The 56841-nt window shown below is 56.5% G+C and carries 55 protein-coding genes and 1 pseudogene (2 of these 56 only partly in view); 25 read left to right on the top strand and 31 right to left on the bottom strand.

The features are described 5' to 3' along the window. The 8 genes from C7534_RS22355 to C7534_RS22320 form a co-directional block, all read left to right on the top strand. On the top strand, window positions 1-886 hold the 3' portion of the coding sequence (locus C7534_RS22355; RefSeq protein ID WP_109787067.1) for a WD40/YVTN/BNR-like repeat-containing protein. The gene continues 221 nt to the left of window position 1, outside the view; 886 of the gene's 1107 nt are visible here — the last part of the coding sequence; the start codon falls outside the window, past its left edge; it ends in the stop codon at window positions 884-886. Window positions 887-890: 4 nt separating this feature from the next. Next, complete coding sequence (locus tag C7534_RS22350) at window positions 891-3365, top strand: efflux RND transporter permease subunit (RefSeq protein WP_109787066.1); 2475 nt, start codon at window positions 891-893, stop codon at window positions 3363-3365. Continuing rightward, window positions 3355-4605, top strand: coding sequence for an MFS transporter (locus C7534_RS22345; protein WP_109787065.1), 1251 nt, complete (start codon window positions 3355-3357; stop codon window positions 4603-4605). The genes C7534_RS22350 and C7534_RS22345 overlap by 11 nt, the downstream gene beginning before the upstream one ends. A 13-nt stretch (window positions 4606-4618) precedes the next feature. After that, window positions 4619-5200: a cupin domain-containing protein gene (locus C7534_RS22340; protein WP_109787064.1), complete on the top strand. Its 582-nt coding sequence runs from the start codon at window positions 4619-4621 to the stop codon at window positions 5198-5200. Then, on the top strand, window positions 5197-6180 hold the full coding sequence (locus C7534_RS22335) for a fumarylacetoacetate hydrolase family protein (RefSeq protein ID WP_109787063.1): 984 nt from the start codon (window positions 5197-5199) through the stop codon (window positions 6178-6180). The genes C7534_RS22340 and C7534_RS22335 overlap by 4 nt, the downstream gene beginning before the upstream one ends. A 10-nt stretch (window positions 6181-6190) precedes the next feature. Continuing rightward, entirely contained in the window at window positions 6191-7195 is a 1005-nt protein-coding gene (locus C7534_RS22330; protein WP_109787062.1) for an NAD-dependent epimerase/dehydratase family protein, read from the top strand. Next, a complete protein-coding gene (locus C7534_RS22325; protein WP_109787061.1) occupies window positions 7173-7967 on the top strand; it encodes a cyclase family protein in 795 nt (264 codons plus the stop codon). Before C7534_RS22330 ends, C7534_RS22325 begins: the two co-directional genes overlap by 23 nt. Before the next feature lie 62 nt (window positions 7968-8029). Beyond that, window positions 8030-9685, top strand: a complete 1656-nt coding sequence (locus C7534_RS22320) for an arylsulfatase (RefSeq protein ID WP_109787060.1) — start codon at window positions 8030-8032, stop codon at window positions 9683-9685. Window positions 9686-9699: 14 nt separating this feature from the next. Here C7534_RS22320 and C7534_RS22315 read toward each other — a convergent pair. The 19 genes and pseudogenes from C7534_RS22315 to C7534_RS22215 all read right to left on the bottom strand — a co-directional run. Further along, window positions 9700-9888 (bottom strand): annotated as a pseudogene (locus C7534_RS22315) (hypothetical protein); the annotation flags it as partial. Continuing rightward, on the bottom strand, window positions 9885-10127 hold the full coding sequence (locus C7534_RS22310; RefSeq protein ID WP_109787059.1) for a hypothetical protein: 243 nt from the start codon (window positions 10125-10127) through the stop codon (window positions 9885-9887). The gene C7534_RS22310 and the pseudogene C7534_RS22315, both read right to left, overlap by 4 nt. A gap of 20 nt (window positions 10128-10147) precedes the next feature. Beyond that, window positions 10148-10591, bottom strand: a complete 444-nt coding sequence (locus C7534_RS22305) for a sulfatase-like hydrolase/transferase (protein WP_272482620.1) — start codon at window positions 10589-10591, stop codon at window positions 10148-10150. A 79-nt stretch (window positions 10592-10670) separates the two neighbouring features. After that, on the bottom strand, window positions 10671-11147 hold the full coding sequence (locus tag C7534_RS22300) for a 2,4'-dihydroxyacetophenone dioxygenase family protein (RefSeq protein ID WP_046028178.1): 477 nt from the start codon (window positions 11145-11147) through the stop codon (window positions 10671-10673). Window positions 11148-11438: 291 nt separating this feature from the next. After that, on the bottom strand, window positions 11439-12827 hold the full coding sequence (locus tag C7534_RS22295) for a DUF1254 domain-containing protein (protein WP_442963226.1): 1389 nt from the start codon (window positions 12825-12827) through the stop codon (window positions 11439-11441). A 330-nt stretch (window positions 12828-13157) separates the two neighbouring features. Then, complete coding sequence (locus C7534_RS22290) at window positions 13158-13970, bottom strand: hypothetical protein (protein WP_109787057.1); 813 nt, start codon at window positions 13968-13970, stop codon at window positions 13158-13160. Window positions 13971-14464: 494 nt separating this feature from the next. Next, entirely contained in the window at window positions 14465-14923 is a 459-nt protein-coding gene (locus C7534_RS22285) for a glycine zipper 2TM domain-containing protein (RefSeq protein WP_046028173.1), read from the bottom strand. Between the two features lie 188 nt (window positions 14924-15111). After that, complete coding sequence (locus C7534_RS22280) at window positions 15112-15789, bottom strand: DUF3313 domain-containing protein (protein WP_109787056.1); 678 nt, start codon at window positions 15787-15789, stop codon at window positions 15112-15114. A gap of 151 nt (window positions 15790-15940) precedes the next feature. Next, window positions 15941-17419, bottom strand: coding sequence for a DUF1254 domain-containing protein (locus C7534_RS22275; protein WP_080943011.1), 1479 nt, complete (start codon window positions 17417-17419; stop codon window positions 15941-15943). 95 nt (window positions 17420-17514) lie between these two features. Further along, window positions 17515-18792: an OmpP1/FadL family transporter gene (locus tag C7534_RS22270; protein ID WP_109787055.1), complete on the bottom strand. Its 1278-nt coding sequence runs from the start codon at window positions 18790-18792 to the stop codon at window positions 17515-17517. A gap of 277 nt (window positions 18793-19069) precedes the next feature. Continuing rightward, the gene (locus C7534_RS22265) at window positions 19070-20110 is read right to left on the bottom strand and encodes an AraC family transcriptional regulator (protein ID WP_109787054.1); all 1041 of its coding nucleotides are present in this window, start codon (window positions 20108-20110) and stop codon (window positions 19070-19072) included. Between the two features lie 1579 nt (window positions 20111-21689). Beyond that, window positions 21690-22397: a CatB-related O-acetyltransferase gene (locus tag C7534_RS22250; RefSeq protein ID WP_109787051.1), complete on the bottom strand. Its 708-nt coding sequence runs from the start codon at window positions 22395-22397 to the stop codon at window positions 21690-21692. 137 nt (window positions 22398-22534) lie between these two features. Then, a complete protein-coding gene (locus C7534_RS22245; protein WP_046028166.1) occupies window positions 22535-23443 on the bottom strand; it encodes a MurR/RpiR family transcriptional regulator in 909 nt (302 codons plus the stop codon). Between the two features lie 118 nt (window positions 23444-23561). After that, on the bottom strand, window positions 23562-24326 hold the full coding sequence (locus C7534_RS22240; RefSeq protein ID WP_046028165.1) for an ABC transporter ATP-binding protein: 765 nt from the start codon (window positions 24324-24326) through the stop codon (window positions 23562-23564). Between the two features lie 18 nt (window positions 24327-24344). Beyond that, window positions 24345-25457 carry a succinylglutamate desuccinylase/aspartoacylase family protein gene (locus C7534_RS22235; RefSeq protein ID WP_109787050.1) on the bottom strand — a complete coding sequence of 371 codons (1113 nt, stop codon included), beginning with the start codon at window positions 25455-25457 and terminating at the stop codon, window positions 24345-24347. Between the two features lie 8 nt (window positions 25458-25465). After that, window positions 25466-26164 carry an ABC transporter permease gene (locus C7534_RS22230; protein WP_109787049.1) on the bottom strand — a complete coding sequence of 233 codons (699 nt, stop codon included), beginning with the start codon at window positions 26162-26164 and terminating at the stop codon, window positions 25466-25468. A gap of 14 nt (window positions 26165-26178) precedes the next feature. Continuing rightward, window positions 26179-26868 (bottom strand): ABC transporter permease, encoded by a 690-nt coding sequence (locus C7534_RS22225; protein ID WP_109787048.1) that lies wholly within the window; start codon window positions 26866-26868, stop codon window positions 26179-26181. Window positions 26869-26959: 91 nt separating this feature from the next. Beyond that, a complete protein-coding gene (locus tag C7534_RS22220) occupies window positions 26960-27736 on the bottom strand; it encodes an ABC transporter substrate-binding protein (protein WP_077430450.1) in 777 nt (258 codons plus the stop codon). Between the two features lie 247 nt (window positions 27737-27983). Then, complete coding sequence (locus C7534_RS22215; protein ID WP_177412264.1) at window positions 27984-29267, bottom strand: epoxide hydrolase family protein; 1284 nt, start codon at window positions 29265-29267, stop codon at window positions 27984-27986. Window positions 29268-29857: 590 nt separating this feature from the next. Here C7534_RS22215 and C7534_RS22210 point away from each other — a divergent pair. The 3 genes from C7534_RS22210 to C7534_RS22200 all read left to right on the top strand — a co-directional run bounded on the left by C7534_RS22210 (window position 29858) and on the right by C7534_RS22200 (window position 31434). Then, window positions 29858-30298, top strand: coding sequence for an Ohr family peroxiredoxin (locus C7534_RS22210; protein WP_046028155.1), 441 nt, complete (start codon window positions 29858-29860; stop codon window positions 30296-30298). 79 nt (window positions 30299-30377) lie between these two features. After that, entirely contained in the window at window positions 30378-30830 is a 453-nt protein-coding gene (locus tag C7534_RS22205; protein WP_109787046.1) for an Ohr family peroxiredoxin, read from the top strand. Window positions 30831-30975: 145 nt separating this feature from the next. After that, window positions 30976-31434, top strand: coding sequence for a MarR family winged helix-turn-helix transcriptional regulator (locus C7534_RS22200; protein WP_046028153.1), 459 nt, complete (start codon window positions 30976-30978; stop codon window positions 31432-31434). A 53-nt stretch (window positions 31435-31487) separates the two neighbouring features. Here C7534_RS22200 and C7534_RS22195 read toward each other — a convergent pair whose 3' ends face one another. From C7534_RS22195 to C7534_RS22140, 11 genes are all read right to left on the bottom strand, one after another. Further along, window positions 31488-31988 carry an outer membrane beta-barrel protein gene (locus C7534_RS22195; protein WP_046028143.1) on the bottom strand — a complete coding sequence of 167 codons (501 nt, stop codon included), beginning with the start codon at window positions 31986-31988 and terminating at the stop codon, window positions 31488-31490. A 105-nt stretch (window positions 31989-32093) separates the two neighbouring features. After that, window positions 32094-33665: an EAL domain-containing protein gene (locus tag C7534_RS22190; RefSeq protein WP_109787045.1), complete on the bottom strand. Its 1572-nt coding sequence runs from the start codon at window positions 33663-33665 to the stop codon at window positions 32094-32096. Window positions 33666-34020: 355 nt separating this feature from the next. Next, a complete protein-coding gene (locus C7534_RS22185) occupies window positions 34021-34989 on the bottom strand; it encodes a helix-turn-helix domain-containing protein (protein WP_109787044.1) in 969 nt (322 codons plus the stop codon). 199 nt (window positions 34990-35188) lie between these two features. After that, window positions 35189-35584 carry a hypothetical protein gene (locus C7534_RS22180; RefSeq protein WP_109787043.1) on the bottom strand — a complete coding sequence of 132 codons (396 nt, stop codon included), beginning with the start codon at window positions 35582-35584 and terminating at the stop codon, window positions 35189-35191. Window positions 35585-35756: 172 nt separating this feature from the next. Continuing rightward, the gene (locus C7534_RS22175; RefSeq protein WP_109787042.1) at window positions 35757-36020 is read right to left on the bottom strand and encodes a hypothetical protein; all 264 of its coding nucleotides are present in this window, start codon (window positions 36018-36020) and stop codon (window positions 35757-35759) included. Between the two features lie 297 nt (window positions 36021-36317). Beyond that, a complete protein-coding gene (locus tag C7534_RS22170) occupies window positions 36318-36800 on the bottom strand; it encodes a hypothetical protein (RefSeq protein ID WP_046028136.1) in 483 nt (160 codons plus the stop codon). Next, window positions 36797-37618 (bottom strand): winged helix-turn-helix domain-containing protein, encoded by an 822-nt coding sequence (locus C7534_RS22165; RefSeq protein ID WP_109787041.1) that lies wholly within the window; start codon window positions 37616-37618, stop codon window positions 36797-36799. The genes C7534_RS22170 and C7534_RS22165 overlap by 4 nt, the downstream gene beginning before the upstream one ends. Window positions 37619-38493: 875 nt before the next feature. Further along, window positions 38494-38835: a hypothetical protein gene (locus C7534_RS22155; protein WP_046028133.1), complete on the bottom strand. Its 342-nt coding sequence runs from the start codon at window positions 38833-38835 to the stop codon at window positions 38494-38496. Window positions 38836-38852: 17 nt separating this feature from the next. Next, entirely contained in the window at window positions 38853-39314 is a 462-nt protein-coding gene (locus C7534_RS22150; RefSeq protein ID WP_046028132.1) for a hypothetical protein, read from the bottom strand. A gap of 147 nt (window positions 39315-39461) precedes the next feature. Next, a complete protein-coding gene (locus tag C7534_RS22145; protein WP_046028131.1) occupies window positions 39462-40142 on the bottom strand; it encodes a DUF3313 domain-containing protein in 681 nt (226 codons plus the stop codon). 150 nt (window positions 40143-40292) lie between these two features. Then, window positions 40293-40499: a hypothetical protein gene (locus C7534_RS22140; protein ID WP_046028130.1), complete on the bottom strand. Its 207-nt coding sequence runs from the start codon at window positions 40497-40499 to the stop codon at window positions 40293-40295. Window positions 40500-41070: 571 nt separating this feature from the next. On the opposite strand from C7534_RS22140, the gene C7534_RS22135 reads away from it, so the two are divergent. From C7534_RS22135 to C7534_RS22070, 14 genes are all read left to right on the top strand, one after another. After that, window positions 41071-41718 carry a hypothetical protein gene (locus C7534_RS22135; RefSeq protein ID WP_109787039.1) on the top strand — a complete coding sequence of 216 codons (648 nt, stop codon included), beginning with the start codon at window positions 41071-41073 and terminating at the stop codon, window positions 41716-41718. A gap of 347 nt (window positions 41719-42065) precedes the next feature. Further along, on the top strand, window positions 42066-42539 hold the full coding sequence (gene moaC / locus C7534_RS22130) for a cyclic pyranopterin monophosphate synthase MoaC (RefSeq protein ID WP_109787038.1): 474 nt from the start codon (window positions 42066-42068) through the stop codon (window positions 42537-42539). Next, window positions 42536-42781, top strand: coding sequence for a MoaD/ThiS family protein (locus C7534_RS22125; protein ID WP_046028126.1), 246 nt, complete (start codon window positions 42536-42538; stop codon window positions 42779-42781). Before moaC ends, C7534_RS22125 begins: the two co-directional genes overlap by 4 nt. A gap of 4 nt (window positions 42782-42785) precedes the next feature. Further along, window positions 42786-43247 carry a molybdopterin synthase catalytic subunit MoaE gene (moaE, locus tag C7534_RS22120; protein ID WP_046028125.1) on the top strand — a complete coding sequence of 154 codons (462 nt, stop codon included), beginning with the start codon at window positions 42786-42788 and terminating at the stop codon, window positions 43245-43247. Between the two features lie 33 nt (window positions 43248-43280). Beyond that, a complete protein-coding gene (locus tag C7534_RS22115; RefSeq protein ID WP_077430438.1) occupies window positions 43281-43724 on the top strand; it encodes a CopD family copper resistance protein in 444 nt (147 codons plus the stop codon). A gap of 114 nt (window positions 43725-43838) precedes the next feature. Next, the gene (locus tag C7534_RS22110; protein ID WP_109787037.1) at window positions 43839-45179 is read left to right on the top strand and encodes a coproporphyrinogen III oxidase; all 1341 of its coding nucleotides are present in this window, start codon (window positions 43839-43841) and stop codon (window positions 45177-45179) included. A gap of 21 nt (window positions 45180-45200) precedes the next feature. Next, a complete protein-coding gene (gene hemN, locus C7534_RS22105) occupies window positions 45201-46589 on the top strand; it encodes an oxygen-independent coproporphyrinogen III oxidase (protein WP_109787036.1) in 1389 nt (462 codons plus the stop codon). 110 nt (window positions 46590-46699) lie between these two features. Next, window positions 46700-48880, top strand: a complete 2181-nt coding sequence (nosR, locus tag C7534_RS22100) for a transcriptional regulator NosR (RefSeq protein WP_442963225.1) — start codon at window positions 46700-46702, stop codon at window positions 48878-48880. 54 nt (window positions 48881-48934) lie between these two features. Beyond that, a complete protein-coding gene (nosZ, locus tag C7534_RS22095; protein WP_109787034.1) occupies window positions 48935-50854 on the top strand; it encodes a TAT-dependent nitrous-oxide reductase in 1920 nt (639 codons plus the stop codon). A gap of 27 nt (window positions 50855-50881) precedes the next feature. Further along, on the top strand, window positions 50882-52189 hold the full coding sequence (locus C7534_RS22090) for a nitrous oxide reductase family maturation protein NosD (RefSeq protein ID WP_109787033.1): 1308 nt from the start codon (window positions 50882-50884) through the stop codon (window positions 52187-52189). After that, on the top strand, window positions 52186-53109 hold the full coding sequence (locus C7534_RS22085) for an ABC transporter ATP-binding protein (protein ID WP_109787032.1): 924 nt from the start codon (window positions 52186-52188) through the stop codon (window positions 53107-53109). Before C7534_RS22090 ends, C7534_RS22085 begins: the two co-directional genes overlap by 4 nt. Further along, window positions 53106-53936, top strand: a complete 831-nt coding sequence (locus C7534_RS22080) for an ABC transporter permease (protein WP_046028114.1) — start codon at window positions 53106-53108, stop codon at window positions 53934-53936. Before C7534_RS22085 ends, C7534_RS22080 begins: the two co-directional genes overlap by 4 nt. 25 nt (window positions 53937-53961) lie before the next feature. Beyond that, window positions 53962-54486, top strand: a complete 525-nt coding sequence (locus C7534_RS22075; protein WP_046028113.1) for a nitrous oxide reductase accessory protein NosL — start codon at window positions 53962-53964, stop codon at window positions 54484-54486. A 128-nt stretch (window positions 54487-54614) separates the two neighbouring features. Next, complete coding sequence (locus tag C7534_RS22070; protein WP_046028274.1) at window positions 54615-55358, top strand: SDR family NAD(P)-dependent oxidoreductase; 744 nt, start codon at window positions 54615-54617, stop codon at window positions 55356-55358. Window positions 55359-56134: 776 nt separating this feature from the next. Here the strand turns inward: C7534_RS22070 and C7534_RS22065 are convergent. Continuing rightward, a protein-coding gene (locus tag C7534_RS22065) for a nitrite reductase (protein ID WP_109787031.1) crosses the window boundary here: on the bottom strand, window positions 56135-56841 show its end. The gene runs 799 nt beyond the window's last position; the window shows 707 of its 1506 coding nt (coding positions 800-1506); its start codon lies beyond the right edge, outside the window — the gene reads right to left on this strand; it ends in the stop codon at window positions 56135-56137.

Below are 56841 nucleotides of genomic sequence, written 5' to 3'. Positions count from 1 at the left end.
CAACGGCGCAAGCTGGCGTCAGGTCGCCGTGCCGGTTTCGGTCAGCCTTACGGCGGTGCAGTTCGTCAACGCCAGCACGGGCTGGGCCGTGGGGCATGGCGGTGCAGTATTGGCCACTCGCGACGGGGGCGAACACTGGGTCGTGCAACTGGATGGCTTGCGTGCGGCGCAACTTGAGCTGGCCGCTGCCAGGGAGCAATTGCCTGCCGCCAACGACCAGGATGCAGCCGCCGCACGTGTGCAAACAGCTGAACGCTATGTCGGGGAGGGCGCTGACAAGCCGTTTCTTGCCCTGCAGTTCGTGGATGACCAACACGGCGTGATTGTCGGGGCGTACGGCTTGGCCTTTCACACCGACGATGGCGGCACCACCTGGCATTCGATCATGGGGCAAGTCGACAACCCGATGGGCGCGCACTTGTCCGCTATCGCTCAACAGGGAGAACACTGGTTTTTGGCCGGCGAGCAGGGTTACCTCGCGCGCTCGGACGATGCCGGCAAGTCATTCACTCAGCTGGAAAGCCCCTACGCGGGCAGCTTTTTCACCCTGCAATTGCGCGATGACGGCACCTTGTTGGTGGCCGGCCTGAAGGGCAATGCGTTTTCCTCCCGCGACCTGGGCGAGAGCTTCCAGCCAGCGCCCGTGTCGATGCCGGTGTCGTTCAGCGATGCAATCCGCACCGATGATGGCCAGTTGTTGCTGGTCAATCAAACCGGCGCCTTGTTCCGCACTAACAGCCAGCCCGGTGCACTGCTCCAACCTTATGGCAAACCGCTCGGCAAGCCCGTTTCCAGTGTTGTTCAGGCCGCCGATGGCAGCCTGGTGCTGGCGGGTTTCACTGGGTTGACGCGCCTTTCGCCGTCAATCGTTACCGCTTCGGAGTGAGGTTATGAAGTCTTTCGACAACGCCACGCAAAGCCTGGCGAATTTCGATCCACGCTCCGGTTCGGTGGTGGAACGCACGCTGTTCAATCACCGCCTGTGGGTGCTGCTGGTGTGTGTGCTGACAACCCTGGTATTGGGTTACCAAGCCACCCGCATTGAACTCAATGCCAGCTTCGAAAAGATGATCCCCACACAACAGCCGTACATTGCCAACTACCTTGAGCACCAGAAACAGCTCACCGGTCTAGGCAATGCCCTGCGCATTGTGGTGGCCAACCGGCAAGGCAGCATCTACGACGCCGAGTACCTGAAAACCCTGCAGGCCATGAGCGACCAACTCTACCTGCTGCCGGGTGTCGACCGGGCTTACATGAAGTCGTTATGGACACCTGCCACCCGTTGGGTCGCGGTGACCGAAGACGGCCTTGATGGCGGTCCGGTGATACCGGATGACTACAGCGGCACCGCAGCCAACCTCGATGCGTTGCGCCGCAATGTGCAACGCTCAAATGAACTCGGTCAGCTGGTGGCGTTCGACCAGACCTCCAGCATTATTTACGTGCCGTTATTGGCAACCACCTCTGACGGCAAGGTACTTGATTACGCGGTCCTGTCCGAACAGCTGGAGACGCTGCGCAGCACCCATCAAAGCGCAAAAATCGACATTCACATCACCGGCTTCGCGAAAAAAGTCGGCGACCTGATTGCCGGTCTGAAACAGATTCTGCTGTTCTTTGCCGTCGCGATCCTGATCACCACCGCCGTGCTGTTTTGGTACACCCGTTGCCTGCGCAGCACCGTGCTGGTGGTGTTGTGCTCGCTGGTCGCGGTGGTCTGGCAACTCGGTTTGCTGCCCTTGCTGGACTACCAACTGGACCCGTATTCCGTGCTGGTACCGTTTCTGGTGTTTGCGATTGGCATGAGCCACGGGGCGCAGAAGATGAACGGCATCATGCAAGACATCGGTCGTGGCATGCACCGGGTGGTGGCTGCGCGCTTCACCTTTCGGCGTTTGTTCCTCGCCGGGCTGACGGCGTTGCTGTGTGATGCCGTAGGTTTTGCAGTGCTGATGCTGATCAAGATCCAGGTCATTCAAGACCTCGCGGTGATCGCCAGCATTGGCGTCGCGGTGCTGATCTTCACCAACCTGATTCTGCTGCCGGTGTTGCTCTCGTATGTCGGCGTTTCTCCCCGTGCGGCACAACTGAGCCTCAAGAGCGAACAGGCCGAACAATCGGGTCAGGCGCGCCATGGGTTCTGGCGCTTTCTTGATCTGTTCACCCATCGTCGTTGGGCCAGCTTGTGCATCGCCATCAGCCTTGCGTTGGCGGTTGTCGGCTTTCTAGTGGGCCTGCAATTGAAAATCGGCGACCTCGACGTCGGTGCACCGGAGCTGCGTGCGGACTCGCGCTACAACCAGGACGATGCCTTTCTGACCCGTCACTACGGTGCCAGTAGCGACCTGTTTGCGGTGATGGTGAAAACGCCAGCCAGCAGTTGTGCGCGCTACGACATCCTCGCCAAGGTCGATGCCCTGGACTGGCAGTTGCGCGCTTTGCCGGGTGTGGATTCGACCAACTCACTGGCGTTGCTGAACCGTCGCATGCTGGTCGGCCTCAGTGAAGGCAACCCGAAGTGGTACGAGCTACAGAACAACCAGGCGATGCTCAACATGATCACCGCCAGTGCGCCGCGTGGTTTGTACAACGAAGACTGCAGTCTGTTGACCCTGTACGCCTACCTCACCGACCACAAGGCCGAGACGCTGACCCGCTTGGTCGACCACGTGGAAAAATTTGCCGCCGAGAACAATACCGACGAGGTGCAGTTCCTTCTGGCCGCCGGTAACGCCGGTATCGAAGCGGCGACCAATATCGTGGTCAAACAAGCCAACCGCGAGATGCTCGTCTGGGTCTACGGCGCGGTGATTGTGCTGTGCCTGATCACCTTCCGTTCCTGGCGCGCGACGCTCTGCGCGGTCATTCCTCTGATGCTGACGTCCATTCTCTGCGAAGCGTTGATGGTCTGGCTGAACATGGGGGTGAAAGTCGCCACGCTGCCCGTCATCGCCTTGGGTGTCGGTATCGGTGTCGACTATGCGTTGTACGTGATGAGCATTCTACTGGGGCATTTGCGCCAGGGGGCGAGCCTGTCCGAAGCGTATTATCGCGCCCTGGTGTCCACCGGCAAAGTGGTGATGCTGACAGGTATCACCCTGGCCATTGGCGTGGCGACCTGGACGTTTTCACCCATCAAGTTCCAGGCCGATATGGGTGTGCTGCTGGCCTTCATGTTCATCTGGAACATGGTCGGTGCCTTGGTGTTGCTGCCGGCATTGGCGTACTTCCTGTTACCTGCACGCGGCGCTCCGGCCGAAGCGGTTGTACCGGGGAGTGCGACCAACGTGGCGGGTTCTGACACGCCAGTTGTTGCGAACGTACACCACCTGCGCATCAAGGATCACTGCCATGGTCGCTAATCCTTTCGTAGAAACCCCCACCCGACAAGCCGGGTTGCCGCAATCGCTGTTGCTGTTGCTGGGAAGCTGTTTGCCTGTGCTTGGCGCCGTATTGCTCGCCCCGGTGTTGCCACGGATGCAGGCGCATTTTGCCGATGTGGCCGGCACCGCCGTGCTGGTCCCCATCGTGCTGACCCTGCCGGCATTGGTGATTGCGGTGCTGGCGCCGTTCGCCGGGCTGATCGCCGACAGGCTGGGGCGCAAACCATTGCTGCTGGCCAGTATGTTGCTGTACGTCCTCTGCGGCGTGCTGCCGCTTTGGCTCGACTCCCTGCAGGGGATCGTGCTCAGCCGTGCGGGTATCGGTTTGGCCGAGGCGGGCATCATGACCTGCTGCACCACGCTGATGGGCGACTATTACAGCGGCGCCAAACGTGAACGTTTGTTCGCCTTGCAGATGGTCGCCACCTCATTGTCCGCTGCGGTTTTTATCGCGCTGGGTGGCTTCCTTGGGCAAAACGACTGGCGTACGCCGTTTGCGTTGTACGCAGTGGGTTTGATTTTCCTGCCGCTGATGGCCTGGCAGTTGTGGGAGCCGCAGGCACGCCCACATCCGGAGCAAGCAACACAGGCGGTGCCGACAGGCAAATTTCCATGGCGCGCGCTCACACCCATGTACGTGCTCGCGCTGTTGGCAGGTTTAAGCCTGTTTATCGTGCCGGTGCAGGTCGGTTATCTCCTCAACCTGCTGCAGGTGGATGCCCCGCAACAAATCGGTATGACCATGGGCGCCAATCAACTGGGCGTGCTCTTCGGTGCACTGAGTTTTCGTTTGTTCAGTGGGATGCGCGGGCAGCACATGCTGCTGATCGCCTATGTACTGGCGGGCATCGGCGGATTGTTGATGTCTGACGCCTTAAGCCATGTGCAAGTCGTGGTCGCTGTGACGATCAACGGCCTGGGCATTGGCTTGATGTTGCCGACGCTGATCACCTGGATCATGGCGCAAGTCAATTTCCATCAACGCGGGCGGGCGGCGGGGTGTTTTACCGCCGCCATCTTCGCCGGCGAATTTATCAGCCCCCTGGTGGTTCTGGGCATGACACAAGGTACCGCCACGGCGCTGCCGCGTGCCTTGGCCATTGTGGGTGGGGTGCAACTGTTAGTGGCGGTGTTGTGTCTGGCCGTGCCCCGACTCGGCGGTCTGTTGGGCGACGCGAACATTGTTGTCGGTGGCACTACCATCGGCGACGGAAATTGAACGAGGATTCTCCATGCAAGCGCTTCCTGAATTCAAACGAGTAGTCACCGGTCACGATCAACAGGGTCAGGCCATCGTCGCCAGCAATGGGCCGACGCCGAACGTGTTTCCGCTGCTGGCCGTGCCGGGCACGGTGTTTCATGAACTGTGGAACAGCAGCACCAGCCCGGCGTTACTCGACAATGCCCGTGATCCCAGCAGCAAACCATTGCAACTCAGCCCCGGACCACAGGGCAGCGTCATTCGTGTGGTGGACATTCCGCCGGACAGCGCTCAGAACCAGGTCAGCGATGAAAACGCCGCAGCAGTATTCGCCGAAATTGGCCAATCCCACGCGGGTACCGGGCTTGGCAGTACTAGGCACAAGTTGATGCACCGCACTGAAACCCTCGACTACGGCATCGTCACCGAGGGTGAAGTGTGGCTGGTGCTGGATGAGGAAGAGGTGCACCTCAAACGCGGCGATGTGGTGGTGCAACGCGGTACCAACCACGCCTGGAGCAACCGCACCGAAGCGATGGCGCGCATGGTGTTCATCCTCCTTGACGGGCGCTTCGCTGACGAGTTGAACCGTGAACAAGGAGCCTCCGCATGAAACTTGCCACTCTGAAAGATGGTAGCCGTGATGGCAGACTCGTGGTGGTTTCGCGGGATTTGGCGTGGGCAGTGGATGCCGGTTCAGTGGCGCCCACCTTGCAACAGGCGATTGAGAACTGGTGCGGCGTGGAACCGCGTTTGCAGGCCTTTGCCAGCAAACTGAATGCGGGCGAAGCGGTGGATGCCTTTGCCTTTGACCCCGCTCAGGCCATGGCGCCATTGCCGCGTGCTTATCAGTGGTGCGACGGCTCGGCATTCCTCAGCCATGGTGCGCTGATGCAGAAAGCGTTCAACCTTGACCCCATTGATGGCGTCGAACACACGCCGCTGATGTACCAGGGGGCCGGCGACGACTTCATTGGCGCCCGCGACGATATCGCGCTGCCAAGCGAAAGCCAGGGCATCGACTTTGAAGGCGAGTTTGTGGTGCTGGTGGATGACGTGCCCATGGGGTGCGCCGCCGAACAGGCGCTGCAACACATCAAGTTGATTTTGCAAATCAATGACGTCAGTTTGCGCGCCCTGGCCCCACGGGAAATGCACACAGGCTTTGGATTTTTGCAGGCCAAACCCTCATCCAGCTTTGCCCCGCTGGCGATCACGCCGGACGAACTGGGTGATGCCTGGCGTGACGGACGTGTGCATTTGCCACTGCAGGTGCACTGGAATGGTCAATGGTTTGGTCATCCTCACGGCGGGCAGATGAACTTCAGTTTTGGCCAGTTGATCGCCCATGCTGCTCTGACCCGCAGGTTGGGCGCGGGCACGCTGATTGGCTCCGGCACGGTCTCCAATGCCGAACGCAGTGTGGGTTCAGCCTGCATCGCCGAGCGTCGAGCGATTGAAATGATCGAGCAGGGTTTCGCGCAAACCGGCTTCATGCGTTTTGGTGACCGCGTGCACATGGATGTTCAGGGTAGCGACGGCCAGTCGTTGTTCGGTGCTATCGATCAACGTGTTGTTCAGGCTCAGGACTGAGGAGCGGCACATGCGAGTATTGATTACCGGTGCCAATGGTTTTGTGGGGCGTGAATTGGTGCGTTGCCTGCTCGCGCGGGGCAGCTTGCGCAGTCGGGTCATCGACTCATTGTTGGTGCTCGATACCGACCTGCAAGGCTTGCCGGAGGACCCGCGTTTGCGCCGTCATTACGGCAGCATTACCGATGTGGCCTTGATGCGCCGGGTGTTGGCCGACGGCATTGATGTGGTGTTCCATCTGGTCAGTATCCCTGGTGGCGCCGCCGAAGAGCAATTCGAACTGGGTTACCAGGTCAACCTGTTGGCCAGCCTGGAATTGCTCAACCAATTGCGCAATAAAGCGTTGCCGCCGGTGCTGGTGTACGCCAGCAGTGTGGCGGTGTACGGCGGCCATTTGCCGGCGAAAATGACCGAGCTGGCCGAGCTGCGTCCGCAATTGTCTTATGGCACGCACAAAGCCATGGTCGAAAGCGCCATTATCGACCTGGGCCGGCGTGGGGAAGTGGACGGCCGCGTGCTACGCCTGCCGGGCATCGTTGCCCGCCCGCGTGAACCCAATGGCTTGCGCTCGGCATTCATGAGCGATTTGTTGCGGGCATTTGCCGAAGGTGAATTCTATTGCTGCCCGGTATCTCCAGAGGCGACGGCATGGTGGATGTCAGCCCGTTGTTGCGTGAACAACCTGATCCACGCTGCAGAACTGGATAGCGGCTTGCATGGGGCGCAACGGGTGTGGCAGTTACCGGTATTGCATTTGTCGATTGCCCAGGTGGTGGACGCATTGGCGGCGAGTTATGGGCAGGAACGTCGCAGCCTGATCAGCTATGTCGCCGACATCCAGCTGGAAGCGCTGTTCGGGCGCATGCCGCCACTGAAAACTCCGCAAGCGCGTGCCGCCGGTTTCAGCCATGACGGCAACGCTGCCACGCTGATCCGCAACGCCCTGAATCCCGCCACCCCACGCCACTTGTCGCTCACTGGAGACACGATTCATGTCGCAGCCAATCAAGCCTAAACGTCGTCTTGTGGACCTCTCGGTCACCCTCGACAACAACCCCTACACGGACCCACCACCGTTGTTGCCGAAAATTGACTACATGGATCACCAGCAAGGTTGGCCGGAGATGGCGGCAATGTTCCCGGGGTTGCAACTCGATCAGATGCCAGGCAATGAATCCTGGGCAGCCGAACGGCTGCACATCACCACCCACAGTGGAACGCACATGGATGCGCCCTGGCATTACGCCTCGACCACTGATGGCGGTCAGCCTGCGTTTGGCATCGACGAGTTGCCGCTGGATTGGTGCCTGCAACCGGGGGTGAAGCTGGACTTTCGGCACATGGCGGACGGGCATGTGGTGACCGCCGATGAGATCGAAGCCGAGCTGGCCCGAATTGGCCATGAATTGCAGCCGCTGGACATTGTGCTGATCAACACCCGTGCCGGCGCAATATTTGGTCAACCGGGTTACCTCGATGCGGGTGTCGGAATTGGCCGTGAAGCCACCTTGTATTTACTGGAGCGCGGTGTGCGTGTTGTGGGCACCGATGCCTGGAGTTGGGACGCACCGTTCAAGTACACCCGCGAGCGTTTTGCCGCTGACGGAGATGCTTCCATTATTTGGGAGGGGCACAAAGCCGGTCGCGATATCGGTTATGGGCAAATGGAAAAGCTCGCCAACCTTGAAACCTTGCCTGCCAGCGGGTTCGTGGTGTCGTGTTTCCCCTACAAGATCAAGCACGCGTCGGCGGGGTTTGTTCGGGCGGTGGCGATATTCGAAGAATAAGCACCGCGCCGGGCACCTATCAAAATCCATGGTCTTCGATTAATCACAATAAGAGAGACAACATGCCTCTATTGCGCATGCCCCTGACGTTATTGTTGGGTGCACTGACACTCAGTAGCAGCCTGGCCATGGCCGCCAAGGCTGATGCGAAGCAACCGAATATCTTGCTGATTGTGGCCGACGACCTGGGTTATTCCGACCTGGGTAGTTTTGGCGGTGAAATCAACACACCTACGCTGGATGAGCTCGCCCATCAAGGCTTGCAGTTCACCAGCATGTACGCTGCACCCACTTGCTCGATAACACGTTCCATGCTGATGTCAGGCACCGACAATCACCTCGCCGGACTCGGCACCATGGCTGAAGCCTTGCAGCCATTCCAGCGGGGTAAGCCGGGGTATGAAGGGTACCTGAATCAACGTTCTTACTCGATTGCCGAGTTGTTGAAAGAGGGAGGTTACAACACCCTTATGGTCGGTAAATGGCACCTGGGGCTGGAAGCGGATCAGGGGCCGGATCAACGCGGGTTTGAGCAGTCTTTTACCCTGTTGGAGGGCGGGGCTGCGCACTTCAAACCTTCGAGCGTTGACCCGGCAAAAATCGAACAGGTGCACTACCGCGAAAACGGTAAAGCGGTGGAGTTGCCGGAGAATTTCTACTCCACGGACTTTTATACCGACAAGCTGATCAGCTACCTGCAGAACAGCCAAAAAGACGGCAAGCCGTTTTTTGCCTACGCCGCTTACACCTCTCCGCACTGGCCCTTGCAGGCACCCAAGGAATACCTGGATAAGTACAAAGGGCGGTTTGATCAGGGATATGACAGCGTTCGTTTGGCGCGTATCGAACGGATGAAAAGTCTTGGCCTTATGGCGAGCGACGCCCAGCCGGCGAATCCGCTCCCGGTGAATCCAAAACTGCCGGGCTGGCAACAGCTGACCCCGGAACAGCAACGTAATGAAGCGCGGAAGATGGAAATCTACGCGGCCATGATCGATAACCTCGACCATAACGTTGGCCGACTGGTGGAATACCTGCGCCAGAGCGGCCAATACGACAATACGTTGATCGTATTTATGTCGGACAACGGCGCGGCAGGAGAAAGCCACACCCAGTTCTATCCGCCAGGCCCGCACACGGATAACAGTTACACCAACCTCGGTCAGGCAGGGTCCCAAATCGATTACGGACTGCGTTGGGCAGAGGTCAGCGCCGCGCCGTTCCATTTGTTCAAAGGCACCACGGCCGAAGGTGGCATCAGCGTACCGGCGATCATCCAACTGCCCAAGGCGTTGCGACGTCAGGGTGTAGAGCGTGATATAGCGCGGGTTGATGACTTGGCGCCAACCTTCCTCGATCTGGCGGGAATCGCTGTGCCGAGCGAGGTGCCAACAGACGAGAGCAAACACCCCATTACAGGTAAATCAATGCGGCCAATGCTCGCCGGAGAAGGTAGCCCGCACAGTCATGACAGTCTGGCCGGTGAACTGTTCGGCAATGCTTATTACCGAGAGGGAAACCTGAAACTGTTGGGCATCCGCCCGCAAACAGGGTTTGGCGGCGACGCGCAGCCACCGCAATGGCAATTATTCGATGTGGCGCAGGACCGCGGCGAAACCACAGACCTGGCTGCCGCTCGACCAGAGACGGTACAGCGGCTCAAGGCAGCATGGTTGAAATATGCCGAGGAGGTAGGTGTGGTGTTTGCAACGCATTAACCTGATTGCATGCGCCGCGAGGCGAAGTCGAACAGAGCGTTGGCAATCGCAAGACTTCGGATCTGCCGGCGGCTTTTCCAGTTCGCCATGATCTGGGCGCCGCAGGGGTCTATGTTCACGACCGCGACGTGGTTGGTTCGGAGCAGTGCCCGGCAGCTTCGTTCGGCCCGGGCGAAGCCGTTGTTTGCTTTGCGCTTGCTCATGACTCCTCCGAGAGCTTCCGCAGCGCCTTGCGCTCAGCCGCGGTGATGGCGGGCCGCCGACGCTTGAGGATGGTGTCGGGATCGATCTTCGCCGAGCGCTCCGCCGGTGGTGGATTGATCTGAGCTGGCTCTGCTCTGGAGAAGCGTCCGCCCGTGGCCAGGTGCTGTTCGACTTGGCTGGAAAGCTCCAGCGCTTTCTCGCGCCGGAACTCGATGTCATATTTCAGATTGCTGATCATGCTGGCCACCTCATTAGTTATCAGGCGCTTATCTTGCCGGTGTAGCCATCCCAGTCAGTGGCCAGTTCTGCGATGACGCCGTTGCCAACTCGGTGATGGTTGCGTCCGGTAAGCAAAGCGGCGCGAGTTGCGGAGCTGATGGCCGCGGTATGAAAAGCGTTGTAGCGCACACCGCTGTCGGCGACTCGACTCAGGGTCGGCGTATGGACTGCGCCGCCGACGGTGTCGGACTGCGCGAAGCCGGCGTCATCAAGCATGATCACCAGAATATTGGGGGCCTCGGCAGGAAGGTGAGATTGAGGCTGACGTTTCTGGTGCTTCGATTCTTGCAGCGTCGGTTTGGCGTCACTGGCCGAAGGCGTCGGCGGGAAGGGCAGCGAGTCTTGTGCGGATGCGACCGAGCTGGCCAACAGTGCGCAGAGTTTCAGGGTGAAACGCCCGGCGGGTTGCAGCTTCTGGGACATGGGTGTCTCCGTTTTTTATTCATTACAACGGCGCAGCCGCCCGCTCGAACACCGGACGGCCGAGAGATTGGAGGGCTGGTCAGACCGCAAAGCTGGTGATGTCTTTGGGCTCGATATCATTGGCTTTGCAGAACGCCAGGTAACGATCCACGCTGGATTTCCAGTTCTCGATGGCAACGACGTTGTTGTTATCGTCGTAATACAGCAGGTCGCCCTGGGTGATGTTCAAGGTGATCAGCTCATCGCCGTATTCAGTCAGCGCGATAGGCGTATGGCTGGAACCTGCGGTTTCGAACACCACGCCGCCCTGTGTCGAGATCCAGTCGTGCTCCAGGTATTTCCAGCCACCCTTGATGGTGTAAACGATGACCGTGCCGGAGTGATAGTGCTTGGGCAGAGCAGACCCGGCCGGGGCCTTGAGCAGGGTGATGGTTTCCCCGCGAACCGGGTCGCATTTGATGTATTTGATGAAGACTTCATCGCTGTAAGGTGCGAACGGAACCCACGGTAGGTCCTCGTCGTTGATGGAGGAGGTGTCGATGTTTTCATAAAACATGCTTGTTGTTCTCTGTTGGACGGTGGAAGGATTTACACGGTGCGTTGAGAGCATCGTGAACAGGCTGTGCTCACACCGCCCCCCTCTTGAGGAGGGGTATCCACCCAATTGCGTTGAATCGCGGCATACGGAGTGCCGTGCAAATAACGTCCAAACATCAATGTATACGGTTTGCGGCCACCTCTGGTCTTTGGGTAATGACAGCGGACGGTCAAGGCCTCTGCGAAACCCTGACGCCCCGGTTCAGCAGCGGCGCGCCAGCGCGGTCCGCTGCAACCGGTCGTTAGGTGCTCAATTGATTTTAACGATCTGGGGCGGACTCCACGTTCCTTTGCCAGGAGGCAGGACGGAAGGGTTTTCCGTCTTCGGCCAATACAGGCGCATCACCATGTAGATCAGATCATTCGGTGCGGGCAGCCAGTTGCTTTCCTTGTCCGCGCCGGGTGAGTCCTTCTGGACGTAGAGCGTCAACGAGCCGTCTGCATTCTTCTTCATGTCGGGTAGCATCGGCGAGTTGATGAGGTAGCGATTGATCGGATTCTTGATCAGCAGTTGCGACTTGCCGTCGTACATCGTCACCGACCAGAAGGCATTGACCGGCGGGAGCTGTTCAGCGGGAAAGGTGATGGTGTAGTTGTGTTTGCTGCCGTCAAGCGGCGTACCATCGGACAGGATCTTGGCCATCGGATAGGTGGCCTCTTCGGCGTCGTTGGCGTAGATGCCCGCTTGTGCGATGGCGGCACGCTTTAGCCAATCACCCTTGTAGAACGCGGCATCACCGCCGGAACTCACGATGTTCCAGCCATTGACCTGCGTGCCGAGATGATTGACTGCATTCTGGACCTTCGTATGCCCAGCCTGCATGCCTTCAACCACGGCGGCCTTTTGCTCGGCGGAGAGATCCTGGAAGTTGAAGTCTTTGCCGGCGCCAATGCCCATACGGGCCAGCTTCGCGCGGATCGCAACTTCATCCGGTGTGGCCGGGGCAAACTGCAAGGCAAAGCCCAGGTACTTGAAGAAGTCGGTCTTCGCCATGGCCTTGTCGAACTTCGGAAAGTTGATCGCCGGCGCGGCAGGCGGCGCGGGCTGCTTGAGATAAGCCGATAACGGCTGAGCCGCATAACCGGACTGGATCTTTTCGACGTTTGGCATGTCCGCCGGTTTGAAGAGCTGGGTGCGAAAGATCACGAAGAGGAGTTGTGTATTGGAACGAAACACCTTCTTGATTCCTGGCGGGGTCACGCCCTTCCAGTCTGGGCCGACCAGCATGTAATCGCCGGCTTCGCTGCCGGTGGTACGGCTGCCGATGTAACCGAAGTTGTTGGTGTTGTTATCGATTAGCTGCACCGAGTAATACCGCGGTTTCTCCACCGTCGGTACCGAGAGTACGATCGGCTCGCTACGCAGGTCCATGAACATCAAGGAATACGGCGTGTCGCTGTTCGGCGAGACGATGGCCGTGTCCTTGTAGCTAAAGACATTGTGCATGCTGTGGATGTGGTTGAACGGCGCCTTGTACTGGCCGGAGTTCTTGTCCACGGCATAGTCGTACATGGTCGCGTAATTCATCACGATGGGCAGACCGTAGATGTAGCCTTCCTCGGCGATGGCTTTCGTTTCGGCGGGAGTGATGTCCGCTGCTTGGGCGAGCGTAAATCCTAAGGATGCGAGCAATACCATCGCGCAGCCAAATGTTCTCGGTAGTGTGGTTATCATGAACCTGAAACTCCATTTTTTTTCATTAGATGATTGAGTCGGCCAGCTAACTACTAATCAGGCGATATTCAATGTCGCGTTTGCTCTCGACTTGATATCTCATAACGCTCCTTGTCTTGCTATAAGTCTTTGTTTTACATGATGTGGGTGGGCGCGAGCGCAACACTGATCGAGGAGAAACACGACGGATAGCAAGCTCAGACTGCTCGGTCAGTATAAGCAGCAAATCAAACAACGCTGCTGACATGACAGCAACGTGTCCTCTGATGCTAAAAATAAATCTTACGGATAGTTTCACTTAGGAAAGAGTAGCGTGTACGCCACCCGAAAGCCCCAGCCGTGCGCACCATCTTCAGGACTGTCCGCCCAGTATCGCGGCCCTACCTGAAGGCTCATGGGCTGCTTGCCGACTTTGAACAATTGCGTCACGAACAGGTTGATCGGCACATTCCACTCCCTGGCTTCCCAGTCGTAAGTGGATTCTGTATTAATGCCAAAACTGGTGTACGACGCTGTGGTATAGACCAGAAAGGGTTGCAGATATGTCTGATTGACCTTCTCCTTGTCATTGGCCGGGTTGTTGTCCAGCGACCAGATGTGGTTCGCCAGAATACCGTTCGTCCAACCGTTGGCCTGCTTCAACGCCACCGCTGTCGGTCCAATCCCCCATTGTTCGCTACTCAGTAGCTCATCACTACCGGTCGGTAACAACAACGCGGGGCCTACACCCCAGATCCAGCCGTCCTCGGTCGGCTTTTTGGGAGAGAAAAAGAAGCTTTGCGAGGTGTCGCCCACTCCGCTTTTATCAGCGATACCCCTCGGTGCCAGCCCATGCTGATCAATGATCGGGAGGATCGTGCGAGAGATCAGATTCCAATCGTCATTAAGTGTGAAGGGTAAAACCGGCTGGATATTGGTGACACTCTGGATTCCATCGCCGGAGGGCCCCATTTTCTGATTCCAGTTGTATTGGATGGGCAAGCTGTACAGCGCCGCGACTGGATTTAATGACTGTTTAGCCAGCTCCGCCTGATCGTCGGCCTGACTGGAAACGGAAATACCGAAAACCAAAGACGATAGCAAAAGTCGTTCAATGTACTTGTTCATGTCGAATTCCCTGGATACCGATCGCCGCGGGCCCCTCGATTATCAACGGGAGCCTGCTAACGACTAGCAGAAGTTACTTGAATACCTCAATCGCAGTGGGTCGTAATTAACTGAAGCGCAGCGAACAGCCCCCCATTCTGTTGTTGACACGTCTTGTTTCATGCTGAGGTTACTTGCGTTACAAGTTTAACTTCTCCAATCAGTCAAGTATTTGTCGGGTCCAGGTAAGAGGGGCGTAAAGTTTACCGTTGCAGTGACTACTACATGAGTAGCCTCTGCCTCTCGCTGGTTATGCCTCTAATGGTCATTTGGCCATTTTGCTTTTTTTGCCGGTGGGAGGTTTTGCAGGAGCGAGCTTGCTCGCGATGGTCGTTAACGAAATCGCGTGTTTACAGAATAAACGCAGCGCTCTTGAGTCCATCACGAGCAAGCTCGCTCCTACAAAATTTGTTAAGAAGGCAGGTACGGTGTTTTACGAATCCGAACAGTCAGCCTTAACTGCCTTGCGACACAACGCGGGCATCATTGCCTGAGCCCTGGATATACACCTTCGAGCCTTTAGTCAGGGACGGATTGATCGGTTGGGTCACCGATACCAGCACGCCACTGTTGACCCGCACGATGATCTGTTGCGCCTCGACCGGTTGGTCATACTTTTTCTTCTCGGCGTAGTTACCGCCAGCAGCACCGGCGAGCGCGCCGGCAACCATGGCGACGTCACGCCCGGTGCCGCCCCCGATCAAGCTGCCAACCGCCAGGCCGCCAAGACCACCGAGTACGGCGCCGACACCACTGTCGTGGCTGGTTTGCATCTGCGTCAGCGATATCTGCTCGATCTTCCCTGAGCGAATTTCGATTTCACCGGCGCCGCCATCGGTTGACCCGACGGCGGAGCAGGCACTTATCAGCACCGTCATCAATGTGACTGACAGCCAGGACAGGATTACTTTCATTGCGGTGCACCTCGTTATTGGTATTTGATTGCAATGCCTTTCAGCTGCGTCCTTGAATCGTTTCTATGTCCCGGCTTCACAGAGGACCTGTGACATAGGCCGCGACGGAAGCGATGAAGAGGAAGACATGTCAGCATCCTCTGCTGGACGTGTATTGAGCCAACGTCTGTTGGCAGTTCAATCAAGGCTTAACTGCGAATGAACGCCCAGAGATCGACGTTCAACTTGTCTATCGCCGCTTTGAAGTCTTGGGCGGTGATCTTCTGGCTCTCGTTTTCCAGCGTTGTACCAAACACCTTGCGTACAATCTTGGCTACCGTCTGGTTGGTTCTCGCATCGATAATCTCGGCCTCGATGAACAAAGTGCTGTCCTGATCACGGTGGCCGGTGGCGGCCTGTGTTGCTCCGACCACGGCGGCGATCGGCACCACTTCGTACCATTTCATCCCTTCGTTTTCGGCATTCACCCCGGTGATCGCCGCACGCATCAGCAGGGTGTTGGAACCCACCGGCGCGGCGCTGGTATTGGAAACCACACGGTATTTCTGACCCAGGGTGCCTTTGACCTTACCGGTCATGTAGTTCTGGATGTCGGTCAGCGTTTGCTGGTTGACCCGCTCATCGGGCTTGGGCGCGGGATAGAGCTCCAGCTTGTTGAACACCACCGTGTCATAGGCATTCGGGTTCCACGACGGACTGACCCAACGCATTGTTGTGCCGCCGCTTGCCGTTTTGACTTCCTGCAAGTTGTTGTAGTTGGACAGGTAGCCCGAGTATTGCTCGGCTTCAGTGACTTTCGATACGCAGCCGGTCAATAACAAACTGCTCAGTGCGGCACCCGTTATCCATTTGTGCGCGAAGTTCATATAACGGTACTCCTTGAGGGATGTGTTCCTGAATGTCTTTTATTCAAGGTCAGACCCTGTGGCCTCAGCCCTTTCGGAACAGGGCCCACTGGATCTCAGCCTGAGCAATCGAACGACTGCTTGCCAACTGCAAGCAGTCGCAAGCGTCGCGTTACTTCGATGCCACCACTGCCGGCGGCTGCCAGTTGCCCGCGCCAGCGGGAAGAATTGAAGGCGGCGTGGTCTTCGGCCAATAGAGGCGCATCACCAGATAGGCCGTATCGTCAGGCGCCGGCAACCAGTTGGACTCCTTGGTCTTGCCCGGCGAATGCTTCTGGATGTACAGCGTCAGTGAACCATCCGCGTTCTTCTTCATCGCCGACAACATCGGCGAATTGATCAGGTAGCGATTGATCGGATTCTTGATCAGCAACTGGCTCTTGCCGTCGTACATGGTCACCGACCAGAAGGCATTTACGGGCGGCAGTTTTCCGGCAGGGAACGTCAGCGTGTAGTTGTGCTTGCCGGTATTCAACGTCTGGCCGTTGCCATCGGTACGCGTAATGGGGTACATCGCCTCGGCAGCGTCATTGCCGTACAGACCCGCCTTCGCGGCGCTAGCCCGCATCAGCCAGTCGCCTTTGTAGAACGCCTGGTCGCCGAAAAACGCGCCGACGCTCCAGCCGTTGATGTTTTTCATGCCGCTCGAGAGGAACTTGTCGACCTGCTCATCGCCGGCCTTCATCCCGAGCAGGACCACGGCCTTGTGCTCGAGCGAGAGGTCCTTGAATTCGAAGCTACGGCCGGGGCCTACGCCGATGCTGGCCAGCTTGGACCGGATCTCCTTGTCGTCTGCCGATGGCGGCACATACTCCAACGCGGCTGACAGGTACTCGAAGAAGTTGGCCTTGATGCCCCCCGTCGTGGCCGGCACGAAAGCAATCTTCGGCGAGGCGGGCGGCGCAGGTTGATGGAGGAAGGCGGACAGCGGCTGGATCTTGTAGCCCACCTGCACCTTCTCGACATTTGGCATGTCGGCCGGATTGAACAACTGGGTCCGGATCAGTGTCAGCGCGAAGGGGGTCGTGGAGCTGAACACTTTCTCGATGCCTGGAGGTGTCACCCCCTTCCAGTCAGGACCTGCAATCAGATAGTTCCCGGGCGCGCTGGCAGTTGCCCGACTCCCAATGTAGCCGTAGTTATAGGTGTTGCCGTCGATCATTTGAACCGCGTAGTAGCGTTTTTTGGAAACGGCCGGCACGGTGATCACGAGCGGCTCGGCGCGCAGGTCGGCCCAGAGGAAGGAGTACGGCGTGTCGCTGTTGGGTGTAATGATGGCCGTGTCAGCCGGTGTCGCGACCTGATGATCGTTGTGCAGTTGGTTGAAGGGCGCCTTGAACTGGCTGGACTTGGAATTCACTGCGAATTCGTTCATCACGGCGTAGTTCATGACCAGCGGCAAGCCGTAGATAAAGCCTTCCTCGGCGATCGCCTTGGTTTGCTCCAGGCTCGGCGCGAGAACGCCCTTGGCCACATCCGCCTTGTCGGCCTGTGTGATCGGATCGAGCTTGCTCGTGCACCCGGTGAAAAGCGTTGAACCTACGACGACCGCCGCAGCCAATGTCCAGCCACTGTGAGACTTCCTGTTCATTTTCACCTCGTTAGTTTTGTACAAACCGGTGTCGTGAGCGTTCATGCCCACGGTTAGATACTAGGCATGACACCTGAAACGATCCTGGATTTTTCTCAGTAGCGCCAAGTCATGTTGGCCGTCAGGGCTTGAATCCAGGCGTTGTCGAACTCGCCTGAGACACGATTGCCTGACAGCGTTTTTTGCTGATCGACGGACATGTCCCCCATCCACACCGTGACCCAACTGAAATTCACGTCTGTCTCTTTATTCAGTGAATAAGTAAAGCCTGTGGCGAAGCGCCAGGCGGCGCCCATGGGCACGGTGGGCGTACGATTTGCGTCGGACACGGCGGACGTGTCATAGGCAACGCCGAAGTCCCAGAGCCAGTCCCGGTTCATCTGGTATTGAGCGCCAAGCGCCAATTGATACGTGTCCTTGTAATGCGCATCGATCGAGGTAGACCGGGAACCGGTTCGGGACGTGTCTACGTCAATGCCGATGTCACCGAATTTCGACCAGTCCTGCCAATTGACCGAGGCCAGGACAGCCCATTGCGTGTCCAGTTGCTGGTACAGGCTGAGGGTCGCCGTTTGCGGTACTTTCAGGTCGATCTTGGTGTTGACGCTGTTGAGGCGGCTCACCAGCGGAGCACTGCTCTCCACATCCAAGCGATCCTCGAAGTCGAGGTCAACCTGACTGGTGTAGGCCAGGCCAATCCGGGTACCTGGTTTTGGTGCATAAATGACGCCTGCGTTGGCGCCGTAACCCCATGTGCTGTCCCGGTATTTGTATTGGCCGTCGCCCCTTTGTGTCAGTCCGAGCGGCGCCTGATCGATGGCGGCTTCGCTCTTCAGCATCCCGTACATGGCTTTCAGTCCGACGCCGACGGACCATTGATCGTTGAAGCGGTAGGCGACACTGGGTACCAGTGACAGTCCCGCAATGCTCGCGTTCTGCACGAAATAACGGCCGGACCAGTCGTTGTCGTAGTTTTCAGTGAGGCCGAAATCGCCATAGGAGCCGAAACCGACGGACCACCGATCATCCAGTTGATGGCTGATGAAGAAACTGCCGCCCGGTATGGGGTCGAGCGCGTTACCGCTGCCAGCGCCCGGCGTATTGGTTTCACTGTTCCTATCGAACGATAAGTCCCCAAAAAGAACCTGAGCACCAGCGGAGATCTGTGTTCCGCTGAGGTAACTCAAGCCAGCGGGGTTGCTGGCGATGGTTGAAGGGCCTTGTGCCCGAGCCGCTGCACCGGCATTGGCCAGCCCGACGTTGTCGGTGGCGATTTCGTACAACATCAGGCCACCGGCAACACTGCGGCCACTGGTAAAGAGTGTCAGCGCACCAAGGACAGTAATCGACAACACACTTTTATTTAATGGCATGAAATCCCTCTCAGCAGATGACTCAATCGATATCTTTAGATCGCCCCAAGTCCAGGGCGCCGTCTTTTACTCGTGCGGCTTTTTTGAGTGTCTGCGCGGAACTCCAACCGCAGGTGCAACTAATCGCCAGCCTCATGAACAGCACAAAAAAGCCGAAGATCAGCTTTGCAGTTAGCCTGTTGTCGCGTTCACTTTACGGCAATCATCAGAAAGGCATCTTGCATTTTCGGACACCGACGCGCGGTATTACGGGTGCGTGGAAACAGTGGGATCACCCTTAAATGGAGGCGACCTCCAGTCCATCTCTCCAATGCTGTGGTGACGTATTTGTCCACGTTTTGAATGCACGGGAGAAGGCGTTTGGATCCTGGTATTGAAGGGTCTGAGAGATTGTGGATATCGGCAAATTGGTATCTTTCAAGAGCTGCCGCGCGAAGTTGCTTCTGGAGTCGGTGATCAGTTCTTTGAGGTGAGAACCTTCTGCATCCAGCCGGCGTCGCAGCGTTCTTTCATTCAATGAGAATTGACTGGCGATGTGCTTGGAATTCGCCTGGCCTTTCAATAATAAAGCGTATGTCTGGCTCTTTATTTGTTCTGAAATCGTCAAATGTGACGTGGCGGTCGAAATAGCCAGTTTAAGCAGATGGTGTAAGCGTGGATTCGCCGTACATTGAATTTGTCGGAGTTTCTGATTGTTTATTACAAGTCCGGAAATGCTTGCATTGAACTGAATGTTACAGCGAAATTTTCTGACGTACGGGGTGATGTCTGATGGCTTGCGATATGAAAACTGCACGCGAGCGGGCGTCCAGTTAGCGCCTAATAAGGCCCGCAGCATTTGGAGGCCAACCATGACGGCAGTGTCAACAAGTAATGATTGATTGGGCAGGTCGTGGCGATAAATGACATATCCCAACAAACTGTGTTGGCCCGCCAAGGGAAGAAGGAGTGGGGTCGCGCCACGATCATAGAGATTGGCATGCCCGACCAGGTCGTTCAATGCATCGCCTGGTGTAGTCGCAAGACGCATAAGCTGACCCACCGGACCCAAATGATCCAGCGAAAAGCGCTCACCGATCAACAGGCCAATATGGGGGCACTGAGTGTGTTCGAATGCCGTGTTGAACAGGCGAGCAACGTCCATGTAGGCGAGATGGTTGTCTTCATATGCAAATTGCTCAAGGCTGATACCCGCGTCTTTGAAAACGCCTCGCGAGGAACCCCCTATCGCGTCAACTACTTCCGGGAATCGACGGAATGGGCTTGTGCTAATTTCTCCAGGCCCGCCCATTCTTAACGATGATTTTTTGGAGGGCATATTAGCTCGCTATCGTTCCTGAAGCTGGCGCATGGCTACGCTGGCGAACATCTGACACATGACGAGCAAAAGAGCGTAGCGCCCATGAGCCAGCGCCTGGCACCTCGCGGCCGTTCTGCGCCGCCAGTCCTTGGCCGAATCATCGATTACACGAGTCGTGCGCATTAATTGAATCCGAAAATACATAATATTGAATACATTGGTTTTAGCACGGATGCGCTTTTTTTCAAATGGTGCATAGAGACTATGCTCCACCCTAATAGCCGTTTCCATACATCGACGAAGCTAGGTTAGAGGGCATTCTTCTGGTGTTTTCGTTCCGATATACTCAGGATAAACAGGTCTTGACTAGTGACGTGCCATTGCCGCGTGAGGTGCTCGAAGCTTCATTGAATCTCATTCGCTAAAAAGTATGCTTGTATTCACTCATGAAAATTGTTGGTTTTAATTGTATACATGCGATACGTTGGTGACCGGCTGCCTCCCACTCGGACGGTGTGTAAATACAGTAGCCTGGTCGGGCGACGCGAACATGCACTTGGTCAAAAATGTCTAGTCCTGAAATAGGTTTACGCCTATTTCAACCTCAAAACGCTCGATGCCCGGCCATAGACGGTGGTTTCTCTCCATTCACGCCTGCTTCCCAGCTTTACGGTTAATGAACAGAATGGCGAGTTAACGGTAATCAGTCACTCAGCTGCAAATGGTCCCGCTGACTTCACTGGCAACGATTTCACCCCTATTTCGCAACATCTTTACGAAGTTATGCGGGGCGAGCTCGCCGTTTCCAAGGTTCGTCGGTTTCGATTGAGGCTACAGATTGCGCCTGAGTGCAAGCTAACGTCGGATGCCCGCTAATGCGTGCATATTGAGAGCCCCGCCAGAGCGCGGGGCTTTTTTATACTTCAAGTTCACCGAAGTCAGGGTGGCCTCAGGTTAAGACGGTTCCAACTCAAGGGCGTCTACGCTAACAGGCAAGGTGTGTGATGCATTTATCCTGCCTTCCAATCTGTTCACGAACGCCAACGCTTGTGCATAGCTGTGAAACTTAACGCACCACTCGTTCATCCATACATTCCAGCCTTCCGGCGTGCTCGCTTTCTCGATTTTTATCAGCATTCTGGAATCCCTCCATGTAGTGGCTTGGCGCAGTCTCGAATCTGGAACAATCGAAGTGCTGCATGTGTTCTTTCGTCTGCGTGTCTTGGGTGAAGACGCAGGGAGAAACAACACAAATTGTGAGGAGGACAATCTCTCCAAAATGCAGGTTTGACTGCATTCGAGGCATCCATCAAAACCCACACGTGACAGGTATGACTAACCTCATCGAAGCGCATTTCAAACTGATGGGAAGGGGACGGGAAATTAATAATTATCAAAAATAGATTTATGACGGCGCAAGACGCGATCAGACGCTACGCCAGCCCGCCTTGTCATGCTGACCGCCAAACCCTGGCGGAATCAGAAGCACGATCGTTTGACTGGATAATGGCTTGCTGTCGATGTCCGAGGGGTGATTTGGCGAGGGGGTCTTGTCAGAGATACGTCTGCTACCGCCCGGTTTTTCCAGGCGGTTTGTTCAGGACAGAACGCTGCACTTTTTGCGTGTTATCTGGATGGACTTATAGTCAGCACGTTTTTCTTTATGCTGGACAGCCAATAGAGGCAAAGTGGTTTTAGGGTCGTTCAGCGGTAACGTCTGGAGGAACCCGACATCACACGCCCACCACTGACTGGCGAGCAATTCTTCAATGACCTCGGGCGCGTGTCGATACTTGATGATTTTTGCAGGGACCCCAGCAACTATCGCGTAGGGCGGCACGTCGTGGGCAACCAGGGCGCGGGTTGCGATAATCGCACCTGTGCCTACGGTAACCCCTTCAAGGATCATCGCACTGTGCCCCACCCAAACGTCATGCCCAATCGTTATATCAGCAACGTCGGGGTCGAAAGACAAATGCGTATCGGTATATTGAAAAGGATGTGAACTGAGCCAGTCTGACGGATGTGAGCTTTTTTGCTGTCCGATAAAACAGCCGCTTCCAATAGAGCAGAACCTGCCGATAGAGGATACCGCCGAAAGCACGCAATCACTTCTGATATAGGTATGAGCGCCGATCTTTAAATTTTTCGCTTCTATAACAACATGCCCTATAGATACTTCCTCTTCTAGTGTCAGTGTCGACCTCTTGTGCAATGACAATAGGCCGCCTGCCACTTTGCATTTATGCTTGCGAATCCATTTTTTCCAATAATGATTTCGAACGGCATCAATTATTTTTTTCATAAGGATTTAACTTGGATATCCGTTATAGGGCATGGCATGGCCCTATGAGCCAATCGCAAAGTCTAAATGAATCGGCAGAGGAGATGAAATGTTTTGAAGCTACTCCAGGCGCTCATGATGACTGTCCCCTAGCGATATCACTTTTTCGGCGATTTGCTGCTGGAAGGGATATGCAGGTATGACATGACGCTTTCAGTCAGTTCGGTCGCCAGCTTGACGGCTTCTTTGTTGCGCGCCATCACACCCGCCACCAACCCTTCGATTAAAGCGAGCACAGCGATGTTGGAGCTGGTCATTACCGGATGGTCGGCAGGGGCAAATAAAACATGTTCGGCAACGCCGGTGAGAGGTGACGCGGGGGAGTCAGTGATTGCCAGCACCGAAGCCCCGCGCTCATTGGCAAAACGGGCGAGTTGCAAGGTGTCGAGGGAATAACGCGGCAGGGAGATAGCCAGCAGCACGTCCTGATCGGTAATTGCAGCCAGGCGGTAAGCGGCGTTTTCGTTGCCGCCCTCCATGCTGATGGCGGTGGCGTCCGCACAGAAGGGCATCAGGGTTGAGGCCGCGAGACCGGCGAAGTAGACACTGTTGCCAAAACCCAGGATGTAAATTTTGCGGGCTTTGGTCAGGCGAGTGACGAACGCCTCAAAGGTGTCTGCATGGTTGTTGGTCGCCGCCGCGGCAAGGTTGCTGGTGGCGCTCTGAATTTGTTCATGCAGGCCAAACGCGCCACCAGGACGATGCGCCAGTTCGTTGCGCAGTTTGTCGACCGGCGACACCATCTGCTGCAACGTCGCGACCAGTTCGGACTTCATGCCGGTATAGCCACCCAGGTTCAGCGCCTTGGCCAAACGGTTGACCGCTGCGGGTGAGGTGGACGTTTCATGGGCCATTTCTTCGATGGTCAGCGTCGCGGCCCTCAGCGGGTGACGCAGGATAAAATCCGCCACCTTGCGCAGTGACGGCGGTAAATCGGAAACGATTTCCGCCAGTTTGCGCATCACCGGCGCGGCATAGACCGTGGTGTTTTTCGAAGGGGTCGGCATATCCGGCTCAACAATTCCAAAGGGTTAGGGAAGGCCTGGCATAAGGTTGGCTGGAGTGTATCCGAAGCCGAACCTCGTTGTGCATCGCCCGGCCAAGGAGTGGTGAGCGAGCCGGTGATTATTTCAGGCTGCCGGCCAGAAACTGCTGGAGACGCTCGGACTGAGGATTGACCAGCACTTCGCGCGGGTTGCCACGCTCTTCGGCCTGGCCCTTGTGCAAGAACACCAGTTGATTGGAGACCTCGCGGGCAAAGCCCATTTCGTGGGTCACGACCACCATGGTGCGTCCTTCGAGTGCCAGATCCTGCATGACTTTAAGCACTTCGCCGACCAGCTCCGGGTCGAGTGCCGACGTCGGTTCATCGAACAGCATCACTTCAGGTTCCATGGCCAGTGCACGGGCAATCGCCACGCGCTGCTGCTCACCCCCCGACATATGCGCGGGCCAGGCGTCCATGCGGTGCGCCACGCCGACTTTGTTCAAGTAGTGCTCGGCTTTTTCCCGGGCCTCTTTCTTGTTCATGCCCAGCACATGTACCGGGGCTTCCATGACGTTTTCTAGGGCGCTCATGTGCGACCAGAGGTTGAAGTGCTGAAACACCATCGATAGTCGCGAACGCATGCGTTGCAGCTGCTTGGGTTCAGCAGCCTTGAGCCCGCCGAGTTTATTGGTCACCAGTTTGAGCTGTTCGCCATTGAGCACGATGTTGCCGGCGTTGGGCTGCTCCAGCAGGTTGATGCAACGCAGGAAGGTGCTTTTGCCGGAACCGCTGGAGCCGATGATGCTGATGACATCACCGGCCTTCGCTTCCAGGGAAACACCCTTGAGCACTTCATGGGCGCCGTAGCTTTTGTGAAGATCCTGAATTTCAAGTTTGTACATGGTTTCAACTCTCTGGAATCAATCGCTGAGCAAACGGCCTTGGCGAATAGGGGACTTGCCGGCCACTTTGGCCAGCCACAAACCGGGCTGGGCAAAGCGCAGGCGTTCGCGGGCATACAGGATGCCGTCGGTGCTGGCGTGCACCACGCTGTGTTGATCGGTCAGCGGATCTAGCACTTCGAACAGCGGATCGCCGACCTTGACGTGGGCGCCCAACGGTTGCAGATAACTCACCACCCCCGGATGCGGCGCATAGGCGTACTGCGCACCGGCGAACGGTGTCGCTTCACAACGGCTCGGTGGCGCGGCGGGCCAGACTCCGCTAATCAGGCCTTGGTCGGCGAGATAGCCAAGAATGGCCTGCGCACTGTCGACGCATTGCTCTCGTTCGGTGTCAGCCATGCCGCGCAATTCGATGGTGGTGGCCACGCATGCCAGTGGAATATTGGCGTGCGCAAAGCGCTCGGCCAGGTGCCGCCAGGGAATCGCGCAGGCTTCATCGAAAGCGTTACCTCCCGCCGCCTCGGCCAGCAGGGCCACCTCAGCGTCCAGGCGGGCGGCCAATGAACTCAAGCGCGGCCAGTTTTGCGGCATTGCATACAGCAGCATGATCGACTCGAAGTCGCAGTGCAGGTCCAGCACCACATCGGCATCACAAGCATGCTGCATCAACAGTCGCCGCAAACCATCGAGCTCCGATGTCGCTGCCGGCAGGTGGGTGAGTGCGTCGCGCATGGCGCTACGGATCAGTGCGATGTTGGCGTTGGCATCCTCGCCCAACTGACCTTCCACTTGCTGCGCTACGGACTCGGTCAGTTCCGGGAAGTCGCGATTGAAATTCTTCCCGCTGGAGAACTCAAAGCGCCCCTGATGGGTGGCCTGGAACATCTGGGCAATACCAATCGGATTTGCCATCGGCACCAACTCGATTATCCCGTTCAGGCGACCTTGCTCTTCCAGTTCCTGCAGACGGCGCTTGAGCTCAACAGCGACACGCATCCCCGGTAGCTCGTCGGCATGCAAGGAGGCCTGGATGTAGGCCTTGCGCGGTCCGCTACCAAAACGAAACAGCGACAACTTTCGCTCTGTGCCCGAGGCACTCCACGGCAAAAGGTATTGAATGTGCTTCATAACGCTCCTTAGTGCTTGCGCGGTGCCAGATAGGCCAGCCAGCGGCGCTCGGCCAGTTTGAACAGACGAACCAGGATGAAGGTCAGGACCAGGTAGAGGAGGCCGGCCGTGATGAACGCCTCGAACGGCAGATAGAAGCGCGAACTGACGGTTCGCGCGGCGCCAGTGATATCCACCAGCGTGACAATGGACGCCAGGCTGGTGGTTTGCAGCATCATCAATACCTCGTTGCTGTACTGCGGCAGCGCCCGGCGCAAGGCCGATGGCAGGAGGATGCGGCGGTACAAAGTCAGGCGCGACATGCCCATGGCTTTGGCGGCTTCGATCTCGCCGTGGGCCGTGGCCTTCAGACTGCCAGCCAGGAGTTCCGCGCTATAGGCGCTGGTATTGATCGCGAAGGCCAGGCACGCACAAAAGGTTGCGCTGGACAGGTAAGGCCAGAGCGCGCTTTGGCGTACCGCTTCGAACTGCGCCAGCCCGTAATAGATCAGGAACAATTGCACCAGCATTGGGGTGCCGCGAATCACGTAGGTGTAGAGCCAGGCCGGGAAGTTGATCAGCGGTGAGCGGGAGACGCGCATCAGCGCCAAAGGAACCGCAAGCACCAGGCCAACGGCCAGGGAAATCAGCAGCACTTTCAAGGTCACCAACACGCCATTGAAATACAGCGGCAGGTTTTCCCTAATCAGGTTGTAGTCGAGAATCATGGGTGTGCTCCCAGTCACAGTTCGGCGGCTTTGATGCCGACCGAGTAGTGTTTTTCCAGATAGCGCAGCACCAGCAATGACACGCTGGTCAGCATCAAATAGAGCGCGGCAACCGCGAGGAAAAACGTGAACGGCTCATGGGTGGCGTCCGCTGCGTTTTTGGCTTTGAACATCATGTCCTGCAAACCGATCACCGAGATCAGCGCGGTGGATTTGGTCAGCACCAACCAGTTGTTGGTGAACCCGGGAATGGCGAAACGAATCATCTGTGGCACCAGAATCCGCCAGAACACCTGAGCGCCACTCATGCCATAAGCCGCGCCGGCCTCGCCTTGACCTTTGGGGATCGCCATAAAGGCGCCGCGAAAGGTTTCCGAAAGATAGGCACCAAAAATGAAGCCCATGGTGCAGACGCCGGCGATGAAGGGGTTGATGTCGATGTACTGGGTGTAACCGAGTGCGAGGGCCATGCGGTTCATCAGATCCTGGCCGCCGTAGAAGATCAGCAGGATCAACACCAGGTCAGGAATGCCGCGAATCAGGGTTGTATAGCCTTCGCCCAACACCGCCAGCCATTTAAACGGCGACAAACGAAAGGCCGCGCCGATCAGTCCCAGGGAAATGGCCAGGGTCATGGAAGTCAGGGCCAGATTAATGGTCAGCCAGGCGCCATCGAGAATGCTCGATCCGTAGCCGTGAAGCATGATGAAGTTCCTCAAGCGAGCGCCGGGAGGCGCACGAGACAAGCCAAAAGCGGCGCCCGCAAGGGGCCGGCGCCGGGGTTTCGGGTAGGGCTTATTCGCCGTAGATATCGAAGGCGAAGTACTTGCCCATCACTTGCTGGTACTTGCCATTGGCGCGGATCGCGTCAATCGCCGCACTCAAGCGCGCAACGTTCGCACTGTCGCCTTTGCGTACCGCGATCCCGGCGCCTCTGCCGAAGTATTTCGGGTCGTTGATGTCCGGCCCTACCAGTGCGAAATCTTTACCCAATGGTGTTTTGATAAAGCTCTCATCGGTGTTGACGATGTCTGCCAGCGTGGCGTCCAGGCGACCTGCAGCCAGATCGAGGAAGGCTTCATTTTGTGAGGAGTAGCGCACCACCTCGACGCCGACTTTCTCAAGCTGCTCGGTGGCGAAACGGTCATAGGTCGAGGAGCGTTGCACGCCGAGCTTCTTGCCTTTGAGATCGACCAGCGGGTCGTTGATCACGTTGCCGGCCTTCATCGCGAACTTGCCCGGCGTGTGGTAGTACTTTTTGCTGAAGTCGACCGACTTCATGCGGTCTTCAGTGATCGACATCGACGACAGCACCGCATCGATCTTGCGCACTTTCAGCGACGGGATCATGCCGTCGAATTCCTGGATGACCCACTCGCATTTGACCTTCATCTCTTCGCACAGCGCGTTGCCAATGTCGTAGTCGAAACCACTGACGTTGCCCTCTGGCGTCTTGAAGGAGAAGGGTGGGTAGGCGGCTTCGATACCGATACGCAAGCTGCTTTCGTCGGCGTGTGCCAGCAAGCTTGCGGCGCACAGTGCCAGAGCACCTAGAAGTTCTGTCTTGTTCATATTGTTGACTCCTTGGAGGGGGCGTTTGGGTGATACGAACGGCCGACCGATCTGGCGAGGTGGGCCGGTTTGCGAGACTATGATTGGCACACAATATTTCATAAATCAATATAGTGAAAAAAAACATATCAGAATGGGCGACAAGTGGCAGTCCGGGGGAGAGGGTAATTACAGCGATGTATCACCGACCCCTTGAACGAAAACGGGCGCCGATAAGGCGCCCGTTTTTTCAGGTTCTTCAGGTCGGCTAGCGTATCGTTCGGAACGCCGCACGAAGTTCTTCGGTGAACAGCTGCGGCTGTTCCCAGGCCGCGAAATGACCGCCCTTGGCGGCTTGGTGGAAGTAGATCAAGTTGCGATAGGCGCGCCGGGCCCACGACTCGGGAGGGCAGTAGACGTCCTGTGGAAACACCGTGACGGCCACCGGCAATGAAATGTCAGCAGTCTTCTGGGCTGCCGAAAAAAGCGGGCTGCGTCCCATGTTCTCCCAGTAGAGCCGTCCTGCGGAGGCAGCGCTGTTCGTGAGCCAGTACAGTGTGATGTCGTCCAACACCTCATCTTTCGTCGGTGACTGTTGAGGGTCGGCGCCGTATGTCCACTGGGCGAAACCTGGGTGCACGAGCATAAGCGCCGCCAGGAATACCGGGGAGTCGGATACGCCGTAGCCCATCATTTGTGGCCGCGCGGCCATCATCGCGCTGTAAGCCAGATTGCCCTGTTTGACGAGCGTGGCGAGGGCGTCGAAGGTCGCGCGCTCCTTCTCGGAAAATTCCGCTGGCGCGGGACCTCCGGCAGCGAGCGCCGCGACCGCTTCCGGCGGTACTGTGGCTGGCAAGTTAAGGTGAATGCCAAGCAAGCCGGGCGGAGCCTGGCGCGCCATTGCGCTGGTAATCGGAGCACCCCAGTCGCCACCCTGGGCGACGTAATGGGTGTACTCAAGACGTTGCATCAGTTGCGCCCAAACCTGCGCGATAGCGTCCGGGTCCCAACCGGTGCCATTCGGCTTGCCGGAGAAACCGTAGCCTGGAATCGACGGAATCACGACGTCGAATGCATCGGTGGCATTGCCCCCGTGCGCTGTCGGATCAGTGAGCGGCCCGATGACTTTGAGGAACTCGAGCACAGAACCTGGCCAACCGTGGGTCATGAGCAGCGGCATCGCGTTCGGGTTTGGCGAGCGAACCCAGATGAAGTGGATGTCTACGCCATTGAGGGTGGTTGTGTACTGCGGCAAGGCATTGAGCTGCGCTTCGACCTTGCGCCAGTCGTAGTCTGTGCCCCAATAGCGAACCAGCTCTTGTAGCTTGGCCAGTTGTGCGCCTTGAGAGCGATCGGTCACCGTTTCTTTGTCCGGCCAACGTGTCGCTGCAATTCGATTGCGCAGATCGACAAGCTCCTGTTGCGGAACATCGACGTGGAAGGCGCGGATGGATTTGCTGCTGTCGGCGTCAGCGGCGCTGATGAAGGGCGAAACAGCAAGTACGATAGCCGTCGCAATGGCGGCGAGTACGGATGAATGCTTGATCATCATTTCCTCACTTGAGGGCCATGATGAGTGTGTCCGACAACCTTCATCATGAGAGGCGAATCGAGGTAGAACCTGTCACTGAGGCTGCTCTTGATCTTGAGGTCGCGCAACAGTGTTTTTATGGAATGACCCAAACACTTTCTCATGCACTCCCGGGTTCATGCCGGGAAGCATGCCGGGCTCGATGGTCAGGTAATCCGTCTCGGAACTGATGTGCAGGATTTCCAGCAGCGATCGTGAAAGCGATCCGAATCGCGCTACCAGAGTTTCGGCCCGGCGATGAACCGCATCTACCGCTCATCGCCGAATCGTAAAATAGTCTTTGACATGATTGGGGCTTTGGTTGAGTATTAATACATCGCATGCGATCAGGTCGAAAGCGATAATAATCAACCACAACCTTTGCCGTTGGAGATTCAGCCATGAAAACCGGAAGCCGCCACACCACCTCTCACTTCAACGATCACGCTTCCCATGGTCACAATGGCAACAACTGGATCACTGCCTCCGCTGATTGATAAAAGGCATTTTTTTTACTTATACGCATCGCATGCGATTTTATCGCGCAAATATGAAATCCCGAGGAAACATCCATGAGCAAAATCGAAAAAGTACTGGCTACCGGCAAAACCCACACCACCCACAGCGGTGTCGGTGGCCATAACGGCAACCTTGATATCGTATTGTCGTCCCCCGGTTCCGCCCAACCGACCCACCTGTTTACCGCCACCCAGCCGCACCCGAAAGCCGAACAACTGTTCGCCGGTGCGTGGTCGGCCTGCTACACCGCGGCAGTAGGGCTAGTGGCCCAGGAGCGAAATATCGTGTTGCCAGCGGATCTGTCCGTCGACATCGAAGTCGACCTGGGCCAGACTGGGACGGCCTATTTCCTTCAGGCCCGACTGACCCTGCGCGTGCCGGGGCTGGCACACGATGTTGCGACCGAACTGGCGCACATCGCCGATTCCATCTGCCCTTACTCCAAAGCAACACGCGGCAATATCGACGTTGCCCTGAACGTTATTACGGCGTGAATCCTGGACGTGTCACTAATATCGCGTGCGATACAAGCGCATGCGAACAGCGCAAACTATAAACCTGAAGGAAATCATCATGAGCAAGATCGAAAAAGTACTCGCCAGCGGTAAAACCCACACAACCCTGAGCAGTGCAGGCAGCACCTCGCGCGGGCATAACGGCAACGTGGACATCGAACTGTCATCGCCCGGCGGCACCGCACCGGCACACGTGTTTACGGGCGTTCAGCCGCACCCGAAAGCCGAGCAACTGTTCGCCGGAGCCTGGTCGGCCTGTTACATCGCAGCAGTGGGGCTGGCGGCCCAGCAGATGAAGGTGACATTGCCGGCCGATACGGCCGTCGACATCGAAGTCGACCTGGGTCAGACCGGCGCGGCCTACTTCCTCCAGGCCCGACTGACTCTGCGTGTGCCGGGTCTGGAAGAGGGGGTAGCGACCGAACTGGCGCACAACGCCGATGCAATCTGCCCTTACTCCAAGGCAACACGCGGCAACATTGATGTTGCCATTAACGTCCTTACCGCTTGATGCACCGAACAGCCGGCTCACCAGGGGCATCCCTGGTGAGCGGGTCAGATAACAACGGCAGAAGGGTTGGCACTTCCGATACCATCGCATGCGATGTATAGTCGAGCCTTACAACCCCAAACGTCTTTGGCCACAGAGAATGATCATGAAACCCGCTAAGAAGACTTCCGCCCTCGATCTCAAGCTTTCTGACTTCCTCTGTTTTGCGGTCTATTCCTCCAACCTCGCCTTTGGCAAGGCTTACAAGCCTATGCTCGAACGGCTCGGCCTGACTTACACGCAATACATCACTCTTGTTGCGCTGTGGGAGGAAGACAACCAGACCGTTGGCAGCCTTGGCGAAAAGCTGTTCCTGGAATCCAATACCCTCACGCCAATCCTGAAGAAGTTGGAGGCGATGGGTTATTTGCTGCGCCAGCGCGACCCGGAAGATGAGCGGCAAGTGCGGATCAGACTCACAAAAGAGGGGCGACAACTGCGTGAAGGCCTGACCGAAGACGGCTTTCCGCAAACCGGACTTGATCCCGAAGACTTCGTACAAATGCAGAAGGCTATTGTGAAACTGCGGAACAATCTCATCCGCACGACGAAAGACAGGGAGTAAGTGGCAGGGAGTGCATTGAGCGACCAGCAGGGTCGCTCAAATTCAAGTTGGCGTTAAAAAAGAACGTAGGCAGATGCCGTTGTTTGATTCAGGTCGATATCGCCGACCTCCAGTACTTCATATTCCGCGCGGATGCCGATGTTGCGGAATACATCAAATTCAATGCCCGCACCGTAAGTCAGATCCACGCCAGTGTCATCATCGCTGGCATTGCCGTCAGCATCCCAGGCGTGAGCACCGACGCTACCGAAAACTCGCAGCCGGTCTCCCAGCGGAAAACCGATATGGGCGGCGGCCTGAACAGATTTGCCATCGAAATCAAGATCCTTGTCCTCGAATTGGCCGAGATCAACGAAGGCGCCCTCGAAGGCCAGATATCCGTTGAGACGATAGCCTGCAAAAACCTTATAGCTGTTGTCTTCATCGCTCAGGTGAGATTTGTCGGTTTCAATGTTGGTTACGCCAGCTCCAAGATACAAACCTTTGTCGTCCGCGAGTGCCTGAAAAGACAGCAACGAAAGCAGAGTAGCGCAGGCAAGGTTGCGAAATAGCATGTGAGGTGGAGTCCTTCTACAGGTTGTCGATTGTGAGGTGTTCGCCAAGAATTTGGGTGACTGCGCAGATTGATAGAAGTCATTGATTTATATTTCTGGGTTACTTCAATCAGTCTGAGGATTGAGGCTCACAGGGCATTGAAAGAAACGTCTTGCCAACGCATGTGCGGGGAGTTCTTTAGAAAATAACCAACCTTGAGCCAACAACATGCCTTCTGAAGCGAGGTGCGGTAGTTGTTGTTGAGTTTCGACACCCTCGGCGACGACCTCGAGCTTTAGCGCTTTGGCAATGTGGGTGATGTGTCGCCACAAGGCGTCCTTGGCGGCGATTTTGTCCTTCGTGATGAATGAGCGATCTATCTTCAGCATGTCGACAGGCACTGACTCGATGAACGAGAGGCTGGAATAGCCCGTGCCAAAGTCATCAATGGCAATCCGATGCCCGTACGCCCGAAGCCGTTGCAGTTGAATGGATGCACTTTCATGGTCTAACAAGGCTCTTTCCGTGACTTCAAAGGCGATGGCAGACGCCGGTAGGTTGTACGTAGCCATGATGCTGGCGACAAAGTCTGGAAAGGTTGAATCGAGAATGTCTTGAGCGGAAAGATTCACCGCAATGTAGAAATCCTTGCATGCCCAAAAATAGGTGCTGTAATCCTCCGCGACCTGGCGCATGACCGAGCGCGTAAGCTCGCAAATCAAATCGGACTTCTCTGCCGCCGCGATGAATACATCCGCCGGAATAGCGGCTCCTTTGAGGCTCCAGCGAGACAGCGCCTCGGCGCCGACCAGATGTCCTGTCCTCAAATTAACAATAGGCTGGTAGTGAACGTTCAGTTTGTTCGCTCTTGTGGCCTTGCGTAACTGAACGACGGTGGAGGTGTAATAGCTGTGAATCCGCCATGCGATGTAGACCAACGCTTCCAGCATGAACGCCAGAACAACGAACAACTTCCATCTGAGCGCTGTCAGGTCACTCAGCGCAACTGAGAGGACTGAGATCAGTTCGTTACGGTTGTTGGGAAAGGCGACATAGGCTTTGTCTGTCGTGGTAACAAGTTCTTCAAGGGGAAACGGCTCTTGCAACTTCAGGGGCTGACGGTTCATAGAGGTAATGGACGCCATACCGCCTGGACCGCGCAGGTCCAATTGCACCTCTTCCGGAAGGTTCATGTTGTCCAGAAGTATTTCCTTGTTGACCCAAACGTAAGCTGATTGCTGCGAAATAATGATGAAGTCTGTATCCGCGGAGGTGGCCTGGTCGGAACTGATCTCATAGGTTCGCCCTTTAACCAGGATCCGGTTGCTTTCGTTTCCCGCTGACACCGATGTGATTTTTTGCCCGTAGGATGAGCAGATCCTGCCATTCTCAAGTTGGACTGCCGCTTGATAAATAAATCGAAAGTTCTTCACCGTGTCCGCTATTTGTGAGTACTGCTCACCGGAGCATTCCTGGCTTGAACGATCAAAACGGCCGAGGGCTTCCAGTGCTTTATCGATTTGCGTGTTGGGTTCGACTTGAGCGGCACTGAAATCGTCGTGAACGTTATTCAAGCGCTGCTCAAAAATATTCTCTGCAAGCTGCCCGGAACAAAACCATGCGATTGAACCCGCTGCAGCCATTGCGCATAAAGCTAAGGTGTATTTTCTAAACGAGGCTTTATACGCTGCGATCATAAAAACTCCGGAAAACATTATTTGACTTGGCGAGACCTGACTTGGGAAGTAGCAGTCGGGGAGATTAACCGTCAATCAACCAGGCTAACGCGACACCACACAAGTAGGCAGCAAGACAAAAGATGATTTTCTGTTTGAGCGGCAGTGAGTTTAATCGATAGCGCATACTTATCCCCTTGAGTTAGAAATAAGAAATAGTGGCAATTAAGAGGGATGAATGAAAATTATTGATCGTTATTTTTGATGTTTCTGTTGCTCAAAGGTGCGTCAGCTGCAGGGCATGAAAAGTCCTGCAGCGATCCGCATGAGTCAGATTTTTCTCGATCAAGAGTTGTGCCGCCGTGGCTTTAAATATTCAGCGGCTGGAGGATGCCAGTTTTGCAGAGTTGCGCCTGGCCGTTACTGAAGGGGTTTCACCGTAAGCGTCATGATACGCCTTGGAAAAACGGCTTAAATGGTGGAAGTTCCAATACATTGCGGTTTCGGTAACCGTTGGCCAGGTTTTACGGATCAAGTCTCGGCGGACATTGGCGAGTCTTAAATTTCTTACGTAGGCGATCGGCGAAATACCGAATGTTTCGACGAAGCCATGATGCAAAGTGCGAGTTGTCGTTTCAAGCTGTTTTACCAGCGCCTTCATGCTAAGCGCCTTTTTCGTGTTTTTGTGAATGTATTCTATTGCTTTTATTGCGACCGTTCTTCTCGTCGGAACTTTAAGCGCCAAGGTACCAACAGGTGTCAGCGCCTGAAGTAGCGAAATCAATAGCGCACTTTCAATGGCTGAAACTTCTGAGCAGCCACGTTGTTTTAAAGGCGGGTCATTGACGTTCACGCAGTAGGCGTTGATGGCCTGAATGGCAGATTGCATTAATTTGAAATTGGCAGCCTGAAAGCGGTGTTCCTTTCGATAGGCAAGAACATCGACAGTTGAGTGATTTTCGAGGCACTGCTCGTAATGTTCCAAAGTCGTGGTCAGGGTGAAAAGAGTTTCATTCGGTTCGCAGGTGTAATGCACGGGTTCACCGCTATACAGCACGATGATTTCGTTAGGGCGCAATTCATGATTGTTTACAGTTGGCCGACCTACAGAAGCCTGTGAAATGGCAAAGGTTACAAAGCCATCAGGAACAGAGCTAATGAGCGTGATCGCTGAATCAAATTCCAGTCTGCTGCATTGGAGTCTCGGGCTATGAATGAGCTTATGCTGCCGAATGCTTGCTTGATGCTCTGATGGGGTGAGGCTCATCTCCCAGCGACCAATCGTTCTATTGGAGTTGTCCGCAGGAGTAGAGGTTATATGAAAGACTTCATCAGGGATGCTCATGGAATTTAACGCTCTTCAACTAAATGGATTGTGCCAGGCAATGGCTGTCAGGGGCGGCGGTGTCAGTAGCTAAAGAAACCCGATCGAGAGAGTTTGACGAGTGATCCATTTGACCGCTCCTTGACAGCGACGCCCGGAAAACCAGACGCTGAGATTTAACAATCTTGTTACTCCCAAATCCTCTCATTCGGGGTATGGGCTAGGAGGCAACGACACTTGAAACGATTTCGATGTCGTTATCATTTGTTTTAGGCATCGATGTCAATGACTCGGGTATGAGCTCCAACGCCGCTGAAAATACGTACGCATCGCTTATTGGTAAATCCAGCAGGCTTTGAAGTTTGCCCGGCGCTATTTTCGAACCAAAGATGGCCGTTTTTTCACTTGTTGGGCCGAGGGCAGCTGCATCAAAGGCAAAAAAATCATCAGCACGATAGTCTGTGCAAATCTTGTAACGAGATTTTTCATCGTTCAGCATTTTTTGATTGCTTTCGATGCGTATCTGGTCGGCGCTGCAAGGTTCCTCGTCATAGGCCATGGCCTTGAGAGAAAGCAGTACACCGAACGATGCGGTTGCGAAGTTTTTTAGCTGCATTGACGTGCTTTCCTTATTAATGATTTTTCAGGCAGAGCAGAGTGTCAGCCGCATCACCGCCACGGCTTGGCCTGTGGATAGTCGTGCTCCCAGGCGACTTATCAAAGTCAAAAACTCATATTTGGGATGCTCAAGTAGCCGCTCTATTCGCAGATGGCGGCCCGAGCACTTATCAAAGCGGGGTGAGCGAAAACGCTTGTCGCTCATTGGTAAAGTTTTGTGTGGGAGGAGGGAGTGGATTATCAGCTTCTCCCTCGTCGCCATGGAATTCATTCTCAGCGTGGATTTTCAAGTGCGACAGTTTCAGCTTTTCGTTCGGACTGACTTCTATTTCATAGAATTCAATTTCCGTGCTGCCGGTAGAGTACTCATCGTGAGCCAGCGAATGCAGGGGTATTGCAGCCAGAGACAGAGCTGCCAGGATCTTAGTTATCATCGAATTGACGGCTCGCAAAAAGTGTATGTTTTCCCCTGGTATCTCAGGGGAAGGTGTTTTAAACGAAACATAACTTGACCGAATGTCATGAGGCTTGTTTGGAGAAGTGCAGAGCCGGCTATCTGCTGAGTGGCAGAAGGCACGGCGCTTGGAATTTTAGAGGGGCGACTTTGACGGGGGAGGGCGTTTGATTCAAATTAGTAATTATTATTTTTTGTTTGAATCAACTTCATTGGACTCAGGTACATCAATGCCTGTGTCAGGTCAAATTGACGTGAAGGCCTTTCTGGAGATGGATTAGTGGTTCATGCAACGCAAACGGCCAAGTTCATGCACATAGAAACAGACGGCGTTTTTTTCGGCGGTAGGGATAAGCTCGTAATTTAAAACGGCCCCTTCCTGCAACACATATTGGCGTCTGAAAAAAAGATCCGGCGTCTTCTCAATGGCGAACAGTTCGTTGTCCTGGCTAAGTTTGACGCTGCTGATTTTTATCTGAACGTGATGATTGCTTTCCCGGATGACATCCGCGGAGATAGTTGCATTACGAATTTTTCCGTTCAGGCTTTCCAGAGTGGTTTGTGTCAGCCGACCGTGGCCAATGGTTAGATATTCTTCAGTGTTGAGTTGGTTGGAATCTTCAAGCCATTGACGGGTAATGGTTTGATAACTGATATTTTCCATGTAGTAGGACGGCGAATAGTTCAACGAAAAAATACAGGCGGCGTTGATGATGCCAAGCACTATCCAGTGTGAAATTGCAGGTATTTTTGGCTTCATAGGGTTGCCTCCAAACATTGCTGGATAATCAATGCGAGGTCTTTTTGGTTGCTGTTCAATTGTAAGTTTGCAGTGCTTAGGTCCGGGCGAACACATGAAACGGAATAGTTTGATTTAAACAAATTCAACCAGACCTGCCCTTTCAAATTAGGTGAAAACTGTTGTACCTGCTTAGCTGACAGATCCCTCAGTGTTTCAGCTTCCGCGACACTGTGGCCAACGGCATGGATGACTAATTCGTTCTGTTTAACGCTGGAGATTTCTATTTTGGGTGTGTCGAATCCAGAGTGGAAACCAGTGAAGGCGCATACCCCCAAGGTCAATACATAGCCGACTGACTGGATTTTTGTAATGTAAGTTGATTTTTTAGTTTCCGCTGGCCGCACCAGAATTTCATCGGTTTTTGTTGGCGCAGGCTCTTCAATGGCAGGCGCAACAGGTTGCCCGGCTTCTTCTGCGGGCGTCGGCAAGTCTGCCTGTGCATCGACGACATAGTGACGGTTGAAGCAATATCCTCTTCGAGGAACCGTCATCAAAATCTCATGGTCCCGACTGTCGTTGAGAATGTTTCTAAGGGAGAAAACAGCCTGATTCAAACTGCCCGATGCAACGACGCGGTCATTCCAGGTGTAGTCGATGATCTCTTCACGGCTTTTGGTCTGACCGGGTTCCTTGAGCAGCAGGTCCAGTAGACGGGATTCAGCTCTACCTATCGTGGAGTTTTGTACATCTCCATAGGGTGTCGTGATGGAAAGCAAGGCGGTGTCTGGGTCGAAAAGAGCCATGGCACCATTTTTCAACTTGAAGGCGTAGTGCATGGGGGTCCTCCGTTCAGGTGGTTCTGGCTGAGTATAGAGACGGTTTTGATAGGCTGGATTTGACGCGTTACAGTCTTGCCGGAGAGATGAAAGGCTATGAGCGGGCAAGCGCAGAAGGTGCAGAGTGAGCCACTAGACAGTGCTGGAAAAGCCCATCAAAAATATCACTGGAATCAAGCAAGGGTAATCCACGGGGTTTCAATCGGGGGCAATGATGATGCTGGGTACGCGTCATTCGCGCTATCCGAAAAGTGCGAGGCCGGGGGCGGGACGGCCTACTATTTTAACTTAATGTTGCACTTCGGCTGAACTGATTCCCATTTGCGCGACAGGCTTTGATTGTCACTTTACGCGCTTGATTGCGCTTGCAAATTATCAATGACAACGGATTGGCGCGCCTCAAATGGCTAACAATCATTTTTGATACTTATTAACTTTGCATCAGGTTCACGGCAGTTTTAAATGGTTTTTGAGGAGCGTGGACGCAAACTGCTTTCGTGGTTTGTTTGTCGTGGCGCAAACGATCCTCACCTCTCGTTTCATATCCCTTTGCCCCACGTCCCTTCATTGCGGACGTGGGGTTTTTTTATGTCTTGTTGCGCCGCGTATAGAGCCCCATGAGGGTGACGGAGCCTGAACCAGCGCTCCCAGGCCCGGGAGGTTGAAGACGCGCCTCCAGGCCATTGGAGGCGGATAGTTGAGTGAGTGCAGGTGAGGGCAGGGCAGGTGTAGGGAAGGGAGAAAACGATTTCAGAGGGAGGGAGAAACGTGGGGGGGCGCTCATGACCGGGTAATTACATCGACTCATCTGTGACGCTGTAGCGTTAACCTGCCACTTTGCGTGTGCACCCAGGACACCAAGGTGTCTTTCAGGACTACAGGCATTCCAGTGCGGCGCGCTCGAAGCTGGAGGGCATGAAGGTTGAGACGAGCAGTTGACGCTCGTACAGATAAACCTTGCCACCCTTTTGTGTCTTGTAAGTCTCAAGCACTTTGTCTACGGCTACTTTACTCGACACCACGACCCTGGAACTGCGCTCGCTGTGGGACACGGCAGGATCGAGTTCATGGTTCTCCAGCTTCGGGACGACGCAATCGACATATTGTTCGGGCGACTTGTCTGTTAGCAACGTTGAGGTCGGGTCATTCGGAGCGTTAGTACAACCGCCCAATAGCAGGGCGCTAAAGGTCATTACTGGGATAAATAAAAGACGCATCGACAGGGTCCTCACGTTCAAGGCAAAACGTTGTAGCCACGCTGTTGCAGGCAACTGCTGTACACGGAGTTGTTGGCGGCGATGCTTTGGTCGGTGGTTCCAGCGTTTTGTCTGCGTTCCTGACGTTGTCTTGATCCTCCGATCACCACGCCGGCAGCTGCGGCGCTTCCGGCACGGTTCTGGCGATAGTCTTGCTTGATATCGTCGTCGATCTGGTCATAGACGTTGTCATGTTGGTTGCCCCGAACCTGCGCTGCAGTGGCTCCGGCGACTGCGGCGGTGGCAGCGCCTTTTACCCGGCCACCGGATGGCACTGTGTTTTGTATCGGGAATTGAGCGTTGGCCTGGGATTGGCAGGCGCTGGTGTCTTGCTGGATTGTCTGGGACGTCTGGCTTTTGAGTGGCACCACCGTCACCGCCGAAGCAGCAGAACTGGCGAGCAATACAAAGGCCGATAAGGTTGAGGTCAGTATTTTCATCAAGTCGGACTCTCGTTAGTCGTCGTTACATGGCCTGACGGTTTGATCAGGCCAGACGCAAAAAACCCCATGCATGTCTGCTCGCAATGCAATTCATGACAATGAATGGCCGCGATTCAGCGTGTGCGATGGGGTATCCCGCGATTGTTACTGCTTGGAAAGCAGTGCCTGCATGTCGCTCGTCATGTCTTTGAGCGCGGCTTTGAAGTCCTTGGAGGCAATGGGTTGGCTCTCATTATCCAAGGTCTCGCCGAACACTTTGCGTACCACCTTGGCGACCGGCAAACCGGTTTTGGCATCGATCAGGTCGGCTTCGATAAACAGCTCGGCAGTCTGGTCGCGATGCCCGGTGGCGGCTTGTGTTGCCCCGACGATTGCCGAGATCGGTACAGCCTCATACCAATGCATGCCCTCGTTCTTGGCGCCGACTTCGGTGATCGCCGCCTGCAAGATCAAAGTTCGTGAACCGGCCGGTGCTTGTCGTGCATCCGAAACAATCGTGTACGAGGGCGCGAAGGCGTTCCGGACGCTGTTGCTGGCCATAGTCTGTACGTCTTGCAGGGTTTGCAGATTGATGCGATCGGTCGGTTTCGGTGCCGGGTACAGCTCTACCTGCTTGAACACGACAGTGGAATAGGCGTGAGGATCAAACCCAGGCTTTATCCAGCGCAGCACTTTCTTTTCGCTCGGTGTCGTTTGCTCTTCCAGACCCTGATAATTGGCCAGGAAGCCCGAAAATTGTTCTTGCTCTGCGACCTTCGAGACACAGCCGACCTGAAACACGCAACTCAGGGCAATACCCGCAATCCATTTGTTCGACATGGTCATGTATTTTTTTCTCATGTGATGAAAGTTTTCATTCAGGTTCCAACCTGGCCCCCCGATACCGACCTGAGCGAAACAAAACTGATGCTTGCACGTCGGTCAATGCGGGGCGGATGCTGCCTGCAGCCGCTGGATAATCCGAATCAATAACCCTTAAAAACTATTAAGTTTCACCGAGAAAGCGTGACCGACCTCATGCCATGGGGCTGCGCGAGCCGTGAAGCCCCGCGCCATCAAAATATCGCTGCCGGTAATGAATGTGCCTTCGGAGCCCATGAGCCGCGTGTCTTCGCCACGTGGGCCGCTCAATTTCTCCCGCGCCTGATGGGTGAAAAGGGTGCCCGGACTGATGGTGTTCACCCATTACTGCTCGCGTCGATTATCAAGTGCGTTTTTTTGATGTAAAAAAGTATGACTGTTTAGTTGAGAGTGGCTCTAGATGAGAGTCGCTCTCTCTTGCGGGTGTTGTGAGTGGAGTAGCAACTAATGGATCCAATGAGACAATATTATAAGTTCATGTAAACAAGCAGCCCAGTTGCCATACGGGCTGACGGGAAAGTTGATCCAATAACGTCGATGTCTGCGTTTCCGTATTCCACACCGTTTGTCGGGCTTTTGCCTAAAAAATGAACATTGTCGCGTCTTTGGCCTCTGATTCTTCAGCACGTCAGCCATGACTTGCCCGTGTAGCCGCAAAAAAGAAGTGGAAATTGAACCTCATATGCATTGAATGCAGATGGGGATTTTTTTATCCGAAAATCAGGAGGCAGCACACAAACCGATCGTTGATTTGCCAGGCGAATCAATGAGGTTAACATTGCCAAGTTTATGATTTGGCTTGTCTTGTATCAGTAAAGTTGTGCAGGGTTATTAATAAATGATAACCCGCGGATAGTTGATCTTTACTGCTGAATAAGTTGGAGAGAATACCGTGGCGATAAATACAATCATGAGCCTGCTCGAAAATAAAGAATTTATGGAGCTGTTGCGTCTAGGTGTTGTTTACGTCCATTTGGTGGCCTGTTGTGTCGCTATTGGTTTGGTGTTGACCAGTGATATTGCGATGGTGAGAGACCTGTTAAAACGAAAGGTATTCACCGAGCATGATAATGCTCACATGGAAAGTCTTCAGAAGTCTGTCGTCGTCGCATTGATATTTTTGTGGGTAACCGGTGCCGCTATCGTCGGTATTGACTACCTGGAAAAAGGTGCCAATTACTTCATGAATCCAAAGCTGCAGGCCAAAGTGATTATCGTCACACTGCTGACTTACAACGGCGTCTTGTTGCATCGCCTGGTGCTGCCAGCGCTGCAAAAGGCCGGTTCCTTGCTCCATCTCGGATTCAGCGCACGCATGATGGCGCTGTTCTGCGGCTCGCTGTCAGCCGTGTCCTGGATGTATGCCGCCATGTTGGGCGTCGGTCGCCCATTGGCCTGGAAATATTCGCTTTCCGAACTGTTGATGGCCTATCCGATACTGATTGCACTCGGCTTCCTGGCAATGCTGGTGTTGACTCAGCGAGCAAGACAACAGGACTACGCCGTTGCGCCTCTGGGGACAGTAGCAAACGCATGCTAAGTCGGTTCTGCGTGTAAGTCTTGCGCACGAGCCCCCCGTCCGAAAGCCACTGAACCTCCGGGTGCAAGTCTGAATCAGGCCTGCACCCGGAGGTTCTGTCGTTTGAGCCCCCGAAAACCTGAACGCCGGACCCACCTCAGCGGTCGGGCAAAACGTTCAGCAGTCCCCCCTCAATGGCACGCCGTTGCGTCATCACCGATTCTCGGGTTTCTTGATTGGTGTCAACCGCGTGTATTCGCCTGCTCTGTATTCTGCTCATAAGCCGATATCCAAGGGACCGGACGGCTTCCCGAATCCGTCCGGCACCTCTGGGGCCCAGTACAAGGCTAACGCTCATGAATGAAGGAATGCTGACCCATCTCGACTCGCAGGGGCACGCGAGGATGGTTGATGTCACCGATAAAAGCGTGACCTGCCGAGAGGCGGTGGCCGAAGCCTGGGTACGGATGCAAACCGAAACACGGCAGTTGATTGTCCGGGGTGGTCACCCTAAAGGCGATGTCTTCGCGGTCGCACGCATTGCCGGTATTCAAGCGTCCAAGCGCACGAGCGAGTTGATCCCGCTGTGCCATCCACTGTTCTTGAGTAGCGTCACCGTCGAACTGAGTGTTCAAGGCGAACATCGTGTGCGCATTGTTTCGCGGTGTAAGGTGGCCGGGCAAACAGGGGTCGAGATGGAAGCATTGACAGCGGTCAGTGTGGCGGCCCTGACACTGTATGACATGTGCAAAGCGGTGGACCGGGGCATGACGATCGAATCTGTGCGCTTGCTGGAGAAGCAGGGCGGAAAGAGCGGTCGGTATCAGGCGCCGAACCAATGAAACTGACTATTTTGTATTTTTCGCGTTATCGCGAAACGCTGGGCGTCGATGGCGAAACCATTGAAGGTGCATTCGCGTCGTTTAACCAGCTGCGTGAACATTTGGCTCATCGTGGCGGAGTCTGGCAAGTACTGGCCGAACACAATCTCATGTGCGCTCGCAACCAGGACATGTGTGGGCTTGATGAGCCGTTGAGCGACGGTGATGAAGTGGCTTTTTTCCCCACCGTGACAGGGGGGTGAGGCGGTGATTCGAGTTCAGACCGCAGGCTTCGACCCCGGTGCCGAAATCAACGCGCTGCAGGCGTCGAGTATGAGTGTTGGCGCCGTGGTGAGCTTTGTCGGCTATGTGCGGGACTTCAATGCCGGGAACGAAGTCGATGGAATGTTTCTTGAGCATTACCCCGGCATGACCGAAAAAGCGCTTGGAAAAATTGCCGATGAAGCCCGGCAGCGTTGGTCGCTGCTTGGACTGGTGCTCATTCATCGGGTGGGCGAACTGCTACCGGGCGAGCCGATCGTCTTTGTCGGTGTCAGCAGTGCTCATCGGCAGGCGGCCTTCGATGCCTGTGCGTTCGTGATGGATTACTTGAAAACCCGCGCACCGTTCTGGAAAAAAGAACAGGTGGCCGATCGTTCGCAGTGGGTCGAGGCCCGTGACAGTGATCGCGAGGCGGCACAACGATGGGATCGCGGCATTCCTGACTGAATCATATCCAGCTGAAAAGAGAGCGAGAATCCTATGCTCTACCTGCCATTTTTAATCTTGCATCTATTCGCTGCGCTGATCTTTATCGGCACGGTGTTCTTCGAAGTCCTGTTTTTAGAAAGTATCCGCAAACACTTGCCCGCCAGGGTCATGCTGCTGGTCGAGCAGGGTATTGGCCGCCGGGCCCGGACCCTGATGCCCTGGGTTCTGCTGGTGTTGTTCGGTGCGGGGCTGGGCATGGTGTGGCTGCGCTATCTGCCGGTCCTGGCCGCACCCTTGGCCTCTGCATTCGGCACATTGCTGATGCTGAAAATAGTGCTCGCCGTCAGTGTATTGCTGCATTTTCTGGTGGCCATGTTCTTGTTTCACAGCGACCGCATGAAGGCTCGATACGTGCAATTGATCCATGGCAGCCTGTTCTGCCATATGGTCGCCATTGTCCTGCTGGCCAAGGCAATGTTTTACGTGGCGTGGTGACCGGTGTTGTCCGGCGGGCGGTTTGAACGCTTCGATCGGGCTTGATGCAAATCAAGGTGCGTCGATCGTCAAACTCCGACACTAGCGGTTCGCAGCCAGCCACGGAGAACCGGCATGCTCGACTTATTTCACACCCCCGGCGAGTTGAATGTTCGCAGCGACCAAGGCGTTCTCGACCCCGGTTACCCCACCGACACGCAAAAATTTCATGACGGCATCGGTTCACTGGATTTGCTGCGTGCCTTGCGCGGCAGTCGTCAGAAGCAGCGCCCCCTGGCCTTGAGTGTCTGGCTGCCTTGCACCCTCAGGCCATCGTCCTGTGTGCACGATGCTACCTGTGAGCGCGGTATCGAGCAGTACCTTAAGCGTCTGGAGCATGAGATTGACCTGGTGGGTTGCCATTTGGGGGCAGGGCAGCGGGTCGAGCGGTTTCACCTGGGGGGCGGAACACCTGCGACGTCCCATGTCGTGCGCTTGATGAGCCATCTAAGTGGTCGGTTCAATTTTCTCAGGCAAGAGAGTGGCGACTACAGCGTCGACGTTGATCTGCACCATACTGATTGGGCGACCATGGGGGTGTTGCGCGACCAGGGGTTCAGCCATGTCAGCATCGGTGTTCCGGATATCGGTGCCGACAGTGAGCTGTCGATGGACTGTTACCAGAACCCGGCCCCCATCCATTCATTGATCGACGCTGCGCGCACCTTCGGCTTTCGCTCCATCAATGTTGACCTGGGTTTTGGTCATGCCTGGCAAACGCCAGACAGTTTCGCGCTGAAACTGGCGACGATCATCGAGCTGGAGCCGGACCGGCTCATGGTGTTCGACTACGCCCGGCCACCTCGGCGCTATCGGTCCGGGCGGGGGGATACGACCAGGACCCCGTGCAGCCAGGACGACAAGAGCGCGATGCGGCAGATCTGCTTCGAGCGATTGCTTGGCGCGGGGTATCACTACATTGGCATGGGGCAATTTGTCCGGCCCGATGATGACCTGGCGATTGCCCAGGAGCGAGGCCGGTTACGTCGTACCTGCGAGGGGTTTACCCGTCACGGTTATTGCGACCACGTCGGGTTTGGTCTGGGGGCCATCAGTCAGATCGACGAGGTGTATACGCAAAACACTGATTCAATTGAACAGTATCAGCAACAACTCGACAGCGAGCAATTGCCGACCTGCCGGGGCTGGCGTTTCGAGGCGGGGGACCAGATCAGGCACACGGTCATGGAGCGACTGTCGTGTGATCAGGAACTGGATATTCGTGCCATCGAGAGGCGCTACGGATTGAGTTTCCCCCAGTACTTCTCCTCGGTCTGGCCGTTGCTGGAGCAATTGAATCGTGATGGGTTGATTGAATTGTCAGACCGTTTCATCAGCATTCTTCCCGCCGGCCGGCCGGAAGTGGATGCCATCTGCAGTCTGTTTGAAAAGGATTCGGGCAGTGCAAGGCATTAACCCTTTGCGAGTTGATTGATCATGAAGCCTTCATTCGATTTCAATCGAGCCCTGGTCGAAAAGTATGACCGTCCGGGGCCGCGCTACACCTCTTATCCGACGGCGCCGCAGTTTCATCAGGCATTTGCCGTCGACGACTACCAGCGCGCAGTTCACGACAGCAACCAGGCGGCGTCGCCCAAACCGCTGTCGGCGTACATCCATATTCCGTTCTGCAAAAGCCTTTGCTACTACTGCGCCTGCAACAAAATCATCACCCAGAAAACCCATCGTGCGGTCGAATACCTGACCTACCTCAAGCGCGAAATTACCATGCAGGCGGCCTTGTTCGACGGCACGCGCAAGCTCACGCAGCTGCACCTGGGCGGGGGCACGCCGACGTACCTGACCAGCGAGCAACTGGCCGACCTGATGGACTGCCTGCATCAGGCGTTCGATATGGACGACAGCGATAATCACGAGTTTTCCATCGAGGTCGATCCACGCACCATCAGCACGGAGCAGATCCAGTCATTGCGTCAACTGGGCTTCAATCGCCTGAGTTTCGGCGTGCAGGATTTCGATCCCGATGTGCAGGCAGCGGTCAATCGCCAGCAAAGCGAAGCGCAGATCTATGCGCTGGTCGCGGCGGCGCGTGAGGCGCAATTCAAGTCGATCAGCGTTGATCTGATTTACGGCTTGCCCCTGCAAACGGTGCAGAGTTTCGACACCACCCTGGAAAAGATCATCGCCCTGCGCCCTGACCGGATTGCGGCCTACAGCTACGCCCATTTGCCTGAACTGGTGCGGGCGCAACGGTTGATTCGTCCGGCAGACATGCCGCCACCGGAGCGCAAGCTGGAGTTGCTCGAACTGACCATCCGCCGTCTGACCGAGGCCGGTTATGTTTACATCGGCATGGATCACTTCGCCCTGCCGGAGGATGAACTGGCGCTGGCCCGCACCCATGGCACCCTGCAACGTAATTTCCAGGGCTACTCAACCCATGCCGACTGCGACTTGATCGGCCTCGGCGTGTCTTCGATCGGCAAGGTCGGCGACAGCTACAGCCAGAGCGTCAAAGAGCTTTCGCAGTACTACGCCCGTATCGATCAAGGCTTGTTGCCGGTGCATCGGGGTTACCACTTGAGCGCCGATGACCTGTTGCGCCGCGAAGTGATCAGCGACCTGATGTGCCATGGCCGGATTGATTTCGGCAAGTTCGAAGCGCGCCATGGCATCTGCTTCACCGAGTATTTTGCCGAGGCGCTGGCGCAACTGGACGAGCATGTGCGTGATGGACTCTTGCAGATTCACAGCGACGAATTGGTGCTGTTGCCGCAAGGGCATTTGATGATGCGCAGTGCCGCGATGGCATTTGACGCCTACCTGGGGGGCGAACAAAAAGGTCAGTTTTCCCGCACCGTTTGAAGCAGCGGGACGCTCTGGCACAAGGAATACCGGCAAGTTGATCTCAATCAAGGGCAGGGCACGAAACGCTCCCTACCATGACCGTCAGGCCCCTTGAAATCAGCGAAGCCATGACAACCCACCCGCCTTCGAAACCTGGCAACCTGCGCGTCTGGAGCGTCGGGCTGGCGGTGATGCTGTTGCTGATGATCGCGACGTTCGCGGTGGTGCAGGCCAAGTCATACGGTGACATCGAGCAGCAGCGCATCGAGAAGGTCTTCCCTCAAACCGATTCGGTCTCCGACCCGCAAGGCACCTTCAAAGTGCGCACGTTGTCGACGGCCGGCAAGGTCATCGGTTACGTTTTCCAGAGCCTGGATGTGGTGGACATTCCGGCTTACTCGGGCAAGCCGATCAATACCCAGGTGATCCTCGACACGGCCGGTGTGATCAAGGATGCCTATGTGCTGGAGCACCACGAGCCGATTCTGCTGATCGGCATTCCCGAAGTAAAACTGCATGACTTCAGCGCCAGATACACAGGGATCAGCGTCAATCAGCGCGTGGTTGTCGGCCATTCCAGCGACCCGAGTGCGGTCACCGTGGATGCCATCGCCGGTGCAACCGTCACCGCCATGGTGGTCAACGAAGTCATCATGCGGGCCGCCCATGAAGTCGCCGTCTCGCTCAAGTTGATTGAGGACAAGGGCGCCCGGGTGAACAAGCCCGCCATCGTGCGCCAGGATTTTTTCGAACCCGCCACCTGGGAGCAATTGACCGGCAACGGGGCCATTCGCCGATTGAGCCTGACCCGCGGGCAAGTCGATGCCGCCTTCAAGGGCACCGATGCCGAAGGCGTCGAGAACGCCACCCCGGAGCACCTCGATGACACCTTTATCGAGCTGTACACCGCCGACTTGAACCCGCCGACCATTGGCCGCGCGCTGTTGGGCGACAATCAATATCGCTTCCTCATGCAGGACCTCAAACCCGGCGAGCAGGCCATCGCGGTGCTCGGGCGCGGGCTGTATTCCTATAAAGGCTCGGGTTATGTGCGCGGCGGGATTTTCGATCGGGTGCAATTGCGCCAGTTCGGCAATGTCATCAGTTTTCGCGACATGGACCATCAGCGGCTGTCCGACGTGTTTGCCCAGGGCATGCCCGAATTCACTGAAATGTCGGTGTTCATTGTGCGCAAACAGGCGGGTTTCGATCCTGGGTCGCCCTGGTCCCTGGAGTTGCTGGTGCGGCGTCAGACCGGTCCGGTCAGCGGCACCTTCAGCAGTTTCGAACTGGCCTACCAATTGCCCGAACTCTACCTTGAGCGACCAGCCCCCAGCGCCGAAGAACTGGCCGCCATCGAAGAAGCCAAACGGCCGATGTGGTTGACCATCTGGTACCAGAAGTACTTTCAGATTGGCGTACTGGCCAGCGCGTTGCTGCTGCTGACAGCGATCCTGTTCCTGCAGGACAAACTCACTCGCCGGCCGCGCTTAATGCACTGGCTGCGTCGCGGTTATTTGCTTTTTACCGTGGTGTTTCTGGGCTGGTATGCCTTGGGGCAGCTGTCGGTGGTCAATGTCCTGACGTTTGTCCATGCATTGTTCGAGCACTTCCGCTGGGAGCTGTTTCTCACCGATCCGCTGATTTTCATGCTGTGGGTGTTCACCGCGGCGAGCATTTTGCTGTGGGGCCGTGGGGTGTTCTGCGGCTGGTTGTGCCCGTTTGGCGCGCTGCAAGAGCTGATCAACGAAGCCGCGCGCAAGCTGAAGATCCCTCAATACGAATTGCCTTTCGCGGTCCATGAGCGGCTGTGGGCGATCAAGTACATCATTTTGCTGCTGCTCTTCGGCCTGTCCCTGGAGTCGATGTCCAGCGCCGAACTGTTCGCCGAGGTAGAGCCCTTCAAGACCGCCATCACCCTGCGATTCGACCGCCAGTGGTGGTTCGTGCTGTACGCGGTGGCATTGCTGGTCATCAATCTCTTCACCCGAAAAGTCTATTGCCGCTACATCTGCCCATTGGGCGCGGCGTTGGCGATACCGACGAAATTGCGTCTGTTCGACTGGCTCAAGCGCCGCAAGGACTGCGGCAACCCATGCCAGTTGTGCGCCAAGGAATGTGAGATCCAGGCGATTCACCCGGATGGCCGGATCAATGCCAACGAGTGCCATTACTGCCTCGATTGCCAGATGACCTATCACAACGAAAACAAATGCCCGCCGCTGATCAACAAGCGCAGGAAACGCGAAAAATCGGCGCCCGTGGCGGCGCAATTGATCCCTGTCGTGGAAGTGACGGCTGCTGAATGAACCTGGCGAGCGCACGTCCGCGGAGACCGTTTTTCCCTTCAAGGAGTAGACAAAATGACTGACTCAGAATCCACAAAGCCCGGTGAAGAAGTAGAGCAGGCGGGGCTCAGCCGTCGCGGTTTTCTTGGCAGCAGTGCGGTCACCGGCGCGGTGCTGGCGGGGGCCGCGACCCTCGGCGGCACGGTGTTCAGTCGCGAGTCCTGGGCGGCGGCGGTGAAGGATGCGCAAGCAAAAATCCATGTCGGCCCCGGTGAACTGGACGAGTACTACGGCTTCTGGAGTGGCGGTCATCAAGGCGAAGTGCGCGTGTTGGGCGTGCCGTCGATGCGCGAGTTGATGCGCATCCCGGTGTTCAACGTCGACTCCGCCACCGGCTGGGGCCTGACCAACGAAAGCAAGCGGATCCTGGGCGACAGCGCCAAGTTCCAGAACGGCGATTGCCATCACCCGCACATCTCCATGACGGACGGAAAGTACGACGGCAAGTACCTGTTCATCAACGACAAGGCCAACTCCCGTGTCGCGCGCATCCGCCTGGACATCATGAAGTGCGACAAGATGCTCACCGTGCCGAATGTGCAAGCCATCCATGGCCTGCGACTGCAAAAAGTGCCTTACACCAAGTACGTGTTCGCCAATGCCGAATTTGTCATTCCGCACCCTAATGACGGCCACACCTTCGATCTGCAAGACAAGAACAGCTTCACGATGTTCAACGCCATTGACGCCGAGAAGATGGAGATGGCTTTCCAGGTGATCGTCGACGGCAACCTGGACAACACCGACGCCGATTTCACCGGCAAGTACGCCGCTTCCACCTGCTACAACTCGGAAAAAGCCTACGACTTGGGCGGCATGATGCGTAATGAGCGCGACTGGGTCGTGGTGTACAACATTCCGCGCATCGAAGCCGCGATCAAGGCCGGCAAGTTCATCACCCTGGAAGGCTCGAAAGTGCCCGTGGTCGACGGTCGCAAGACTGATGGCAAAGACTCCGAGTTCACCCGCTACATCCCGGTTCCGAAGAACCCGCACGGCCTGAACACCTCTCCCGATGGCAAGTACTTCATTGCCAACGGCAAGCTTTCGCCCACCGTCTCGATGATTGCCATTGACCGTCTGGACGACCTGTTCGCCGACAAGTTCAGCGACCCGCGCGAGGTCATTGTCGCCGAACCGGAACTGGGCCTGGGGCCTTTGCACACCACGTTCGACGGTCGCGGCAACGCCTACACCACGCTGTTCATCGACAGTCAGGTGGTGAAGTGGAACATGGCCGAAGCGGTACGCGCCTACAAAGGCGAGAAGGTCAATTACATCAAGCAGAAGCTCGACGTGCAGTACCAGCCTGGCCATAACCATGCCTCGCTGACTGAAACCAGTGACGCCGATGGCAAGTGGCTGGTGGTGTTGTGCAAATTCTCCAAGGACCGCTTCCTGCCGACCGGACCGCTGCACCCGGAAAACGATCAACTGATCGATATTTCCGGCGAAGAAATGAAGCTGGTGCACGACGGTCCCGCATTTGCCGAACCTCACGATTGCATCCTGGCGCGCCGGGACCAGATCAAGACCAAAAAGATCTGGGACCGTAACGACCCGTTCTTCGCCGCCACCGTAGAACTGGCCAAGAAAGACGGGATCAATCTGGAGACCGACAACAAGGTCATCCGCGACGGCAATCATGTGCGGGTCTACATGACGTCCATGGCGCCGGCCTATGGCCTGCCCGAGTTCACCGTCAAACAGGGCAACGAAGTCACGGTGACCATCACCAACATCGACCAGATCGAAGACGTCTCCCACGGCTTCGTCATGACCAACCATGGCGCCAGCATGGAGATCAGTCCGCAGCAAACCTCGTCGATTACGTTTACGGCCGACAAGGCCGGCTTGCATTGGTACTACTGCAGCTGGTTCTGCCATGCGCTGCACATGGAAATGGTCGGCCGCATGAAAGTCGAGCGGGCCTGACCGTTGCCAATCGACAGGAGCGAACCCATGGCCGACATCAAGGACACCCCAGTGCGTGGTTGCGGGATAAACGTCTTTGCGTTGTTGCTCCTGTTGATGTCAGGCAGTGCGCTGGCGGCAGTTCAACCCGTCACCACGCTACCGTTGCGGGTTGACGCTGAACAACGCTGGCACCTGCCGGCAGGCGAGTACCGTGGCACATTCAGTGTCGATCAACCGATGCAAATTGTTTGCGAGCCCGGTGCCGTCTTTCAGGCGCAAGGGCAGGGGAACGGGATCATCATCAGTGCGCCCGATGTCGTGATCGAGGGCTGCACGTTTTTGGATTGGGGGCACGATCTCACCGCCATGAATGCGGCGGTGTTCATCCAGCCCAAGGCCCGTGGCGTGGTGATCAAGGGCAATCGCATGCAAGGCCAGGGATTTGGAATCTGGGTCGACGGTACGCAGGATGCCAGCCTGATCGACAACCGCATCCAGGGCGACCCGACGCTGCGATCGCAGGATCGTGGCAATGGCATTCATCTGTATGCGGTGCATGGTGCCAAAGTCATTGGCAACCAGGTGCGCGACACCCGCGATGGCATCTACATCGACACGTCCAACGGCAACCTGCTGCAGGGCAATACCCTGGAGGACCTGCGTTACGGCGTGCATTACATGTTCGCCAACGACAACCGGCTGATCGGCAACATCACCCGCCGCACCCGCACCGGCTATGCCTTGATGCAAAGCCGCAAGCTCACGGTGATCGGCAACCGCTCCGAACAGGATCAGAACTACGGCATCCTGATGAACTACATCACTTACTCCACCTTGCGCGACAATTTCGTCACCGACGTGCGCGACGGCTCGACCGGCGACAGCATGATCAGCGGTGCCGAGGGCAAGGCGTTGTTCATCTACAACTCGCTGTTCAACAGCATCGAACACAACCATTTCGAGCACAGCGCCGTGGGCATTCACCTCACCGCCGGCTCCGAAGACAACCGCATCGCCGACAACGCGTTTGTCGGCAACCAACGGCAGGTCAAATACGTTGCCACCCGCTTGCAGGAATGGTCGGTGGATGGCCGGGGCAATTTCTGGAGCGACTACCTGGGCTGGGACCGCAACAACGATGGCCTGGGCGATATCGCCTACGAACCCAACGACAATGTCGACCGCCTGCTGTGGCTGTATCCACAAGTGCGGCTGTTGATGAACAGTCCCGGGATCGAGCTGTTGCGCTGGGTGCAAAGGGCATTTCCGGTGATCAAGTCGCCGGGTGTACTGGACAGCCATCCGCTGATGAAACCCACCACTGAACCCCTGACCAAGGAGCCCGTTGCATGAATGTCATCGACATGGAAGGCGTCAGCCAACGCTATGGGCACACCACGGTGTTGCATCAGTTGAACCTGAGCCTGGCCGAAGGTGAAGTGCTGGGTTTGTTCGGGCACAACGGTGCCGGCAAGACCACCAGCATGAAACTGGTGCTGGGCCTGCTGACCGCCAGCGAAGGGCAAGTCCGGGTGTTTGGCCGCTTGCCCAGTGACCCGCACGTTCGACGGCTGCTGGGTTATTTGCCGGAGAACGTGACCTTTTATCCGCAGATGAGTGGCCTGGAGACCTTGCGCCATTTCGCCCGACTCAAAGGCGCCGCGCCTGCTCAGGTGGACGTGCTGCTGGAGGAAGTCGGCCTGGCGGGCGCGGCGCATCGCCGGGTCAAGACTTACTCCAAGGGCATGCGCCAACGCCTGGGGCTGGCGCAAGCCTTGCTCGGCGCACCGCGTTTGTTGCTGCTCGACGAGCCGACGGTCGGCCTCGATCCCATTGCCACTCAAGACCTGTACCGGTTGCTCGACCGCCTGCGCAACCAGGGCACCAGCATCATTCTCTGTTCCCACGTGTTGCCGGGCGTCGAGGCGCACATCAACCGTGCGGCGATTTTGACCCAGGGGCGTCTGCTGGCGCTGGGCAGTCTGCGCAGCCTGCGCGAGGAAGCCGGGTTGCCGACGCTGATTCGCGCCAACGGGCTCAAGCACGCCGGGCCTTTGCAGGCATCCTGGAACAATGCCGGGCACGTCACTCAGCGCTGGGGCGTGGAAGGCCTGGAGGTGGCGGCGCTCAATGGCAACAAACTCGATCTGTTGCGCCAATTGCTCAATGACGACGAGCCGGCGGACGTGGAAATCGACCCACCCTCCCTGGAAGACATCTACCGCTTTTACATGGGGCGGGCCGGCACGCGCCCCACTGGAGAGATCGCATGAATCCGATCTGGAACATGGCCCGCAAAGAGTTCAACGACGGTTTGCGTAACCGCTGGTTGTTGGCGATCAGCCTGTTGTTCGCAGTGTTGGCCACCGGCATCGCCTGGCTGGGCGCCGCGGCTTCCGGTCAGTTGGGCTTTACCTCGGTGCCGGCGACCATCGCCAGCCTGGCCAGCCTCGCGACGTTCCTGATGCCGCTGATTGCTTTGCTGCTGGCCTATGACGCCATCGTCGGTGAGGACGAAAGCGGCACGTTGCTGCTGTTGCTGACCTACCCGCTGGGGCGCGGGCACATCCTGCTGGGCAAGTTTATTGGCCACGGGATGATCCTGGCGCTGGCCACGCTGATCGGTTTCGGCTGCGCGATGCTGGCGATCGCTGTCTGCGTGGAGGATGTCGAACTGCAGTTGCTGTTCTGGGCGTTCGCACGCTTCATGCTGTCGTCGACGCTATTGGGCTGGGGCTTTCTGGGGTTGGCGTATGTGCTGAGCAGCGTGTCGGCCGAAAAATCCACGGCGGCCGGACTCGCGCTGGGGGTGTGGTTTTTCTTCGTGCTGGTGTTTGACCTGGCGCTGCTGGCCTTGCTGGTGCTCAGCGAAGGGCATTTCAACCCGCAGGTATTGCCCTGGTTGCTGCTGCTCAATCCTGCCGACGTCTATCGCTTGATCAATCTTTCCGGTTTTGAAACCGGCGTCAGTACGGCCGGCGTACTGACGCTCGGCAGTGATCTGCCGATGCCGGGCGCGATGCTCTGGCTGTGTCTGTTGTTGTGGGTAGCGGCGCCGTTGGGTTCGGCCTGGCTGCTGTTCCGTCGACGGGCGACCTGAATTCATACCTTTGGAGCACCTGACAATGAAAAACCGTTACTACACGACGTTACGCGCTATGGCGGGCCTGATGGTCTGTCTGCTGCTGACAGCGTGTGACAAGCCCGCGCAAGCTGCGTACAGCGACCTTCCCAGCGCCTTCCATCCCAGTGATGAATGCCATGTCTGCGGCATGATCATCAACGGGTTCCCGGGGCCGAAGGGGGAAGTGGTCGAGCCTGGCGGCATCAAGAAATTCTGCTCCACGGCGGAGATGATCGGTTGGTGGTTGCAGCCGGAAAATCATCACGGCGATGCCCGGTTGTATGTCCACGACATGGGCCGCAGTCCGTGGAACGCACCGGATGATTCCCAACTGATCGATGCCAAGGATGCCTTCTATGTGGTCGGCACCGGGCTCAAGGGGGCGATGGGCATCGTACTGGCGTCTTTCTCCAGTGAGCAGGCGGCACAGAAACTGGCCACCGAGCAGGGTGGTCGTGTGCTGCGGTTCGGCGATATCGATCAGTCGGTGCTTCAGCAACCGGCCATGTCGCACGCGACTCACTGATCGCTCGATTGGCTGCCCGATCTTTTATGAAATCTGATCGCCGTCAAGTCCGTCTGTTTGCGCTTGTTCAATGATAGGGGCCCGCAATGTCCCCAGTGCTTGGCATCGACGATGCCCAGGAGAACATGATGCAAACCGAGTTTCAGGATCGTTTGGCTGTGATCACCGGCGCCAGCTCCGGGATTGGTCTGGCCCTGTGCGCTGCGCTGTTGCCGCGTGGCGTCAAGGTGCTGGCGATGTCACGTACGGCCGGTGATCTGCCGGCCTTGCAGCAGATCTACGGCGAACGTTTGCAATGGAGCGCCGGGGACGTCACGTGCAAGGACGACTTGCGCAATCTGGCGGAGCACGCTGCGACGCTGGGCCGGATCGATTATCTGGTGCCCAACGCGGGGATCGCCGAAATGGCCGATGGCCTGGACATGCCGGCCTTCCAGCGCCAGTGGGCCGTCAACGGTGCCGGGGCGTTGAACACCCTGGCGGCGTTGCGCGGGGAGCTGGCGAGCCCGGCTTCGGTGGTGTTTGTCGGCAGCTTCCTGACCGGTTCGAGCTTTCCCGGCCTGGCCGCCTGCATTGCCAGCAAGGCTGCCTTGGCGGCACAGGCTCGCACACTGGCGGTGGAGTTTGCCCGTTTTGATGTGCGCATCAATCTGGTCTCCCCGGGGCCGACCGCCACCCCGATGTGGGACAACCTGGGCTTGAGCGACGATGAACTCGACGAAGTCGCGGACACCCTCGGCAAACGTATGTTGCCCGGGCACTTTCTCGATGCGTCAGCGGTGGCCAACGTGATTATCTTTCAGCTGTCCCAAGGCGCCCGGGGCGTCTACGGTCAGGACTGGACGGTCGACAACGGGTACACGTTGGGCTGAAGGGTGAACATATACTTGGGCTTGGTGCTGGTCACTCAAGATCGCTGGAGCGGTTTTTTGATGGTGTACATATCCGTTGTTGCGGTAACGGCTGCTGGCGGTTTCGCTCTTACAGCGAGTCCCTTTTCCAAACGCCGAAAAGGAACCAAAAGGCTTTGCCCCTCCATTCGGTGCCTCGCCTAGGCTCGGCATGCCCTCACTCCGGCATTGCTCCGGGGGGCCGCCGCCATCGGCCATCCATGGCCGGGGGCGGCTACCGCGGCATCCTTGCCGCGGTGCCCCCTACGCAACGCCTGCGTTCGGCCTCTGGGAAAGGGGCAACAGATCACGATCAAGATCAAAAACACGCAGCCTCGCCAAGGCTCGACAGCTGCTACGGAGGGTGGGAACAATCAACAGCTTTGCGAGCAGGTTCGCCCAACAATGTATCGGCGCACGACTTTGCTTTTCACCACTCAACAGGCCGAGCGTTAGCTCGCCTGCAGCTTTTGATGTTGACGCACCGCCCCCTCGAGAGGCCGAGTGGAGGTTCTGCGCAGTGGGCAACCCGGCATGGATGCCGGGTTAGCCGCCCCCGGCCATGGATGGCCGATGGCGGCGGGCCCACGGAGCAGGACCGGAGCGAGGGCATGCCGAGCCTAAGCGAGGCACCGAACGAAAGGGGCAAATGCGCTTTGGTTACTTTGGCGCTCTTCCAAAGTGACCCGCCGTAAGGGCGGAACCATTAGTGGCCGTTACCGCAAAAACGGATATACACCCAAACCCAAACCCAAACCCTAATGCGAAGTCCCCTCGGCAAACTCGATTTTATTGCCGACGTTGTACTTGCCGGACGGCTTGTTCATCGGCAGGCGTTTGATCTCCTCGAGGGTATTGCTGTCGTAAACGATCAGCGCGCCATCGGTGGCCCAGATGCTCAGCAGCAAGTAGCGGCCATCACGGGTGAACTCGACGTGGGTGGCAGTCTTGCCGGGCATCGGGCGCAAGGTATGGGCAATTTCCAGGGTCTGCTTGTCGATCAGGTGAATGGCATCGTTGTCAGGCCCGAAGAACACGTCGGACCAGGCATAGCGTGAGTTGACATGACTGCGCATGAAGAAACCCGGTCCCAGGGTCGGAATTTCCTTGATCAGTTTCCAGGTCTTGAAGTCGATGACCGAGATCAGCCCTTTGCTGATGTTCGGCGTGGCAAACACCCACTGACCGTTGCGTTTCCAGTAGGTCCCGGACCCCAGGTGGGGCATGCCCGGCAGTGCGATGTCGGTGACGATCCTGCCAGTGTCGAGGTCGATCACTTGACCGCCCCCGGCCTTGCGCGAGGTGGCCAGCAATTGCTTGTAGTCCGGCGAAAAGGAAAAGTCATCCAGTACATCCTCGGCCGGGATTCGCCGTGGTTCGAAGTCTGGTGTGCCGGCGCAAGACAATTCCCAAACCTCCTTCACGTCCTTGAGCGCCACGATAAAACTGTCCCGTGGCGGGGCGG

This window comes from Pseudomonas sp. OV226 (genome assembly GCF_003148705.1).
Classification (GTDB): domain Bacteria; phylum Pseudomonadota; class Gammaproteobacteria; order Pseudomonadales; family Pseudomonadaceae; genus Aquipseudomonas.
Note: the sequence above shows the minus strand (reverse complement) of the source record. Positions and strands in the feature narration are given on the sequence as shown.

Excerpts from the sequence above, each read along its gene's own strand:
- C7534_RS22350 (WP_109787066.1), top strand. The coding sequence starts at position 891 with ATGAAGTCTTTCGACAACGCCACGCAAAGCCTGGCGAATTTCGATCCA.
- C7534_RS22345 (WP_109787065.1), top strand. The coding sequence starts at position 3,355 with ATGGTCGCTAATCCTTTCGTAGAAACCCCCACCCGACAAGCCGGGTTG.
- C7534_RS22340 (WP_109787064.1), top strand. The coding sequence starts at position 4,619 with ATGCAAGCGCTTCCTGAATTCAAACGAGTAGTCACCGGTCACGATCAA.
- C7534_RS22335 (WP_109787063.1), top strand. The coding sequence starts at position 5,197 with ATGAAACTTGCCACTCTGAAAGATGGTAGCCGTGATGGCAGACTCGTG.
- C7534_RS22330 (WP_109787062.1), top strand. The coding sequence starts at position 6,191 with ATGCGAGTATTGATTACCGGTGCCAATGGTTTTGTGGGGCGTGAATTG.
- C7534_RS22325 (WP_109787061.1), top strand. The coding sequence starts at position 7,173 with ATGTCGCAGCCAATCAAGCCTAAACGTCGTCTTGTGGACCTCTCGGTC.
- C7534_RS22320 (WP_109787060.1), top strand. The coding sequence starts at position 8,030 with ATGCCTCTATTGCGCATGCCCCTGACGTTATTGTTGGGTGCACTGACA.
- C7534_RS22310 (WP_109787059.1), bottom strand. The coding sequence starts at position 10,127 with ATGATCAGCAATCTGAAATATGACATCGAGTTCCGGCGCGAGAAAGCG.
- C7534_RS22305 (WP_272482620.1), bottom strand. The coding sequence starts at position 10,591 with ATGTCCCAGAAGCTGCAACCCGCCGGGCGTTTCACCCTGAAACTCTGC.
- C7534_RS22300 (WP_046028178.1), bottom strand. The coding sequence starts at position 11,147 with ATGTTTTATGAAAACATCGACACCTCCTCCATCAACGACGAGGACCTA.
- C7534_RS22295 (WP_442963226.1), bottom strand. The coding sequence starts at position 12,827 with ATGGTATTGCTCGCATCCTTAGGATTTACGCTCGCCCAAGCAGCGGAC.
- C7534_RS22290 (WP_109787057.1), bottom strand. The coding sequence starts at position 13,970 with ATGAACAAGTACATTGAACGACTTTTGCTATCGTCTTTGGTTTTCGGT.
- C7534_RS22285 (WP_046028173.1), bottom strand. The coding sequence starts at position 14,923 with ATGAAAGTAATCCTGTCCTGGCTGTCAGTCACATTGATGACGGTGCTG.
- C7534_RS22280 (WP_109787056.1), bottom strand. The coding sequence starts at position 15,789 with ATGAACTTCGCGCACAAATGGATAACGGGTGCCGCACTGAGCAGTTTG.
- C7534_RS22275 (WP_080943011.1), bottom strand. The coding sequence starts at position 17,419 with ATGAACAGGAAGTCTCACAGTGGCTGGACATTGGCTGCGGCGGTCGTC.
- C7534_RS22270 (WP_109787055.1), bottom strand. The coding sequence starts at position 18,792 with ATGCCATTAAATAAAAGTGTGTTGTCGATTACTGTCCTTGGTGCGCTG.
- C7534_RS22265 (WP_109787054.1), bottom strand. The coding sequence starts at position 20,110 with ATGCCCTCCAAAAAATCATCGTTAAGAATGGGCGGGCCTGGAGAAATT.
- C7534_RS22250 (WP_109787051.1), bottom strand. The coding sequence starts at position 22,397 with ATGAAAAAAATAATTGATGCCGTTCGAAATCATTATTGGAAAAAATGG.
- C7534_RS22245 (WP_046028166.1), bottom strand. The coding sequence starts at position 23,443 with ATGCCGACCCCTTCGAAAAACACCACGGTCTATGCCGCGCCGGTGATG.
- C7534_RS22240 (WP_046028165.1), bottom strand. The coding sequence starts at position 24,326 with ATGTACAAACTTGAAATTCAGGATCTTCACAAAAGCTACGGCGCCCAT.
- C7534_RS22235 (WP_109787050.1), bottom strand. The coding sequence starts at position 25,457 with ATGAAGCACATTCAATACCTTTTGCCGTGGAGTGCCTCGGGCACAGAG.
- C7534_RS22230 (WP_109787049.1), bottom strand. The coding sequence starts at position 26,164 with ATGATTCTCGACTACAACCTGATTAGGGAAAACCTGCCGCTGTATTTC.
- C7534_RS22225 (WP_109787048.1), bottom strand. The coding sequence starts at position 26,868 with ATGCTTCACGGCTACGGATCGAGCATTCTCGATGGCGCCTGGCTGACC.
- C7534_RS22220 (WP_077430450.1), bottom strand. The coding sequence starts at position 27,736 with ATGAACAAGACAGAACTTCTAGGTGCTCTGGCACTGTGCGCCGCAAGC.
- C7534_RS22215 (WP_177412264.1), bottom strand. The coding sequence starts at position 29,267 with ATGATGATCAAGCATTCATCCGTACTCGCCGCCATTGCGACGGCTATC.
- C7534_RS22210 (WP_046028155.1), top strand. The coding sequence starts at position 29,858 with ATGAGCAAAATCGAAAAAGTACTGGCTACCGGCAAAACCCACACCACC.
- C7534_RS22205 (WP_109787046.1), top strand. The coding sequence starts at position 30,378 with ATGAGCAAGATCGAAAAAGTACTCGCCAGCGGTAAAACCCACACAACC.
- C7534_RS22200 (WP_046028153.1), top strand. The coding sequence starts at position 30,976 with ATGAAACCCGCTAAGAAGACTTCCGCCCTCGATCTCAAGCTTTCTGAC.
- C7534_RS22195 (WP_046028143.1), bottom strand. The coding sequence starts at position 31,988 with ATGCTATTTCGCAACCTTGCCTGCGCTACTCTGCTTTCGTTGCTGTCT.
- C7534_RS22190 (WP_109787045.1), bottom strand. The coding sequence starts at position 33,665 with ATGATCGCAGCGTATAAAGCCTCGTTTAGAAAATACACCTTAGCTTTA.
- C7534_RS22185 (WP_109787044.1), bottom strand. The coding sequence starts at position 34,989 with ATGAGCATCCCTGATGAAGTCTTTCATATAACCTCTACTCCTGCGGAC.
- C7534_RS22180 (WP_109787043.1), bottom strand. The coding sequence starts at position 35,584 with ATGCAGCTAAAAAACTTCGCAACCGCATCGTTCGGTGTACTGCTTTCT.
- C7534_RS22175 (WP_109787042.1), bottom strand. The coding sequence starts at position 36,020 with ATGATAACTAAGATCCTGGCAGCTCTGTCTCTGGCTGCAATACCCCTG.
- C7534_RS22170 (WP_046028136.1), bottom strand. The coding sequence starts at position 36,800 with ATGAAGCCAAAAATACCTGCAATTTCACACTGGATAGTGCTTGGCATC.
- C7534_RS22165 (WP_109787041.1), bottom strand. The coding sequence starts at position 37,618 with ATGCACTACGCCTTCAAGTTGAAAAATGGTGCCATGGCTCTTTTCGAC.
- C7534_RS22155 (WP_046028133.1), bottom strand. The coding sequence starts at position 38,835 with ATGCGTCTTTTATTTATCCCAGTAATGACCTTTAGCGCCCTGCTATTG.
- C7534_RS22150 (WP_046028132.1), bottom strand. The coding sequence starts at position 39,314 with ATGAAAATACTGACCTCAACCTTATCGGCCTTTGTATTGCTCGCCAGT.
- C7534_RS22145 (WP_046028131.1), bottom strand. The coding sequence starts at position 40,142 with ATGACCATGTCGAACAAATGGATTGCGGGTATTGCCCTGAGTTGCGTG.
- moaC (WP_109787038.1), top strand. The coding sequence starts at position 42,066 with ATGCTGACCCATCTCGACTCGCAGGGGCACGCGAGGATGGTTGATGTC.
- C7534_RS22125 (WP_046028126.1), top strand. The coding sequence starts at position 42,536 with ATGAAACTGACTATTTTGTATTTTTCGCGTTATCGCGAAACGCTGGGC.
- C7534_RS22115 (WP_077430438.1), top strand. The coding sequence starts at position 43,281 with ATGCTCTACCTGCCATTTTTAATCTTGCATCTATTCGCTGCGCTGATC.
- C7534_RS22110 (WP_109787037.1), top strand. The coding sequence starts at position 43,839 with ATGCTCGACTTATTTCACACCCCCGGCGAGTTGAATGTTCGCAGCGAC.
- hemN (WP_109787036.1), top strand. The coding sequence starts at position 45,201 with ATGAAGCCTTCATTCGATTTCAATCGAGCCCTGGTCGAAAAGTATGAC.
- nosR (WP_442963225.1), top strand. The coding sequence starts at position 46,700 with ATGACAACCCACCCGCCTTCGAAACCTGGCAACCTGCGCGTCTGGAGC.
- nosZ (WP_109787034.1), top strand. The coding sequence starts at position 48,935 with ATGACTGACTCAGAATCCACAAAGCCCGGTGAAGAAGTAGAGCAGGCG.
- C7534_RS22090 (WP_109787033.1), top strand. The coding sequence starts at position 50,882 with ATGGCCGACATCAAGGACACCCCAGTGCGTGGTTGCGGGATAAACGTC.
- C7534_RS22085 (WP_109787032.1), top strand. The coding sequence starts at position 52,186 with ATGAATGTCATCGACATGGAAGGCGTCAGCCAACGCTATGGGCACACC.
- C7534_RS22080 (WP_046028114.1), top strand. The coding sequence starts at position 53,106 with ATGAATCCGATCTGGAACATGGCCCGCAAAGAGTTCAACGACGGTTTG.
- C7534_RS22075 (WP_046028113.1), top strand. The coding sequence starts at position 53,962 with ATGAAAAACCGTTACTACACGACGTTACGCGCTATGGCGGGCCTGATG.
- C7534_RS22070 (WP_046028274.1), top strand. The coding sequence starts at position 54,615 with ATGCAAACCGAGTTTCAGGATCGTTTGGCTGTGATCACCGGCGCCAGC.